This window comes from Lentzea sp. NPDC059081, assembly GCF_042738015.1.
Classification (GTDB): Bacteria; Actinomycetota; Actinomycetes; order Mycobacteriales; family Pseudonocardiaceae; genus Lentzea.
In genome coordinates, this window is record NZ_JBHYGW010000001.1 from 237,518 (window position 1) to 284,385 (window position 46,868).

A 46,868-nucleotide genomic window follows, 5' to 3' on the forward strand; every position below is an offset into this window, starting at 1 on the left:
TGCCGTTCGCCCTCACCCGTGCGGAACAGGCCGAACGCCCGGTCCGCGAACGCCGCCCGCGAGCTCCAGGTCTTCTGGCCCCGCAGCACCCAGCCGCCGTCGCACCGGGTCGCGGTGCTGCGCAACGACGCGAGGTCCGACCCGGCCTCCGGTTCCGACCAGGCCTGCGCCCACACCACGTCGCCGCGCGCCATCGACGGCAGGATGCGGTCGCACTGCTCGGGAGTGCCGTGCGCGAACAGGGTCGGTGCGAGCAGGAAGATGCCGTTCTGCGAGACGCGGGCAGGCGCCCCCGCCGCGTGGTACTCCTCCTCGAACACCAGCCACTGCAACAGCGAGGCGTCCCGGCCGCCGAACGCTTCGGGCCACGACACCACCGACAGCCGCTCCGAGGCGAGCGACCGTTCCCACTCCCGGTGCTCCTCGAACCCGTCAGCGGTGTCCAAAGAGGACAACGGACGGACGTGTGCCGCCAGCCACGACCTGACCTCGGCCTGGAACGAGAGAGTCGCCTCGTCGAGTGAGAGGTCCATCAGCTGGAGGCCTTCTTCATCGCACGGGCGTCCATGCCCGCCAACGCGTCCGTGCTGACCTCGGCGTTGTGCGCGTGCGCGAAGTGGTGCAGCCCGAAGACGGAGTCCATCCCCGCCCGCATCCCCATGAGGTCCTCGGACTGGTTGACCGCCTTCTTCGCCAGTGCCAGCCCGAACCGCGGCATGGCGGAGATCCGCGTGGCCAGCTCGAAGGTCGACGACTCCAGCGAGTCACGCGGCACGACCCGCGACACCATGCCCCACTCGTAGGCGCGCTGGGCCGAGAACCGGTCGCCCGTGAAGAGCACCTCCTTCGCCGCACGAGGACCGAGCATCCACGGGTGCGCGAAGTACTCGACACCCGGAATCCCCATGCGCACCACGGGATCGGCGAAGAACGCGTCCTCGGCGGCCACGATCAGGTCGCACACCCACGCCAGCATCAACCCGCCCGCGACACAGGCACCCTGCACCATCGCGATCGTCGGCTTCGGGATCTCCCGCCACCGCCGGCACATGCCGAGGTAGACCTCCATCTCGCGGGCAAACCGCAGGTCACCGCCCTCGCGGCCGACGTGGTCCCACCACAGCACGGCCTTGCGCTCGAACGACGTGCCGACGTCCCGGCCGGGCGAACCGATGTCGTGGCCCGCGGAGAAGTGGTCACCCGCGCCGGCCAGCACGATCACCTTGACCTCGTCGTCGTCGACCGCGCGGGTGAAGGCCTCGTCCAACGCGTAGGTCATCGCCGAGTTCTGCGCGTTGCGGTACTCGGGGCGGTTCATGGTCACGACGGCGACCGCGTCCCGCCGCTCATACGAGACAGTCACGCGTTCTCCTTGCGCAGTTGGGTTTTGAGGACCTTGCCCATGGCGTTGCGGGGGAGCGCGGGGTGGAACTCGACCGCGCGCGGCACCTTGTAGTTCGCGAGGCGCTCCCGGCAGAACGCGATCACCTCGTCGGAGGTCAGCGAGGAACCCGGCGACGTCACGACGTGCGCCACGCCGACCTCGCCGAGCCGTGCGTCGGCCATCCCGACCACGGCCGACTCGGCCACCCCCGCCAGCCGGGCCAGCGCCTGCTCGACCTCGGCCGGGTAGACGTTGAACCCGCCGCAGATGTACATGTCCTTGAGCCGGTCGGTGATCGACAGGTAGCCGTCCTCGGAGATCCGCCCGACGTCACCGGTGTGCAGCCAGCCGTCCGCGTCCACGGCCGCCGCGGTGGCCTCGGGGTCGTCGAGGTAGCCGAGCATGACGTTCGGGCCGCGCAGCAGCACCTCGTCCCGCTCGCCCAGCCGCAGCTCGAAGTCCGCCATCGGCACCCCGCACGTGTGCGCGATGGTCGACGGCGGGTCCGACGGCCTGCACATCGTGGCCACCACGGCCTCGGTCAGCCCGTAGGCGGTGAGCACCGTGGAGACGAGCTCCGCCTGCATCCGCTCGATCAACGCCACCGGCACCACCGCCGCGCCGGTCACCGCGATCCGCAGGCTCGACAGGTCGAAGGACGAGCGGTCCGGGTGGTCCAGCATCGCCTGGTAGATCGTCGGCGGGCCGGGCAGCACGGTGATCCGCTCCCGTTCGACCAACCGCATGGTCTCCACGACGTCGAACACCGGCTGCGGCACGATCGTCGCGCCCGACAGCAGGCACGCCAGGATTCCCGCCTTGTAGCCGAAGGTGTGGAAGAAGGGGTTGACGATCAGGTAGCGGTCGGCGGAGGTCAGTTCCGCGCACGACGCCCAGGCCCCGGCCACCCCGAGCGACTGCCGGTGCGCGCTCATCGCGCCCTTGCTGCGGCCGGTAGTGCCGGACGTGTACATCACGTCGCAGAGCTGATCTGGTGTGACGACCGGCAGTTCGGCGTCCGCGGCGACCCACTCGACCGGTAGTCGCACACTGGTCGGCAGATCCGGCGACAACGCTTCCAGCTCCGCGAGCCGGTCCCGGCCGAGGAACGACCCCTCCACGAGCAGCACACGCGCGTTGCTGCGCTGCACGATGTCGAGAGTTTCCGTGGCGGTGTACCGGGTGTTGATCGGCACCAGCACCCCGCCCGCGTCCAGCACCCCGAGCGCCGCGACCACCCAGTGCGCGGAGTTGGGCGCGCACAACGCCACCCGCTCGCCCGGCCGCACACCCATCCCCGCGAGAGCGCGTGCGGCCGTGCGGACGGACGCGCGCAGGTCGCCGTAAGTGAGCCGGATGTCCCCGTCCACCACCGCTTCCGCGTCGATGTACGAAGCAGCAGCGTGGTCGAGCACGGCTGAAACCGTTTGCCTGCTTGGATCTCCGGCCACAACAGCCTCCACGGACCCCTCCAAAGCAAGTGCTTGGTAGGTTACAGTATGGCCCATGGAGTCCTTCCGGCGCGAGGTGCGGGAATGGTTGTCCGCCAACCTCGTCGGTGAGTTCGCTGAGCTGCGCGGCCTGGGGGGACCCGGCCGCGAGCACGAGGCGTTCGAGGGACGGTTGCGGTGGCACCGGCACCTGGCGGCGAGCGGGTGGACGTGCCTCGGCTGGCCCGGCGAGCGCAGCGTCGAGGAGCAGGTGGTCTTCCACGAGGAGTACGCCGAGGCGCGGGCACCGGCGAAGGTCGACATCGTGGGGGAGGGGCTGCTGGGGCCGACGCTCATCGCGTTCGGCACGCCCGCCCAGAAAGAGCGCTTCCTGCCGAGGATCCGCAGCCTCGACGAGCTGTGGTGCCAGGGCTACTCGGAGCCGAACGCGGGCTCGGACCTCGCCTCCGTCCAGACGAAGGCCGCGCTCGACGGCGACAGGTGGGTGATCAACGGCCAGAAGATCTGGACGTCGAACGCGCACTACTCCGACTGGATCTTCGTGCTCTGCCGCACGGAACCGGGTTCCCAGCGCCACCACGGCCTGTCGTACCTGCTGGTGCCGATGGACCAGCCGGGCATCGAGGTCCGGCCGATCCGCCAGCTCACCGGCACGTCAGAGTTCAACGAGGTCTTCTTCGACGGCGCCGTCACGGCGAGCGAGAACGTCGTCGGCAAGCCCGGTGAGGGCTGGAAGATCGCCATGGCCACCCTCGGCTTCGAACGCGGCACCGCGATGCTGGGCCACCAGGTGAGCTTCCGCAGGCAGCTCGACGCGATCATGGCCGCCGCGCCGCCGGACGACAGGCTCACCAGGGCGTGGCTCGAACTGCACGTCATGCGCTCGCACACGCTGCGCACCCTGAACGACGAACCGGGCCCGGAGGCGTCCGTGCTGAAGCTGTTCTGGGCGGGCTGGCACCGCAGGCTCGGCGAGCTCGCGATGGACTCGCTCGGCCCGGAGTCGATGATCGACGACAACGAGTGGCAGCGGATGTTCCTGTTCAGCCGCGCGGAGACGATCTACGGCGGCTCCGACGAGGTGCAGCGCGAGATCATCGCCCACCGGGTCCTGGGGCTGCCACGATGACCGGCCACGACCTGCTCGCGGGCAAGGTCGTCGTCGTGACGGCCGCGGCGGGCACCGGCATCGGGTCCGCGACCGCCAAGCGGTGCCTCGAAGAGGGTGCGACGGTGGTCATCAGCGACTGGCACGAGCGCCGCCTCAAGGAGACCCACGAAGCCCTCGGCACCGACCACGCGATCCCGTGCGACGTCACGAACGAGCAGCAGGTGCAACGGCTCGTGGACGAGACGGTCGAACGCCACGGCCGCATCGACGTGATGGTCAACAACGCCGGCCTCGGTGGCGAGAAGCCGATCACCGACATGAGCGACGACGAGTGGTCGCGCGTGCTGGACGTGACGTTGAACGGCACGTTCCGCTGCACGAGGGCCGTGCTGCGCCGAATGGTCGCCCAGCGAAGCGGTGTCGTCATCAACAACTCGAGTGTGATCGGCTGGCGGGCGCAGCGGGGTCAAGCCCATTACGCCGCAGCGAAAGCGGGCGTCATGGCGCTGACCAGGTGCGCCGCGATGGACGTCGCCGAGCACGGCATCCGGGTGAACGCGGTCGCCCCGAGCTTGGCCGCGCACCCGTTCTTGGCCAAGGTCACCAGTGAGGAGTTGCTGACGGAGCTGGCGTCCCGGGAGGCTTTCGGGCGCGCCGCCGAGCCCTGGGAGGTCGCGAATGTGATCGTGTTCCTCGCCAGTGACTACTCGTCCTACCTGACGGGCGAGGTCGTCTCGGTGAGCAGTCAGCACCCATGAGGAAGGTACGACCGGTGAGCAGCAGAAGGCGGGAACTGCTCGCGTTGGCGGCGAGGATGTTCGCCGAACGCGGGTACGGGCAGACGACGGTGCGCGACATCGCGGACGCGGCGGGCATCCTGTCCGGCAGCCTCTACCACCACTTCGACTCGAAGGAGTCGATGGTGGACGAGATCCTGCGGACGTTCCTGGACGAGCTGTTCGCGCGCTACCGGGAGATCGTGGACGCGGGACTCGAACCCCAGCAGACGCTGAAGGCGCTGGTCGTGGCGTCGTTCGAGGCGATCGACACCCGCCACGCCGAGGTGGCGATCTACCAGAACGAGTCGCGGCAGCTGATGGGGCTGGAGCGGTTCTCCTACATCGAGGACCGCAACGTGGAGTTCCGCAAGCTCTGGTCGGTGCTGCTGGAGGACGGCATGAGCGCGGGCGTGTTCCGCGCCGACCTCGACGTGGACCTGGCCTACCGGTTCATCCGCGACACGGTGTGGGTGGCCGTGCGGTGGTACCGGCCGGACGGCGGCCTGCCGGCGGAGACGGTCGCCGACCAGTACCTCGCGATCCTGCTCGACGGCATCGCCACGGGTCGCCGCAAGAAGTCGACGGGGACGAAGACGTAAAGGGAGGGCCCTCGTGGCCGAGGCGTACATCATCGAGGCTGTGCGAACTCCGGCGGGCAGGCGTGGCGGCGAGCTGAGCCGCGTGCACCCCGCGGATCTCGGCGCGCACGTGATCACGGCGCTGCTCAACCGGGTCGAGGTCGACCCGACGGACGTGGACGACGTGATCTTCGGCTGCGTGGACACCGTCGGCCCGCAGGCCGGCGACATCGCCAGGACCTCGTGGCTGGCCGCGGGCTTCCCTGAGCAGGTGCCGGGCGTGACGGTCGACCGCCAGTGCGGGTCGAGCCAGCAGGCGCTGCACTTCGCGGCGCAGGCGGTGATGAGCGGCACGGCGGACGTGATCGTCGCCGGGGGCGTGCAGAACATGTCGCAGGTGCCGATCGGCTCGGCCATGACGGCAGGACCGGCCGGCGGCCCGTTCGAGGGCTGCGAGGGCTGGCGGCACCGCTACGGCGACGAGGAGGTCTCGCAGTTCCGCGCGGCCGACCTGATCGCCGTGCGCTGGGACCTGTCGCGCCGCGAGATGGAGGAGTTCGCGCTGCAGAGCCACCTCCGCGCGATCACCGCGATCAAGGAGGGCCGCTTCGACCGCGAGATCGCGCCCGTCAACGGCGTCGCGGCCGACGAGTGCCCGCGCCCGGACACCAGCGCCGAGAAGATGGCGAAGCTGCCGCCGTTGCGACCGGGTGGACGCACGACCGCCGCGCTGTCGTCGCAGATCTCCGACGGCGCCTCGGCGGTGCTGGTGGTGTCGGAGCAGGCCGTGCGCGAGCACAAGCTGACGCCGCGGGCCCGCGTGCACCACATGTCGGCCCGCGGGTCCGACCCGATCTACATGCTCACCGCGCCGATCCGCGCCACCCGGTACGCGCTGGACCGCGCCGGGATGTCCCTTTCGGACATCGACCTGTTCGAGATCAACGAGGCGTTCGCGTCCGTGGCACTGGCGTGGGCGAAGGAGCTCAAGATCGACCTGGGCAGGGTCAACGTCAACGGGGGAGCGCTCGCTCTCGGCCACCCGATCGGCGCGACCGGCACGAAGCTGTTCACGACGCTGCTGCACGAGCTGGAGCGGACGGGTGGCCGGTACGGGTTGCAGACGATGTGCGAGGGCGGCGGTCAGGCGAACGTGACGATCATCGAACGTCTCTGAGCCGGTCGAGGGCCTTCTCGGCGTCGGCGACGATCGTGGTGATCAGCTCCGCGCACGTCGGCAGGTCGTCGAGGAGCCCGGCGACCTGACCCGACGCGAGCACGCCCGCGTCCGTCCTGCCCTCGACGAGACCGGCCTTGAGCAGCATCGGCGTGTTGGCGGCCATGATCACCTGCGACCAGGTGAGGTCCTTGCCGTGTCTCATGGCCAGGCCCTCGCGGATCATGGCGGGCCAGGACAGCCCGGTGTGCCTGCGGAACCGGGACGCGTTGGCGACCGCCCTGGCGAGGCTGCTGATCCGGCCTGCCTTCTCGAGGTGGTCGACCAGGTCGGAGCGCAGCACTCGGTGCGGCAGGCCGTCGACGCGGGCGGTCACGACGGTGCCGTTGAGGTCTCGTTGCAGGTAGGCCTGCTTGACCGCGTCCGGGACCGTGCTCTCCTGGGTGAGCAGGAACCTCGTGCCCATCGCGATGCCGGCCGCGCCGTACGCGAGCGCGGCGGCGAGCCCGCGTCCGTCGAAGAAGCCACCGGCGGCGATCACCGGGATGTCCACGGCGTCCAGCACGCTCGGGAGCAGCAACGTCGTCGCCACGCCACCGGTGTGGCCGCCGCCTTCGCCACCCTGGACGATCACGGCGTGGGCGCCCCACTTCGCGACCTTCTCGGCGTGCCGGGCCGCGCCGATCGACGGGATCACGACGACCCCTGCGTCGGTCAGCTTCGCGATCATGTCCGGTTTCGGGGCCAGCGCGAAGGACGCGACCTTCACCTGTTCGCGGATGAGCAGGTCGATCCGTTCCGGCGCGTCGTGGGCGTCGGCGCGGAGGTTCACGCCGAACGGCGCCGTGGTGCGCGAGCGGGTCTCCTTGATGGCGGCCTCGAGCTCGGGGTAGGTCATCGTGGCCGACGCGAGGATGCCGAGCCCGCCCGCCTCGGCCGTCGCGGACACCAGCCGCGGCCCGGCGACCCAGCCCATGCCGGTCTGCACGACCGGGTGCTCGACGCCCACGAGGTCGGTCAGCGCGGTCCTCACTGCGGAACTTCCCTGTCCCGCTTGCCGTCCGGGTCGAGTCTCGTCCTGATCAGCTCCAGCTCCTCGTCGGTCGGGAGCCGGGTCTCGGTGACGTTCTCGGCGACGAGCGGGAACGACGTCTGCTTCTGGACCTCGTCGACCGAGACCCCGGGGTGCACGGACACGATGCGCATCGAGTGGTCCGGGGTGGCGAAGTCGAGGACGGCGAGGTTCGTGACGACGCGGTGGACGTCGTGGAACGGCCCGACGGCCTTGTCGTAGCCGACGCCGGAGACGACGTCGACCGCCTCGACGAGCACGCGCGGGCTGTGCCGCGGCACCCAGTAGCTGGTGCGGTGGTTGATCGTGTTGCCCGGCGCACCGCGGAAGCCCAGGAGCTGCCGGGTCGGCCTGGCGTGGTCGCCGATCGCGGAGATGTTCTGGTTGCCGAACCTGTCCACCTGGTTCGCGCCCATCACGACGTGCCGGCGGCCGTGCGCGACGACGTCGAACACCTTCCGGTACGGCAGCCAGCCCTCCACAGTGGACTCCGGGGTGAGCAGGAACGCCTCGCCGTCGCTCAGCAGCAGGTCGGGCTCGGTGGTGAGCCGGGCGAGCTTCGCGCCGAGTGACGGGATGAGGCCCATCGGGCTGGCGAGCGTCTCCCCGGCGCCGGCGAACAGGTCGGCGCAGGCGGCGACGCACACCTCGGCCCTCGTGATGTCGCTCATCCGAGCAGCCTCTCGTAGAAGTCCGGCCACTTCTCCAGGTCGGCGGCCGCCGTCGCGTACTCCCGTTGGAGGGCCTCGTCGCGGCCGTAGTCGGGCACGCAGCTGGTGAACCCGGCGCCACCCGGTGCCTCCACCACGCCGTCGACCATCATGCGGTTGAGCAGCAGGGTCTGCGGTGGTCCCTCGAACGTCTCGACGATCCGCTCGCAGGACACGTACCGCCGGTCCGCCGCCAGGCAGAACAGGTCGTCGAAATACGGGTCGGGCCCGAGGTACTGGGCGTTGCCGTGCCTGTCCGCGCGGTTGAGGTGAACCAGCGCGATGTCGAGCTTGAGCGCGGGCATCGCGACGAGCTCCTCGCCGTCGTCATAGGGGGAGCGGACGGTCTTGATCTCGGGCGCGTACGTCAGCACGTCCGACCCGAGTCCCGCCCTGATCGGCAGGAACGGCAACCGGTGCGCCGCCGTGCGCAGGCCGGTCTGGAACATGCCCTCGTCCAGCTCCAGCACCTCGATCGCGCCGGTCTCGCGGGCCCGTTTGAACCACGGGTCGTACGGGATCGAGTCGAGCGACACGAACCCGTAGACGAGCTTGCGGACCTTGCCCGCCGCGCACAGCAGCCCGACGTCCGGGCCGCCGTACGTCACGATGGTGAGGTCTTTGACCGATGTCTTGAGAAGCGCCTTGACCAGGGCCATCGGCTTGCGCCGCGAGCCCCAGCCGCCGATGCCGACGGTCATGCCGTCCTTGATCTGGCCGACGACCTCGTCAGCCGTCATTCGCTTGTCGCGCATGGTGTCCGTCCAGGAAGGCCTGCCGGGCGTGGTCCGACACACCGGTGAGGTTCAGCTCGAAGGTGAAGCCCTGCTCGAAGCGGTAGCTCTGGTGCACGCGCTGCGGATCGATGCCGTTGATCGCCTCCTTGGCCGCGCGGATCACCCTGGGGTCCTTCTTGGCGATCTCCCTGGCGATCTCTCGTGCCGCGTCGTCGAGTCGTTCGCGTGGCACCACCTCGACAACGCTGCCGTGGTGGTGCAGCGTCTGCGCCCTGACGTGGCGGGCTGTGTAGTAGAGCGTCCTCATGAGGTGCTGTGGCACGAGTCTGGCCAGGTGCGTCGCGGCCCCGAGCGCCCCGCGGTCGACCTCGGGCAACCCGAACGTGGCGTCGTCGGACGCGACGATGACGTCCGCGTTGCCGACCAGCCCGACCCCGCCGCCGAGGCAGAACCCGTTGACCGCCACGACCACCGGCACCTCGCAGTCGTACACGGCCGCGAAAGCCTTGGCGCACCCCCGGTTCGCGGCGATCAGCGCCTCGTACCCCTGCGACCGCTGGATCTCCTTGAGGTCGACCCCCGCGCAGAACCCGCGGTTCTCGGCCCGCAGGACCACCACCCGTGCCTCGGGGACCTCGCCCGCCTCCGTGACCGCCCTGGCCAGGTCGAACCAGCCCTGCGACGGGATGGCGTTGACCGGGGGGTAGTCGATCGTGACCTCGACGATGCCGTTTTCGGTGTGGCTGCTGGAGATTCCCATCGCGCCGCCTTCCGAACCAAGCGATTGCTTGGTAATTTAGCAGTGCCGGAGCGACCGGGGTAGGTGCTGGTGGAACTGGACCTCGACGGAGCAGTGGTCCTGGTGACGGGCGGCGTGCGCGGTGTCGGACTCGGCATCACCCGCGCGTTCCTCGCCGCAGGGGCCGTAGTGGTGACGTGCGCGCGGCGTCCTGTTTCCGTCCCGGACGCGACGTTCGTGCAGTGCGACGTCCGTGACGCGGAACAGGTGTCCTCGCTGGTCACCGGGATCGTGGAGCGCTTCGGGCGGTTGGACGTCGTGGTGAACAACGCCGGTGGCGCGCCTTTCGCGCTGGCCTCCGGCGCTTCGCCGCGTTTCCACTCGAAGATCGTGGAGCTGAACCTGCTGGCTCCGCTGCTGGTGTCGCAGGCGGCGAACGCCGTCATGCAGACTCAGTCGTCGGGTGGCGCGATCGTGAACGTCAGCAGCGTCTCCGGCCGCCGGCCGTCACCCGGCACCGCTGCCTACGGCGCCGCGAAAGCCGGCCTCGACAACCTGACGTCGTCGCTGGCCGTGGAGTGGGCGCCTCTGGTGCGGGTGAACGGGCTGGCGGTGGGCATGGTGCGCACCGAGCAGTCACACCTGCACTACGGCTCCGAGGCCGGAATCGAGGCTGTGGCCCGCACCGTGCCGTTGGGTCGCCTCGCGTCGCCGGACGAGGTCGGTGCGTGTGCTGTGTTCTTGGCTTCGCCGCTGGCTTCTTACGTCAGCGGCGCGACGTTGGTCGTTCATGGCGGGGGAGAGGTGCCCGCGTTCTTGGCCGCTTCCGATGGGGGTTCTTCATGAGCCGGATCGTGATCGTGACGGGTGCCGGGCGGGGGATCGGGCGTGCCCATGCGCTGGCGTTCGGTGCTTCCGGGGCCCGTGTGGTGGTGAACGACGTGTCGGCGGATGCTGCTCGGGAGGTGGCTTCGTTGATCGGGTCTCGGGCGGTCGTCAACACGGACGATGTCGGGACTTGGGCGGGGGCTGAACGGGTGGTCTCGGCGGCGGTGTCCGCGTTCGGCGGGCTCGACGTGCTCGTCAACAACGCCGGCATCGTGCGGGACCGGATGGTCGTGAGTTGTAGCGAGGATGAGTGGGATGACGTGGTGCGCGTCCACCTCAAGGGACATTTCGCGTTGCTGCACCATGCTGCTGTCCATTGGCGTGGGGTGGTCAAGGCCGGTGGGGTTGTTTCCGGGCGGGTGATCAACACTTCGTCCGGGGCCGGGTTGTTCGGGAGTGTGGGGCAGGCTTCCTACTCGGCTGCGAAGGCCGGGATTGCTTCGTTGACCCTCGTTGCGGCTGCGGAGCTGTCTCGGTACGGGGTCACGGTCAATGCGATCGCGCCGTCTGCTCGGACTCGGATGACTGAGGTTGCGTTCGCTTCTGTGATGGCGGCGCCTGTGGACGGGTTTGATGCCATGGCGCCGGAGAACGTTTCGCCGTTGGTTGTTTGGTTGGGTAGTGAAGAGGCTGGGGACGTCAGCGGGCGGATGTTCGAGGTTGATGGTGGGCGGGTTTGTGTGGTGCACGGGTGGCAGCGCGGGCCTGTCGTCGACAAGGGGGCGCGGTGGTTGCCGGAGGAGTTGGGGCCGGTTGTTCGGAAGCTTGTTGCTGAGGATCATCCGGTGCCTGTTTATGGGGCTTAGGGGTTCCAGCGTGGTTGCCTTTGATGGTTCCGTGCCTGTTCCAGCGTGGGCGTGCACCTCGGACGAAGATCTGGGTTCATCGCCGCTGCGCGACGATTGCGATTGAGGCTTGACTTCGGGGCCCTTGCGAGGCGCTGGTTCGGCCGGAAAAGGCCGGATGCTTCGCAACCGGCCGATCCACTAGGGGTAGCACCTCGCACCCAAAGTCAAGCCCCAATCGCAAAACCACGAGTGGGTGCACCGCTACCCATCTGGGCAAGGCCTGCACGGCTCGCCTTCGGCATCGCTTGATCTTCGTGGCGCGTAGCTTGATCGTGTGACTCGTCTGGCCAAACACTCTGCTGTCTCGGCCGTGTTGTCGTGTTTGGACGACTGCGAGCTCGGGGGACTTGTGGAGTCCGCCGAGCCGATGGGGGCCGGGATCGGCGGGCCGACGGCGTTGTTGCACGTCGATGGAGTTCCGGTGTTCGTGAAACGGCTGCCGGTGACCGAGCTGGAGCTTCGGCCGGAGAACGTCGGGTCCACGGCGAACCTGTTCGGGTTGCCCATGCACGCGCACTATGGCGTCGGGCTGGTTGGTGCGGCGGGGTTTGGCGCCTGGCGTGAGCTGGCTGTGCACTCGATGACCACGGACTGGGTGACGGCTGGGGAGCACGCCGGCTTTCCGCTGATGTACCACTGGCGCGTTCTGCCGCATCCTGGGCAGACGCTTCCTGTTGAGCTTGACGAGGCGATTGGCTACTGGGGGCCGGAGGTGCGGCCTCGGATCGAGGCCTTGCGGAACTCGTCGGCGAGCATCGCGCTGTTCCTCGAGTACTTCCCGCAGAACCTGCACGACTGGTTGAACGGCGTGGCCGACCTCGGCAATGCGTGCGAGATGGTCGAGAGGGAACTGCGGGCCGGGGTGGAGTTCATGAACTCGCGTGGGCTCCTGCACTTCGACGGTCACTTCCAGAACGTCCTGACCGACGGAGAACGTCTCTACTTCGCTGACTACGGCCTTGCGATCTCCTCTCGGTTCGAGATGTCGGAGGAGGAGATCGCGTTCTTCGTCGAGAACCAGGACTACGACCGCTACTACACCTCGACGCACCTCGTGATGTGGTTCGCCCACGCACTGCGGCATGAAGGGGTGCCGTCACGGGTCGCCGAGGTGCTGGACCGCCACAACGGTGTCGCGGCGGTGATGAAAGACTTCTACCGCCGGTTCCAGCACGAGAGCAGGCGAACGCCCTACCCGGCGGACGACCTCAGATCCGTTCGATGATCGTGCCCGTTCCCAAGGCGCCGCCCGCGCACATCGTGATCAGCGCGGTCGTGGCGTCCCGGCGCTCCAGCTCGTGCAGCGCGGTCGTGATCAACCGCGTGCCCGTGCTGCCCACCGGGTGGCCGATCGCGATCGCCCCACCGTTGACGTTGACCCGGTCCCAGTTCGGGCGGTGCACCGCCGCCCACGACAGGACCACGGAGGCAAAAGCCTCGTTGACCTCGAAGAGATCGATGTCGCTCATCTTCATGCCGCTGCGCGCCAGCAGGCGTGCGGTGGCGTCCACCGGGCCGTCCAGGTGGTAGTACGGGTCCGAGCCGACCAGGCATTGGGTGACGATGCGGGCCCTGGGGCGGAGGCCGTGGGCTCGCGCGAAGTCCTCGTCGACCACCATGACCGCCGAGGCGCCGTCCGAGATCTGGGACGAGGTGCCGGCGGTGTGGACGCCGTCCGGGACCACGGGCTTGAGGGCGGCCAGGGCTTCCAGTGAGGTTTCGCGCAGGCCCTGGTCGGTGTCCACGAGGTCCTCGCCGACCTTGACGGGGACGACCTCGGCGGTGAAGCGGCCTGCTGCCCAGGCCGCTCGGGCTCGGTTCTGGGACTGGACGCCGAAGCGGTCCACCTCCTCGCGGCCGATGCCTCGGCGGGCGGCTACTCGTTCGGCCGCGACGAACTGGTTCGGGAGGTCGATCGTCCACGAGTCCGGGCGGGGGAGGCCGGTGTCGCCCACGTTGCTGCGGAGGGGGACTCGGCTCATGGCCTCCACACCGCACGCGACGCCGCAGGAGATCGCGCCTGCGGCGATCAGGCCCGCGATGAGGTGCGTGGACTGCTGGGCTGAGCCGCACTGGGCGTCGACCGTGGTGCAGCCGGTGGTCTGGGGCAGGCCCGCGTGGAGCCAGGAGGTCCTGGTGATGTTGTTCGACTGCTCGCCGGCCTGGGTGACCGTGCCGCCGATGGCTTGTTCGACGGTGGACGGATCCACGCCCGTCCGGTCCAGCAGGCCCCGTTGGGCCGCGCCCAGGAGCTCGGCGGCGTGCAGGCCGGACAACCAGCCGTTGCGCTTGCCGATGGGCGTGCGCACCGCTCCCACGATCACCGGACTGCCCACGCGAGCCTCCTCGGCATCAAAACTAGAACACGTTCCTGTACTTCACCAGATTGGCTGCATGGGGGCTTCAGCACAAGGCGCAAGCGTGTTTGAATCGGATAGAACGCGTTCCACCTAGGAGGTTCCTGTGGACAAGCCGCGCATCCCGGAAGGCTTCGACTTCACCGACCCCGACATGTACGCGAGTCGGCTGCCGCACGAGGAGTTCGCCGAGCTGCGCAAGACGGCGCCGATCTGGTGGAACTCCAAACCGCTGGGACAGGGCGGCTTCCCCGACGAGGGCTACTGGGTCGTGACCAGGCATCATGACGTCAAGGAGGTCTCGCGCAACAGCGAGCTCTTCTCGAGTCGCGAGAACACGGCGATCATCCGCTTCAAGGACGACATGCCGCGCGACAACATCGAGATGCAGCGCCTGCTGCTGCTCAACATGGACCCGCCGACCCACACGAAGCAGCGCGGCATCGTCTCCCGCGGCTTCACCCCGCGTGCGGTCAACGCCCTGCGCGAGGCCCTCACGGCCCGTGCTGAGCTGATCGTGGCCGAGGCGCTCGCCAAGGGCAGCGGCGACTTCGTGTCCGACGTCGCGTGCGAGCTGCCCCTGCAGGCCATCGCCGAGCTGATCGGCATTCCGCAGGAGGACCGCCGCAAGATCTTCGACTGGTCCAACCAGATGATCGCCTACGACGACCCCGAGTTCGAGATCGAACCGCTCGCGGCCGCCACCGAGCTCCTCGGCTACTCGTGGACCATGGCGGAGGACCGCCGCAAGTGCCCGCGGCACGACATCGTCACCAAGCTCGTCCAGGCCGATGTGGACGGTGCGGGTCTCGCGTCGGAGGAGTTCGGCTTCTTCGTGCTGCTGCTGGCAGTTGCCGGCAACGAGACCACCCGCAACGCCATCACGCACGGCATGAAGGCCTTCTTCGACCACCCCGACCAGTGGGAGCGCTTCAAGGCCGAACGACCGGCGACGACGGCGGACGAGATCGTCCGCTGGGCCACCCCGGTCGTCTCGTTCCAGCGCACCGCCATGGCGGACACCGTGCTCAGCGGCGTCGAGATCAAGCAGGGCCAGCGGGTCGGCATGTTCTACTCGTCGGCCAACTTCGACGAGGAGGTCTTCACCGATCCGGAGACCTTCGACATCACCCGCGACCCCAACCCGCACCTGGGCTTCGGCGGCAGCGGCGCCCACTTCTGCATCGGCGCGAACCTGGCCAGGCTGGAGATCGACCTGATCTTCAACGCGATCGCCGACGCCATGCCGGACATCAGGCAGGTGGCCGAGCCGAGGCGCCTGCGCTCGGGCTGGCTCAACGGCATCAAGGAGTTCCGCGTTCAGTACGCCTGACGCACATGCGCCCGGACGTAGTGCATGGCGGCGTCCAACGACGTCTTCAACGGCATTACGTCCCGGCGCGTCTGCGTGAGCAGGATCCCGCCCTGCAACGCCGCCAGCAGCACCACGGCCAACGCGTCGGGATCGGCGTCCGCCACCAGCTCGCCACGCCCGTGCATCGCCCGCAACCCGGTGCGCAACGGCCCTTCCCAGCGCACGAACGCCTCGGCCAACTCGTGCCGAAGATCGTCGTCCGTCTCAGCCAGCTCCGCCGCCAGCGACCCGAGCTCACACCCCCCGACGAACTGCCGCTCGACCTGCGTGGCGATCGCGTTGTCACACCACCGCTGAAGCTTGGCGACACCGTCCAGACCACGGCTGTCCCCGTCGGGCGCCGACTCAGCCCGATGAACAATAACGGCCCTGACCAGCCCGTTCTTGTTCTGGAAGTAGTGGTAGACCTGCGAGACGCTGACACCAGCCGCCGCACACACGTCCTCGATGCTCGTGCCCGCCACGCTGTCGGCCGCGAACAACTCCGCGGCCACAGCAACGATCCGCGCCCGCGTCTCCCGCCCCCGCCGCGTAGGCGCCGTCTCCCGTGCGATCGCCATCCAGTCCTCCCGTCCAGAGGTGAAGCCTACGCAGACTGGAATTGACATTCCATTTTTGCCTGAGGATCGTCGTTGCCGGGCGTGCACACCCGTTCCAATCTCTGCTCGCAACGAGGAGTTCCAGGTGGCAAGCACTGAATCCGGGGCGCTGCACGCGTTGCTGGCGTCGATGACCCAGCGCGCGATCGACAGCCCCGACCGAGACCTGACGACCACGCGCAGCGTCATGGACGAGCTCTCCGCACTGACCGCGGAGCCCACCGACGTCCTCTACGAGGAGGTCACCGCAGGCGGCCGCCCAGCGCTCTGGGCCAGGCCCCTGAACGCCGACCCCGCCAGGGTCATCCTGTACCTCCACGGCGGCGCCTTCATGGGGAACTCGATGCACTCCCACCGCAAACTGGCCGCCCACCTGGCCAAAGCCGCCAGGTCGACCGCACTGGTCCTCGACTTCCGCCTGGCGCCGGAACACCAGTTCCCAGCCCAGCTGGACGACGCCGCAGCCGCCTACCGCTGGCTCCTGGCCCAGGGCTTCACCCCGCAGTCCATCGCCACCGCCGGCGACTCGGGAGGCGGCGGCCTGGCCACGACCACAGCACTCCGCCTCCGCGACGAGAACCTGCCACTACCAGCAGCGATCGTGGCCCTCTCCCCGTGGTACGACACGACGGCCGGCGGCGACACCCTCGACACCAACGCAGAACACGACCCGTTCCTCAGCCGCCCACTGATGAAGCAGCTGTCCGCCATCTACCTGGGCGGGGCGTCACCCGACGCTCCTCTGGCGAACGCACTGACGGCAGACCTGACAGGCCTGCCCCCGATCTACATCACCGCAGGCAGCCGGGAGGGCCTGCTGGACGACGCACAACGCTTCACCAACCGCGCAACAGCAGCAGGCGTAGACGTCACCCTGGAGGTGGCAGACGACATGCTGCACGTGTACCCGCTGATGGCAGGCCGAGCCCCGGAGGCGGATGAGACGATCGGGCGCGTGGGCACCTGGCTAACGAAGCACTTGGCGCCCCAGGCGGGGTAACCCACACGCCAATGGCGAAGCCGAGGCCCCAAGCGATGCCGAAGGCGAGCAGTGACAACCCCCGCACTCCCACAACCGCGATGCCGAAGGCGAGCCGTGCAGACCTTGCCTCGATGGGTAGCGGTGCACCCACTCGTGGTTTGGCGATTGGGGCTTGACTTTGGGTGTGAGGTGCTACCCCTTTCGGGATCGGCCGGTTGCGAAGCATCCGGCCTTTTCCGGCCGAACCAGCGCCTCGCAAGGGCCCCGAAGTCAAGCCCCAATCGCGGATCGTCGCGGAGCGGCGATGTACACCCTCGCTTCGTCCGAGGTGCACGCCCACGCTGGAACAGGCACGGAACCACCAAAGGTGACCACGCTGGAAATCAGGGCATCGTCAACGTGGCCATCGCCCGCTCAGTCTCCCAAAACGCCCGAACAGACCGAACCAACCCGTCCTCACCCACGCAGTAAACAAACACACCCTCGGTATCAACCCGAGCCCCACCAGGCAAAAACGCCGAGATCACCCCGACGTTCGCACACTCGGCCCCAGCAGCGAACGAGTCGTGGATCACGAACTCGAACCTCTCGACGCTCGCAATAGCCATGTCCCAAAACGCCGAAATCGCCTCCAGCCCACGATGCCCCTTCCCCTCGGCATCGAACATGGACACCCCAACCGGATCCTCAACCACGGCGTCAGCGGCGAACAACGCCAACCACTCGGATTTGGCCCCCCGAGTGACAGCCGACATGGACCGCCAAGAAGCCACCCGAGCAGGAGTCTCGACCTCAGAGGCCTTCCAGGTAACAGCCGTCACGAGAACTCTCCCAACACCTCGTCGGCGAACCGCCGGAGCCCGTCCTTCTTGGCCTGCAACCCACCGTCGAACCCGACCCCGTAGAACAACCAGGGCACCACGATCACATCGGTGACCCCGATCTCCTCCAGCTGCCGGTACCCGTCGACCCCGAACCGGTCGATGCACACGGCCTGAATCTCGAAGGGGCGCTCAAAAGCGCCGAGATCCCTCAACTGGGCGATGACGGACTGAAGATCCGCGAACTTGATCATCGCCGAGGTCCACCCGTCCCCGGCCCGAGCCGCCCTCTTCAACGCGGCGGTGGTGTGGCCGCCGACGTAGAACGGCACCGGCGAAGTGGGTGCCGGCGACATCTGCAGCCGGTCGAAGTCGAAGTAGTCCCCGTGGTACTCGACCATCCCGCCGCCGAGCACCAGCTTCAACACGTCGATCATCTCGTCCACGCGCGGCCCGCGGTTCTTGAACGGCACCCCGCACCACTCGAACTCCTCCGGCGACCACCCGAGCCCGACGCCGAGCCCGAACCGGTTGCCGGTCAGGTGCGCCACCGACCCGACCTGGCGGGCCAGCAGCAACGGGTTGCGCGACCCCAGCTTCAGGACCTGCGTGTAGAAGTGGATCCGCGAGGTCACCGCTCCCATCGCCGCGGCCGCCACGAACGGGTCCACCCACGGCGTCTCGGGGTTCCACATGCGGGAGCCGTCGGGCGTGTACGGGTAGTCCGCGGACACCTTCTCCGAGAAGAAAAGGGAGTCCGGCAGCGCGATCGACGAGTAGCCGCACTCCTCGGCGCACTGGGCGAGCGACGTCAGCTGGTCGAGCGGGCTCATCGCGATGCCGACGGTGAACTTCATGGCTTCTCCGATCCGACGACCCACATGGCGAAGAACTGCGACCCACCGCCGTACGCGTGCCCGAGCGCGACCCGCGCGCCGTCGACCTGGTGGTCGCCCGCGGTGCCCATGACCTGGTTGGCGGCCTCGGCGAACCGCAGCAGCCCGGACGCGCCGATCGGGTTCGACGAGAGCACGCCACCCGAGGGGTTGACCGGCAGCCGGCCGCCGATCTCGGTCTCGCCCGCCTCGGTGAGCTTCCAGCCCTGCCCGATCTCCGCGAAGCCCAGGTTCTCCAGCCACATCGGCTCGAACCACGAGAACGGCACGTAGATCTCGGCGGCGTCCACTTCGGACAGCGGGTCGGTGATCCCCGCCTGCTTCCACAACGCCCGCGCGCAGTCCTGCCCGGCCTGCGGGTTGACCTGGTCGCGGCCGGCGAACGTGGTGGGCTCGGTGCGCATCGCGGTCGCGCGGATCCAGGCGGCACGCGACGACGTCGGCTCGGCCGAGATCACCACCGCGCAAGCGCCGTCCGACGAGGGACAGGTTTCGTCGTACCGGATCGGGTCCCACAGCATCTTCGACGCCTGCACCGACTCGACGGTGACGTCCGGCTGCTTCAAGTGCGCGTAGGGGTTCAGCGCGCCGTTGCGGCGGTCCTTGGCGGCGACCATCGCGCCGATGTGCTCGGGAGCTCCGGCGCGGCGGATGTAGGCGCGGACGTGCGGCGCGAAGTAGCCACCGGCGCCGGCGTGCACCGGCATCGTGAACGGCGTCGGCACGGACAGCGCCCACATCGCGTTCGACTCCGACTGCTTCTCGAACGCCACGGCGAGCACGCGATCGTGCACTCCGGACTGGACGAGAGACGCCGCCACGTTGCCCGTGCTGCCGCCGACCGAACCGGCGGTGTGCACGCGCAGCAACGGTTTCCCGACGGCGCCCAAAGCGTCCGCGAGGAACAGCTCGGGCATCATCACGCCCTCGAACAGGTCCGGCGCCTTGCCGAGCACCACGGCGTCGATGTCCGGCCAGTCCACGCCCGCGTCGGCCATCGCGCGGTCGATCGCCTCGCGGCACAGACCCGCCATCGACACGTCGAGGCGCTTCGCGGCGTGGTGCGTCTGGCCGGTGCCGACCACAGCTGCCGGTCGCATCTACTCCCGCCCTTCCATCACGCAGACGAGGTTCTGTTGGAGCAGCGGCCCGCTCGTGGCATGACCCAGCACGCGGGAGGCCGTTCCGTCGTGGACCCGGCGGGCCGCCTCACCGATCCGGGCGAGGCCGGCCGAGAACATCGGGTTGCCCGCCAGCACACCGCCGGACGGGTTCACCGACACGTCGTCACCGAGGCCGAGCGCCTGGCGCAGCAGGATCTCCTGGTGCGTGAACGGCGCGTGCAGCTCCGCCACCTCGACGCCTTCGGCCCCGGCCGCCTTGCCCGCCGCCACCGTCGACGGCGACGTCGTGAGATCGCGCGTCCCGAACGACGGCGAGTCGACCCGGTGCTCGAACCCGGTGATCCACGCGGGGCGGGAACACAGCTCCCGCGCACGGTCGCCAGCCGCCAGCACGATGGTCGCAGCACCATCCGTGATGGGCGCGCAGTCGTGCCGGCGCAACGGATGCGCGACGTAGCCGGAAGCGAGCAACGAGTCGACGTCGTAGGAACCCGACAGCTGCGCCAGCGGGTTCGACATCGCGTTGGCACGGCTCTGCGCGGCCACGGACGCCATCGCCCGCTCGTCCCACAGCCCCGCCTCGATGCCCAGCCGGGCCTGGATTCCCGCCAGGCCGATGGTGTCCGGCCACAACGGCGTCACGACGTACGGGTCGAGCTGCATCGCCATCACCCGGCGCAGCTGCCCGGCCGACGACTTGCCGAAGCCGTACACCAGAGCGGTGTCGACCTCGCCGCACTGCAGCTTCACCCACGCCTCGTAGAGCGCCCACGCGGCGTCCATCTCGACGTGCGACTCGGCGATCGGCGGGAACGCGCCGATCGCGTCCACCGCGGAGACGAACGAGAACGCGCGCCCCGCCAGGTAGTCCGAGGAACCCGAGCACCAGAACCCGATGTCGGACTTGGTGAGCCCGAGCCCGCCGAGCACCTCGTGGAAGATCGGCACCAGCATCTCGACACCGTTGGTGGTGCCGTCGGTCTCGCGCACGCAGGGCGTCTGCGCGAAACCGACTACCGCAACCTCACGCATCCGAGCCTCACAGGTGCCGGGAGTAGGAGTCGAACGCCGCGTCCGGCTCGCCGGAGGGCTTGAAGTGGTCGATGTTCTGCATCGTCGGGCCCCACTCCTCGCGCGGCTTCCACACCGCCTCGACGCGCATGCCCATCCGCACGTCCTCGGGCGCGATGCCGAGCAGCAGGTGCAGGAACGGGATGTCCGCGCCGTCGAGCAGCACGTAGGCCGAGACGTACGGGGGCGGGATGCGCTGGCCGAGGAACGGCACGTTGACCACGCAGAACGTCGTGATCGTGCCGCGGTCGGACAGCTCGACCTGATCCGTCGTCGGCACACCGTCGGTGGGGCAGGCCGGGCGTGGCGGGAAGTAGACCTTCTCGCACGCCGGGCAGCGCTGGGCGATCAGCCTGCCCTCCATCAGCCCGCGCAGGAACGGGTCCTCCGTCGGTGACGCGGAGTGCGTGTAGTGCAGGGTGACCGGCGTGATGACCATCGACACGTCCTCCGCGTCGACCGGTGGGTCGGCTGGGGAGTCGGAGAGCTCGAAGCACTCGATGTCGGTGATCGCTCCGACGCGCTCGCCACGCCAGCGTGCCCGCACCCGTGCGCCCGTCGAGATCGCCTCGGGCGAACCGGCGTCCACGGCGTGCAGCAACGACGTGTCCGCGCCGTCGAGCTGGATCAGCGCCCACGCGAACGGCCGGTCGAGCGGCTGACCTTCGAGCGGTTCGGGGATCCACGACCAGCCGCGCACGACACCGGTCGACGCCACGTCGACGAACTCGGACAGCTGCTCCGCCGTCACGGGGTCGTACTCGAGCGGCGGCACGTGCACGCGGCCGTCCGAGCCGCGGATCCCGGTCACCTTCCGGCGGCGCAGATCCGACAGGAAGCGGCCCAGCGTCGGGCCCGTCGAGCGCGTGTAGTCGAAGCCGACGTCCAGTGGAGCACTCAGCGGCTTGGTCACAGATCAAAGTGAAACAGGTTCTCGAAATGGTGGCAAGATGAGTGCATGAAGCTCGGTCTGCAGCTCGGCTACTGGGGCGCTGGTCCGCCCTCGAACGCCGCCGAACTCGTGGCGGCGGCGGAAGAATCCGGCTTCGACGCGGTCTTCGCGGCCGAGGCCTGGGGCTCGGACGCCTTCACTCCGTTGGCGTGGTGGGGATCCGAGACCGAACGGGTGCGGCTCGGCACGTCCGTCGTGCAGATGTCCGCCCGCACACCGGCCGCGTGCGCGATGCACGCACTGACCCTGGACCACTTGTCCGGCGGCCGGTTCGTGCTGGGTCTCGGTGTGTCCGGGCCGCAGGTCGTGGAGGGCTGGTACGGGCGCCCGTTCGCGAAACCCCTGGCCAGGACCAGGGAGTACGTGTCGGTCCTGCGGCAGGTGCTGGCCCGCGAGGCGCCGGTGACCAACGACGGTCCGCACTACCCGTTGCCGTACCGGGGACCTGGCGCGCTCGGGCTGGGCAAGCCGCTCAAGCCCATCACCCATCCGTTGCGCGCCGACCTGCCCATCTGGCTCGGCGCGGAGGGGCCGAGGAACGTCGCGCTGACGTCGGAGATCGCCGACGGCTGGCTCGCCATCTACTACGCGCCGCGCCTCGCCGGCATGTACGACGAGTGGCTGGCGGAGGGGTTCGCCAAAAGCGGCCGGAGCAGGGAGAACTTCGAGGTCGCTGCCACCTGTCAGGTCGTCGTGACGGACGATCCGGTGTCCGTCCGGGCGATGCTGAAGCCGTTCGTCGCGCTGTACATCGGCGGGATGGGCGCGCCGGGGATGAACTTCCACGCCGAGGTGTTCACCCGCATGGGGTACGGCGAAGCGGTGAAGGACATCGGCGCGCTGTTCCAGGCGGGCCGGAAGGACGAGGCGGCGCGGGTGGTCCCGGACGAGCTGGTGGCCGAGATCAGCATCGTCGGCACCGCCGAGCACGTCCGCGAGGAGATCGGCCGGTGGGAGAAGGCGGGCGTCACGATGCTGCTCGTCGGGTGCCGCGACGTTGCCTCGATCAAGGCCGTGTCGGAGGCTTGTCAGTAGGTGAAACGCGTTCTACTTTGAGGGTGTGGTCACTGGACTTTGGAACATCGCCGCGGACCAGCCCGACACCATCGCGCTCGTCGGCCCAGGCGGTCACGAGATCACCTACCGGGAGCTGGCCGAGGCCGCGAACCGGTACGGGCGCGGGTTCCAGGCGCTGGGTCTGGAACCCGGCGACAGCATCGTGCTGATGCTGCCGAACAGCGCCGAGCTGGTGCAGGTGTACTTCGCCGCGTACCAGACCGGTCTGTACGTGGTGATGGCCAACTGGCACCTGACCGGCGCCGAGGTCGCTTACCTCGTGCAGGACAGCGGTGCCAAGGCGTTCGTGGCCCACGAACGGTTCGCGCCGGCCGCCGTGGAGGCGTCGGCGAGCCTGCCGGAGAACGCGCGGTTCGCGGTCGGTGAGATAGCCGGGTTCGAGCCGCTGGTGAAGCTCGGCGAGGGCGAGGAGGGCAGGCCCGACGTCCGCACGACCGGGTCGCCGATGCTCTACACCTCCGGCACCACCGGGCGGCCGAAGGGCGTGCGCAGGCCGCTGACCGGCGCCGACCCCGACGCCGTGCCCGGTTCGGCGCCGTGGTTCTTCGGCATCTTCGGGATCAAGCCGCACGACGGGCACGTGCACCTGTGCGGGTCGCCGCTCTACCACACGGCCGTGCTCAACTTCGTGACCATCTCCATCCAGCTCGGGCACACCGCCGTGCTGATGGACCACTGGTCGCCGGAGGAGATGCTGCGGCTCATCGAGCGGTACGAAGTCACCCACAGCCACATGGTGCCGACCCAGTTCCACCGCCTGCTCGCGCTGCCCGACGACGTGAAGTCCAAGTACGACATGGGATCGCTGCGCGCGATGATCCACGGCGCTGCGCCGTGCCCGCTGGAGGTCAAGCGCAGGATGCTCGACTGGTGGGGGCCGGTCGTCATCGAGTACTACGCGGCGACCGAGGGCGGTGGCACCGCGATCTCCGCGCAGGAGTGGCTGCGCAAGCCGGGATCCGTCGGTCTGCCGTGGCCGACGTCCGAGATCAAGATCCTGGGCGAGGACGGCACCGAGCTGCCGACCGGCGAGCAGGGGCTCGTCTACATGCGGATGGGCGACTCGACCTTCGAGTACCACAAGGACGCCGAGAAGACCCGCGCCGCACGGGTGGGGAAGCTCTTCACGTTGCAGGACATCGGGTACCTGGACGAGGACGGCTACCTGTTCCTGTGCGACCGCAAGAACGACATGATCATCTCCGGCGGGGTGAACATCTACCCGGCGGAGATCGAGGGCGAGCTCATCTGCCACCCCAAGGTCGCGGACGTGGCGGTGTTCGGCGTGCCGCACGCGGACTGGGGCGAGGAGATCAAGGCCGTCGTGCAGCCCGCGGACGGCGTCGAGGGCGACGAGGCGCTGACCGCGGACATCCTCGAGTTCGCCAGGACCCGGCTCGCGAAGTTCAAGCTGCCGCGCACCATCGAGTACATGGCGGAGCTGCCGCGCGACCCGAACGGCAAGCTGTACAAGCGAAAGCTTCGAAACCGTGCGTGACGCCATCAGGATGACGGCCGCCGAGGTCGAGGCGTTCCTGGGTGAGCAGAAGACGTTGATCGTGGCGACCATCGGACGCTCCGGCCTGCCGCACCTCGCGCCGATGTGGTTCGCGTTCGTGGGCGGCGAGCTGGTGTTCTGCACCGACCGCAAGTCGCAGAAGATCGTCAACCTGCGCCGCGACCCGCGCTGCAGCGTGCTGGCCGAGGCGGGGGAGACCTACGACCAGCTGCGCGGCGTGCACATGGAGGGCGTCACCGAGTTCACCGACCTCGGCCCGGTCGTGGACGCCGTGGTGGCGCGCAACCTCGGCGAGGTGGGCGACGACGAGACCGCCCGCGAGGCGATGCGCAAGGCCATGTCGAGGCGCGTCGCCGTGCTCTTCCGTCCGACGCGGACGGCCAGCTGGGACCACCGCAAGACGATGTCGGGAGCGACCCCATGACCCTGAACCGCCGTCAGGTGCTCGCCGGAGCCGGCCTCGCGCTGGCTTCGGGACTGGTCAGACCCGGCTCGGCCGCGGCGGCCGACGAGTTCGACGTCGTGGTCGTCGGGTCCGGCGCGGCCGGCATGACCGCCGCGCTCACCGCGGCGAAACGCGGCCTGAGCTGCGTGGTCCTGGAGAAGGCGCCGACGTTCGGCGGGTCGGCGGCCCGGTCCGGTGCCGGGATCTGGATCCCCAACAACGAGGTCATCCTGGCCGCGGGCGTTCCCGACACCCCCGCCAAGGCCGCGCAGTACCTGGCCGCCGTCGTCGGCGACGTTCCCGTTGCCCGGCAACAGGCCTACCTGGCGCACGGGCCGCAGATGATCTCGTTCGTCCTGCGCAACAGCCCGCTGCGCTTCCGGCACATGGACGGCTACAGCGACTACTACCCGGAGCTGCCCGGCGGTATCGCGCGCGGCCGGTCGATCGAACCGGACGTGCTCGACGGACGGGTGCTGGGCGACGAGCTGGCGCACCTCAACGCGCCCTACCTGGCCGTGCCCGCCGGCATGGTGATCTTCGGCGCCGACTACAAGTGGCTCAACCTCGCCTTGGTCAACGCCAAGGGTGCCGCCACCGCGGCGGCCGCACTGGCCAGGGGCACCGCGGCCGCACTGGCCGGCCAGAAGCCGTTGACGATGGGCCAGGCCCTGGCGGGTGGCCTGCGAGCGGGCCTGATGCAGGCCGGCGTGCCGGTGTGGCTGAACACCGGGCTCGAGGACCTCGTCGTGGAGAACGGTGCCGTGAAGGGCGTGCTGACCTCGCGCGGCGTCGTGCGCGCCCGGCGTGGCGTGATCATGGGTTCCGGCGGCTTCGAGCACAACGCGGCCATGCGCGCCCAGTACCAGCGCCAGCCGATCGGTACTCAGTGGACGGTCGGCGCGAAGGAGAACACCGGCGACGGGCACCGCGCGGGCCAGCGGGCGGGAGCGGCGTTCGACCTGATGGACGACGCCTGGTGGGGACCGGTGATCCCGACGCCCGGCTCGCCGTACTTCTGCCTCGCCGAACGCACCCTCCCCGGTGGACTGATCGTCAACGCGGCCGGCAAGCGGTTCGTCAACGAGGCCGCGCCCTACAGCGACGTCGTGCACGTCATGTACGACAAGAACCCCGCGGACCCGTGCATCCCGTCGTGGCTGATCGTCGACCAGAACTACCGCAACCGGTACCTGTTCGCCGACATCGCGCCGACGCTGCCCCTGCCGGACGGCTGGTACCAGTCCGGCGCGGTGGTGAAGAACTGGACGCTCGACGGCCTGGCCTCCGCGATCGGAGTCCCCGGCGCCGCGCTGAAGGCGACCGTCAGCCGGTTCAACGGCCAGGCCCTGACCGGCCGGGACACCGACCAGCGGCGCGGTGACTCCGCCTACGACCACTACTACACCGACCCGGCGATCATCCCGAACTCCTGCCTCGCCCCGCTGTGGCTGGCGCCGTTCTACGCGTTCAAGATCGTGCCGGGCGACCTCGGCACCAAGGGCGGGCTGGTGACCGACGCACGGGCCCGCGTGCTGCGGCCGGACGGGTCGGTCATCCCCGGCCTGTACGCGGCGGGCAACGTGAGCTCGGCCGTGATGGGGCGGAGCTACGCCGGTGCGGGGTCGACGATCGGGCCGGCGATGACGTTCGGGTACATCGCGGGCAACGACGTCTAGGACTTCGTGCGGGGCCGGCGCGACCGGGGCTTCTCCGGCAGTTCCCACACCGTGACCTGGCCGGTGATCCCGCTGCTGTCCACAGCGGTGACCTCGACCAGGAAGTACCGGCCACCGGGGGTCTGCCCGCACACCCGGCTGCCGGCGACGAGGTTCTCGGCGTCCTGTGTGGACTGTTCGGCCAGGAGGGTCACGCACTCCTTCCGGCCCGGCACGCCGTCGGGGGTCCACTCGGCCAGCCAGTAGCCGGGGTCGCCGTGCAGGCGGCCCGGGGTGAGCGGCCAGAGGTTCGTGCCGGCCATGTCGCGCGGCTGCGCGAGGTCCAGGTGGTAGCTGCCGAACGCCAGCGCGCCGCTGTACCGGACGTCGCCACCGGTGACCGGTGGCGCGGCCGCGGCGGACACCGAGGGCGTGGTGGTGAGCGTCGGGACGGCTGGGACGGTGCCGTCCGGGCGTGCGGCCGAACCGGTGGGCACCGGGCGGGGCGGGGCCACTGTCGTCCTCACGGGAGCGGTCGCGACGACCGGGGGAGCCGGTGACGTGGTCGTGGTGCTCTCCTCCGTGACCGCGCTGGTGACGGATGCGGGCAGGTCCACCGCCTGCTCGTCCGACATGACCAGGTCGGCGACGGCCGCGGAGCCCGCCAGGACGGCGGCCACCGCGGTTCCGCTCACGGTCCAGAGAACCCCGCGCCGCCAACGCCTTCCGGGCCCGCCGACGTTGATCTCGATCGATCCTGCCTGGAACGCCGTGCCGCTGACGTCTCCGCCGAGGTCGTTCTCGGCCGACTGATCGGAGTGCTTCAAGACTGGCCCCTGTTCCCCGCCTCGGGAATCTGATAGCTGCCTGATCGGCCAGTCAACCTCGGATGTTACGGGGACAAACGAATTCGTCGATGAAGTAGTGTTCGTGGTGAACGCACTTCTACCTGGGGGAAGAGTTCATGCGCAGAACAATGCTGTCCTTGTTGATTTCGCTGGTCATGGTGGGCGCGTCACTGACGCACGCACAGGCGTTCGTCACCACGACGACCGTGTCGTTCGTCGCCCACCAGGACGACGACCTGCTGTTCATGAATCCCGACATCGCCTCGGACGTGCAGGCGGGATACAACGTCTGGGTCGTCTACCTGACCGCGGGCGAGGTGCACGACCTCCCCGCGATGCCGTATGCGAACCAGCGCATCGAGGGTGAGCGGGCCGCTTACGCCAAGACCGCGAACGTGCCGAACGCCTGGACGTACGAGGAGATGTGGTTCAACGGCCACCCGGTCGCGACGAACCGGCTCAACGGGACGAACGTGCGCCTCGTCTTCACGTTCGTCCACGCGGCGTCCGGCGGTTGCGACGGCGGCGACCCGCAGGGCGACCTGTACAAGATGCTGGCGGACGGACAGCACCTCGCGCGCCCGATCGACGGACGACCGGCGTACACCAGGGCGTCCTTCGTCGGCATGCTGCGTTCCGTTCTCGAACACGCCAAGCCGGACTACATCCGATCCGGGAGCAGCATCGGCCACCGCGACAGCCCGCGCCGCGACCACGTCGACCACGTCGCCGGCGCGATCCTCACCGCCGAGGCGGACCTGGTGAACGGCACGCGCGACACGTGGATCCGCCGCGACGAGTACACGGCGTACAACAGCGAGAACCAGCCCGAGAACGTGTTCGGGTACTGGAGCGACCGCAAGGTCGAGATCTGGGACCAGTACTGGCCGCACGACCCGAAGGTCGGCCGCAACGACCACGCGTACATGTTCATCCGGCAGATCCGGCCGGAGGGCAGGATCTTCCACCCCGGCACGGCCTGGGTGCCGCCGGGCGACTTCGCCGTGGCGGGCTGTTAGCGCCTGCAGGCTCTAGCGGCCCTTGAACTCCGGCTTGCGCTTCTCGGCGAAGGCGCGAGGGCCTTCCTTCGCGTCTTCGCTGCCGAAGACCTCCATGCCCAGTCGGGCGTCCACTTCGAACGCGTCGTTCTCGTGCATGGCCTCGGTCTCCCGCATGGTCCGCAGGATGTTCCGCACCGCGATCGGCCCGTTGGCCGTGATCAGCGCGGCGAGTTCGAGGGCCTTGTCGAGCGCCTGGCCGTCCGGCACGACGTGACCGATGAGGCCGATCTCCTTGGCTTCCGCTGCCAGGACGTGCCGTCCGGTCAGCAGGAGGTCCGCCGCCACGGTGTAGGGGATCTGGCGGGGCAGCCGGACCGCTGAGCCGCCCATCGGGAACAGGCCCCACCGCGCCTCCGAGACGCCGAACCGCGCGCTCTCGCCGGCGACGCGGATGTCCGTCGCCTGGAGGATCTCCGTGCCGCCGGCGACCGCGGGGCCCTCCACCGCGGCGATGAGCGGTTTCGTCAACCGGCGACCCTTCAGCAGCGGCTCGATGACGGAGAAGTCGAACTTCCCGGCGTTCTCGCTGGGGTGGTTGCGCGTCATGGCCTTCAGGTCCGCGCCCGCGCAGAACGAGCCGCCCGCGCCGGTCAGGACGCACACGCGGACGTCCGGATCGGAGTCCACGCGGTCCCAGGCCTCCTGCATGATCGCGAGCATCGGGCCCGACAACGCGTTGCGCACCTCCGGGCGGTTCATCGTGACCACCAGGACGTTCCCGACCAGGTCCACCAACGCGTGGGGTTCCGTCGTGGTCGTCATTCGCGCGCCTCCTGGATCGAGTCTGACCGCACGGGGGATTGTCGAGAACAGTAACACGTTCTACTTTGCCTGGTATGGCCCTCAACGTCGCAGACCTCGTTGAACACGCCGCCGACACCGTGCCCGACCGGACCGCCCTCGTGTGCGGGACCAAGCGGGTCACCTATGCCGAACTCGAGTCGCGAGCCAACAAACTGGCTCACCACCTGGCAAAGAACGGCGTCACACAGGGTGCGCACGTCGGGCTCTACGCGCGCAACTCCATCGAGCTGGTCGAGGCCATGCTCGCGGTGTACAAGCTGCGTGCCGTGGCCATCAACGTGAACTACCGCTACACCAAGAACGAGTTGCAGTACCTGTTCGGGGAAGCGGACCTGACCGCGCTCGTGCACGAACGGCGGTACGCGCCCTTGGTGGCGGAGGTCGGCGCGCCCGGCCACACCGTCGTGATCGACGACGAGACCGAGGAACCGTTCGACGGCGCGGACTACGAGACGGCGCTCGCGGAGGAGTCCGGCGACCGCGACTTCGAGCCCCGCAGCCCCGACGACCTCTACATCCTCTTCACGGGCGGCACCACCGGCATGCCCAAGGGCGTGATGTGGCGGCACGAGGACGTGTGGCGCACGCTCGGCGGCGGCATCGACTTCGTGACGGGGGAGCGGCTCACCGACGAGTGGCACCAGGCCAAGTCCGGCAAGGACTACGGGATGGTGCGGCTCTGCCTGCCACCGCTGATCCACGGCGCGGCGCAGTGGGCCGTGCTGGGCGCGTTGTTCAGCGGCAGCACCGTCGTGCTGGTGCCGAAGTTCGACCCGGCCGAGGTCTGGCGGGTGATCGAACGGGAGAAGGTCGCCGTCACCGCGATCACCGGCGACGCGATGGGCCGGCCGTTGATCGAGGAGTTCGAGCGCGGCGAGTACGACGCTTCGTCGTTGTTCATCCTCAACAGCAGCGCCGCCCTGTTCTCGTTCCCGGTGAAGCGGAAGTTCCAGGAGCTGCTGCCGCACACGACGTTGCTGGAGTCGATCGGGTCGAGCGAGACCGGGTCCACCGGCATCGGCGCGGTGCCCAAGGAGATCGTGCAGACCGACGGCACCAAGGTGAAGCTCAACGAGGACACCATCGTCATCGACGACGACGGCCACAAGCTCGACCCCGTGCCCGGCGTCATCGGCAAGCTGGCGCGCGGCGGGCACATCCCGCTCGGCTACTACAAGGACCCCGAGAAGACCGCGCGGATGTTCGTCGAGGTCGACGGCAGGCGGTTCACCGTCCCCGGCGACTACGCGAGGTTCGAGGAGGACGGCGACATCACGTTGCTGGGCCGCGGCAGCGCCTGCGTGAACACCGGCGGCGAGAAGGTGTTCCCGGAGGAGGTCGAGTCGGCGCTCAAGTCGCACCCGGACGTGTTCGACGCCCTCGTCATCGGGGTGCCGGACGACCTGCTGGGCCAACGGGTCGGCGCGCTCGTGCAGCCCCGCGACGGCGCCACGCCGACACTGTCCGAACTGGACGCCCACGTCCGCGAGACCCTCGCCGGGTACAAGGTGCCGCGGTCGTTGTGGCTCGTCGACGAGATCGGCCGCACCCCCAGCGGCAAACCCGACTACCAGTGGGCGCAGCGCCACGTGGAGGACCATGCGCACCAGCCTGTGTGACGAGCTCGGCATCGAGCATCCCGTCTTCGGCTTCACGCCGTCCGAGCACGTGGCGGCGGCGATCAGCAGAGCCGGCGGCCTCGGGGTGCTCGGATGCGTGCGGTTCAACGACGCCGAGGACCTCGACCGCGCGTTGACGTGGATGGACGAGAACTGCGACGGCAAGCCCTACGGCGTCGACATCGTCATGCCCGCCACCATCCCCAAGGAGGGCACGCAGGTCGACCTGTCCACGCTGATCCCGCAGTCGCACAAGGACTTCGTGCAGCAGACGCTGCTGAAGCTCGGCGTGCCGCCACTGCCGGAGGGCGAGGGCGGCGAGGGCGTGCTCGGCTGGCTGCACAGCGTCGCCCGCTCGCACGTCGACGTCGCTCTGGAACACCCGATCCGGCTCATCGCCAACGCGCTGGGCTCACCGCCGACCGACGTCATCGAACGGGTCCACGCCGCCGGCGTGCCCGTCGCCGCGCTCGCGGGCAAGGGCGAGCACGCCCGGCGGCACGTGGCCAACGGCGTCGACATCGTGGTGGCCCAGGGCTATGAGGCCGGCGGCCACACCGGTGAGGTCGCGACGATGGTGCTCGTGCCGGAGATCGTCGACGCTGTCGACGTTCCGGTGCTCGCGGCGGGAGGGATCGGGTCGGGACGGCAGGCCGCGGCCGCGATGGCACTGGGCGCCTCCGGCGTGTGGATGGGCTCGTACTGGCTCACCACCGCCGAGTACACGCAGAGCCCGTTGACGCAGAAGGCGTTGCTGGCGGCCGGTTCCAGCGACACCGTCCGCACCCGCATCTACACCGGCAAGCCCGCGCGGCTGCTGAAGACGCGGTGGACCGAGGCGTGGGCGGAACCCGGTGCGCCGGAGCCGTTGCCGATGCCGTTGCAGAACCTGCTCGTCAGCGAGGCGCACCTGCGGATCGCGCGGTCCGACGACCCGTCCGTCGTCTCGATGCCCGTCGGTCAGGTGGTCGGGCGGATGAACGAGGTGCGGCCGGTGGCCGACGTGATGGCGGACCTCCTGCGCGAATACGACGAGACGGTGGAAAGGTTGACGAAACTGGCACGTTGACACGTATCGTGTTGCCGACTTGGGGACGATCTCTTGGGGGCAACACGATGCGAAGACCTGTCTTCGGCGTGCTCTTTTGCGGGCTGCTGTTCGCCACGGCGGTGGCCGGACCGCAGTCCGCGGCCGCCGACCCGTGCCGCTGGATTCCGCACGACCTGCCGCTGCCGGCCGACGCGACGTACTCGGCGACCAGGGGCAGCAGCGAGAGCACCAGGTTCGTCGTCGGCGAGACCCGGATTACCGGGGGCGGCGCCGAGAAGGGCCTGATCTGGGACAACGGGTCGCTGACGCAGATGGCGTCGCCCGGTTCGTCGAACATCGCGATCCACCCGAAGGACGTGAACAACAGCGCCGTCGTCGTCGGCGGACGCGACCACTGGGGCCAGGACAGCCTGCGGGCGTTCCGCTACCGCAACGGCTCCTACGAGCTCCTCGACACGCCCGCCACGCACCACTCCTGGGCGCGGGCCGTCAACAACCTCGGCGACGTCGTCGGCGAGATGTGGCAGAAGGGGTCGGACACCCGCCAGGTCGTCGTCTGGCTCAACGACGGCACCCGCAGGGAGTTCCTGCCCGGCCAGGCCGTCGGCATCAGCGACGACCGCAAGCTCGTGCAGGTCACCGCCTCGTCCGCGGTCGTGATCGACGTGGCGAGCGGGCAGCGGACCGAGCTTCCCGGCGGCCGCACTCCCGCCGTCTTCGACAACGACCGGCTGCTGCACTTCTCGTGGGGCGGCCTGATGGAGTGGACCACCGCCGGGCAGCACGTCGCCACCTGGGAAGGCGGGACGGAGCCGTACGGCAGGACGTCCAGCGGTCACGTCGTCTTCGGCGCGGTCATGGGCACCGCGACGCTGTGGCAGTGGGGCATTCGCTACTCCGTGGACTCGGCGAAGCAGCCGGACGTGCGCTACTACGGCGACATCAGCGACGAGGGCGCGTTGATCGGCACCTACGTGGACCCGGACGGCAGCTCGCATCCCGCGCGGTGGTTCTGGTGCGGATGATGAGGCGCACGAAGGCTTTGGGCGCGCTGTGCGGCGCGCTGGTGATCATCTCGACCGTCGCGGCACCGCACGCCGTGGCCGACCCGTGCCGGTGGATCGCGCACGACCTGCCGTTGCCGGACGGGGCGAGCCGCGCCGAGGCGACCGGCAGCAGCGAGAACAACCGGTTCGTCGTCGGGCAGACGGAAATCGGCGACCGGGCCGCCGAGCACGGACTGCTGTGGGACAACGGCTCCCTGGTCCGGATGGCGTCGCCCGGCTCGTCGACGGTCCCGGTCCGGCCGGCGGACGTGAACAACAGCGGCGTCGTGGTGGGCACCCAGGACCTCTGGGCCGAGGGGCGGTCCGTGGCCTTCCGCTACCGCGACGGCGTCTACGAGATGCTCTACACGCCGAACGACCACAGCACCGCGGCGAAGGCCGTCAACGACCGCGGTGACGTGATCGGCGAACTGTGGCCCAAGGGCCTGCGAGTGAGCGCCAGATCATCATGTGGCCGGTCGACGGTCCCGTGGCGTACTTCGTCGGTCACGCGGCCGTCGGGATCAGCAACGACTTCCGGTCCGTGCAGCTGACCCGGAGTGCGGCGGCCGTGGTCGACCTGGCGAGACCGCGGGTGACCGCCCTGCCCGGCGGGCGCGAGCCGATGGTCTTCGACAACGACCGGGTCCTTTACCCCGGCGGGACCGGGCTGGTGGAGTACGACCTCGACGGCCGGCACGTCGCCACCTGGGAAGGGGGCACGAAACCACTCGGCAGGACGTCCAGCGGTCACGTGGTGTTCGGCTCCGTCGACGGCATCCCGTCGTTGTGGCAGTGGGGCGTCCACTACCCGGTCGACTCCGCCAACCTGCCGGACCCGTCCTACTACGGCGACGTCAGCGACGAGGGCGCGTTGATCGGCACCTACGTCGGCGACGACCTCAGGACCCGGCCGGCCCGCTGGTTCTGGTGCGGCTGATCACCACGCGGCACTGAGCTTCAGGAGCTGGGCGGTCGCCCCGCCCAGCTCGAACTCGGCGCGCTTCGCGGCCGTGAAGTAGCGGTGCACCTCGTGGCTCATGTCGATGCCGGTGCCGCCGTGGACGTGCACCGCCGTGTGTGCCACGCGGTGCCCGGCGTCGGCGGCCCAGAACTTCGCCGTCGCGATCTCCTCGGTCGCGTCGAGGCCTTCCGCGAGCCGCCAGGCCGCCTGCCACAACGTCAGCCGGATGGCCGCCACGTCGACGTAGGCGTCGGCCAGCCGTTGGGCCACGGCCTGGAAGCTGCCGATCGGCCGGTCGAACTGGACGCGGGTCCGCGCGTACTCGGCCGTCAGCTCCAGCGCCCGTTCGCACACGCCGAGCTGGAACGCGCACAGCCCGACCGTGTACCGCGCGGTGAGCCACTCCGGGGTGAGACCGGGAACCTCCTCGCCGCCGGTGAACGCGAACGTGCCCGCGTCCGAGCCGTCGACGAGCTCCTGCCCGGTGACCGAGGCCTGGTCGGCCCGCACGTAGAACACCTGCGAACCCTGTGCCACCAGGAAAGCGGCGGCCTCCGACGCGGCCGGCACGGTGGTCAGCACGCCGTCGGTCTCGACGAGCGCCACGGACAGCACAGTTCCAGGCTCCGACGAGCGCTGCTCAGGCGTTCCGAACGACGCCAGTGCCGTCGTCGCCACGACGGTCGGCAGGTAAGGCACGTCGGACACGGCCCGGCCCAGTTCCACGAGGACGGCGCACTGCTCCAGCACGCCGAGCTCGTCCGGCGACTCGGGCACGACGCCCGACTTCACCAGGTCGAGCCACGGCGTGTCGGACGAGTCGAGGATCTTGCGGGTCAGGGCGGCGAGCTCGCGCTGCGCCTCGGTGAGCGTGAAGTCCACGGCGTCTCCCGGCTATCGAGGCACGGCGGGCAGTCCCAGGCCTGCCCTGGCGATGATGTCGCGCTGGATCTCGTTGGTGCCGCCGCCGAACGTGAGGATCAGCGACGAGCGGTGCATGCGTTCCACCCGGCCGTGCAGCAGCGCACCCGGCGAGCCCGCGCGCACGATCCCGTTGGCGCCCAGCACCTCCATCAGCAGCCGGTAGCCCTCGGTGGCGAACTCGGTGCCGAACACCTTGGTGGCGGAGGCCTCGGCGGAGGAGGGGGCCTCGTCCGCGCCGGACGCGATCCGCCAGTTCATCAGCTTGAGGAACTCGGTCTTGGCGTGCACGCGGGCCAGGTGCACGCGCACCCATTCGTTCCGCAGCGCACCGGTCTCGGACGCCCAGAGACGAACTTCGCGCAGCGCGGTCTGCAGCGGTGCGGCCGAGCAGAGCGCGACGCGTTCGTGGTTGAGCTGGTTGGTGATGAGCTTCCAGCCCTTGTGCTCCTCGCCGATGAGGTTCGTGGCCGGCACGCGCACGTCGTCGTAGAAGGTCGCGCTCGTGGTCGGGCCGGACATGGTCGGGACCGGGGTCCAGGAGAAGCCGGGATCGGTCGTCGGCACCATGATGATGCTGAGGCCCCTGTGCCGCTTCGACTCCTGGTCGGTGCGGCAGGCGAGCCAGACGTAGTCCGCGTACTGGACGAGGCTGGTCCACATCTTCTGGCCGTTGACCACGTACTCGTCGCCGTCGCGCACGGCCCGCGTGCGCAGCCCGGCGAGGTCGGTGCCCGCTTCGGGCTCGGAGTAGCCGATGGCGAAGTGGATCTCACCGGACGCGATCCTGGGCAGGTAGAACGCCTTCTGCTCGGGCGTTCCGTAGGCCATGATCGTCGGCCCGATCGAGTTCAGGGTCAGGAACGGCACGGGCGCGCCCGCCGAGGACGCCTCGTCCAGGAAGATCAGCTGTTCGAGCATCGGCCGGTCGCGGCCGCCGTACTCCTCCGGCCAGCCGATGGTGAGCCAGCCGTCGAGCCCCATCTGCCGGACGGTGTCCTTGTACGTCTCGGCGTCGCCGTAGTCGCCGCCTCCGGAGAGTGCGGCGCGGCGTTCGGGCGTCATGAGCGCGGCGAAGTACGCCCGCAGCTCCTGGCGCAACCGCTCCTGTTCGGGCGTGAAACCGATGCGCATGGCAGCTACTCTAGAACAAGTTCTACTTCGTGTCAGGAGGCCGGGATGAAGGTCGACGTCGACCCCGCGCTGTGCGAGGCGCACGGTGAGTGCATGTCAGTCCTGCCTGCGGTGTTTGACCTTGACGACGACGAGGTTCTGCAGATCCGGGACGGTGAGCTGGCTCCGTCGGAGGAGGCGGCCGCCGAACGGGCCGTCGCGTCGTGCCCGATGGGCGCCCTGCGGCTCTCACGCTGATGGGCCTTGTCATGAACAGGAACAGATTCTAGTGTGCGACGGGTACCTCAGCCGTGAGCTCAGCGAGGAGTGATACCGGTGAAGGCTGCCGTGCTGAACCAGGTGGGCGACGACAAGCTCGAGCTCCGCGACGACGTGACGACCACCGCTCCGGGGCCCCAGGAAGTCCGCATCAAGATCAAGGCGTGCGGCGTGTGCCACAGCGACCTGTCCGCGATGGACGGAACGCTGCCGGCGCTCGCGCCCGGCGTCGTCGGGCACGAGGGCGCCGGTGAGGTCGTCGAGATCGGCAGTGCCGTGACACAGCTCGCGGTCGGCGACCACGTGGCGATCACGTTCGTGCCGCCGTGCGGGAAGTGCGCCCAATGCGTTACGGGACAAGCACATCTGTGCCTCGTCCACACGCTCTCGGCGTTCACGTCACCGAGGTTCGTCGTCGGCGGCAACCCCGCCTTCGGGTACGCGGGTCTCGGCGCGTTCGCCGAGGAGATGGTCGTCCCCGCCGACGCCGCGGTGAAGATCGACGACGACGTGCCGTGGGACGTCGCCGCGCTGCTGTCGTGCGGCATCCTGACCGGCGTCGGTGCCGTGCTCAACACCGCGAAGGTCGAACCGGGCTCCAGCGTCGCGGTGATCGGCTGCGGTGGTGTCGGCATCGCGGTGATCCAGGGCGCGCGGCTGGCCGCGGCGGCGCGGATCGTCGCGGTCGACCCCGTGACCGAGAAGCACGAGGTGGCGCAACGGTTCGGCGCGACGCACGCGACGGCACCGGACGGCGTCGCCGACCTGAACAACCAGCTGAACTTCGGGATGGGCTTCGACTACGTGTTCGACGTCGTCGGCCTGCCCGCCACGATCCGCCAGGCGTGGGACCTCACCCGGCGCGGCGGCCACACGGTCGTCGTCGGTGCCGGCCGGGCCGACGCGATGGTCTCGTTCAGCGCCCAGGAGCTGTTCCTGCACGACAAGACCCTGCACGGGTCGTTCTACGGGACGGCGAACTTCCGCCGCGACGTGCCGCGGATGATCGCGCTGTGGCGGCAGGGCCGGCTCGACCTCGAAGGCATGATCAGCAAGCGGATCAGGCTGGAGGACGTGAACGAGGGCCTGCAGGCGCTGCGCGGAGGCGGATCCCTGATCCGCCAGGTCATCATCTTCGACTGACACGTTCCTGCCGGCACATCTCTGCCGGCACATCTCGGCTGGGAGTCTCTTGTGGACCTTTCGGGGAAGGTCGCCGTCGTCACCGGCGCGGGTGCGGGGCTCGGCCGCGCGGAAGCGCTGGAGCTGGCGCGCGCCGGGGCGAGCCTCGTCCTCAACGACCTGCCGGGCACTGCGGACGCCGTCGCCGCCGAGATCGAGGAGCTGGGCGCGAAGTGCGTCGTGGTCGAGGGTGACGTGGGGGAGCGGACCACCGCGGACGCCCTCGTCACCACGGCCGTCGAGCAGTTCGGCGGGCTGCACGTCGTCGTGAACAACGCCGGCGTGCTGCGCGACCGGATGCTGTTCAACATGACCGACGACGAGTGGGACCTGGTCGTGAAGGTGCACCTGCGCGGCCACTTCCTGCTGTCGCGCAACGCGGTCGCGCTGTGGAAGCAGCAGTCGAAGGCGGCGGGCGAACCGGTGTACGCCCGGATCGTCAACACGTCGTCGGAGGCCTTCCTGCTCGGCTCGGAGGGGCAGGCCAACTACGCGGCGGCCAAGGCGGGCATCACCGCGCTGACGGTCGCGACCGCGAGGGGCACCAGCCGCTACGGCGTGCGCGCCAACGCGATCTGCCCGCGCGCCCGTACCCAGATGACCGCGCACGTCTTCGGCGACGCACCGGAGGGCGACGACTCACTGGCACCCGAGCACGTCGCGAAGTTCGTGGCACACCTGGCGGGACCGTCCGGCGAGAAGATCAACGGACAGGTCTTCGTCGTGCACGGCGGCATGGTCGCGCTGATGGCGCCGCCGACCGTCGAGCAGAAGTTCGGCGCCTTCACCGATCTCGACGGCTACTTCGCCGACCGCGATCCACAGAGGACGTTCGCCTGTACGGAAACGATGAGCCTGTAATCGGGGCCCTGTAGGAGGAGCTGTGACGCTCACCGTCCAACCGCACCGCGAGACGCTGGGCCTGAAGGACGGCCGGCTCCTCATCGGGGGCGAGTTCCGCGAGTCCGACGAGACCTGGACGCACCACCACCCCGCCACGGGCGAGGAGATCGGCAGCTTCGCGGTCGCGTCCGAGAAGGACGTCGACGCGGCCGTGCGCGCCGCCCGCAAGGCGTTCGACGAGGGCACGTGGCCGCGGTCCAGGGCGGGGGAGCGGATCAAGGTCCTCCGCCGGTACGGCGATCTCCTGCGCGAGCACGCCGACGAGCTGAAGGGCCTGCAGGCGCTGGACAACGGCGTCCCGCTCTCGTTCGGCCAGATCTACGCCACCTCGGTCAGCATCGCCGCGGACATCTTCGACCACCACGCCGGCTGGATCGACAAGGTCGGCGGCCAGACGCTGCCGCCGTACCAGGGCGGCGACCACCTGGCGATGACGTTCCGCGAACCGGTCGGCGTCGTCGCGGCGATCCTGCCCTGGAACGCGCCGTTCGTGCTCTTCGCCCAGAAGCTCGCGCCCGCACTGGCCGCGGGGTGCACGGTCGTCGTCAAGCCGTCGGAGTACGCGAGCTTCTGCGTGATCCGCATGGTCGAGCTGCTGATCGAGGCCGGCGTCCCGGAAGGCGTCGTCAACCTCGTCACCGGCCCCGGCACCCCGACCGGCGAGGCGCTGATCACCCACCCGCTGGTCGACAAGATCAGCTTCACCGGCAGCCGCGGCGTCGGCCGCCGGATCGTCGAGGCCTCCGCCGGGACGATGAAGCGCGTCTCCCTGGAGCTGGGCGGGAAGTCGCCCGCGATCGTGTTCGCGGACGCCCCGAACGTCGCTCTGGCCGCGATGACGTGCATGGGCATGGTCACGATGGGCCTGTCCGGACAGGCTTGCGTCGCCCACACGCGGGCGTTGGTCGCGCGTGAGGTGCAGGACGAGTTCGTCGCCACCGCCCAGATGCTCGCGGGCGCGGTGACGTTCGGCGACCCGTTCGACCCCGGCGTGCTCGCCAGCCCGTTGATCAACCAGAAGCAGCTCGACCGCGTGCTCGGCTACATCGAACGCGGCCAGGAGGACGGCGCCCGGCTCGTCACCGGCGGCACCCGGCTCGAAGGCGACCTGGCGTCCGGCAACTTCGTCGCGCCGACGATCTTCGCCGACGCCAGCAACGACATGGCGATCGCCCGCGACGAGATCTTCGGCCCGGTGCTCACCGTCGTGCCGTTCGACAGCGAGGAGGAAGCCGTCCGGCTCGGCAACGACACCGAGTACGGGCTGGGTGCCGGCGTCTACACCAACGACGTGCGCCGCGCGTTCCGCGTCTCGAAGTCGTTGCGCGTCGGCATGGTCGGCATCAACGGCTTCCAGCTCGAACCGCACATCCCGTTCGGCGGCTACAAGCAGTCGGGCCTGGGCCGCGAGGGCGGGCAGAGCGCCTACGAGGCCTACACCGAGCTCAAGACCGTGATGATGCCGCTCACCGACGAGATGATGTAGATGCGGCTCGACGGGAAGGTCGCCCTGATCACCGGAGCGGCGCGGGGTCAGGGCGCGGCCGCGGCACGCCGGTTCGCCGCCGAGGGCGCGCGGGTGATGATCACCGATGTCCTCGACGAGCCCGGCAAGGAGCTCGCGGCCGAGCTGGGCGCGGAGTACTTCCACCTCGACGTGTCGTCCGAGGACGGCTGGGCCGACGCCGTCGCGCACACCGTGGAGACGGTGGGCGACATCACGGTCCTGGTCAACAACGCGGGCATCCTGCACTTCTCCGCACTGGCCGAGACGACGCTCGCCGACTACCAGAGGGTGATCGGCATCAACCAGGTCGGCTGCTTCCTCGGCATGCGCGCGGTGGTCCCGTCGATGAAGCAGGCGGGTGGCGGCTCGATCGTGAACGTGTCCTCGGTCGAGGGTCTGGGCGGAATGCCCTACCTCGTCGCTTACACGGCCTCGAAGTTCGCGATCCGCGGCATGACCAAGGTCGCCGCGATGGAGCTCGGGCAGCACGGGATCCGGGTGAACTCGGTGCACCCCGGCGCGATCGACACCCCGATGGTCAGCGAGGCGCTCGGACGGCCGATCGACGTGTCGCCGATCGGCAAGAAGCTCGCCCTGCGGCGGATCGGGCAGCCCGAGGACGTCGCGAACGTCGTGCTGTTCCTGGCCAGCGACGACAGCGCGTACTGCACGGGTGCGGAGTTCGCGGTGGACGGAGGTGCGACCGCGACGCACGCCCTGAGCGGTTGATCCTGGTTGGTCGTCCTGATCCTGGGCGGGTGGTTCGGGCCCGAATACGACTCAACCTCCGCCCCTCCCCGGGCGTCTCCATGATCGAGAGGTTCAGAACACCTGGGGAGCTGGATGAAATCTCTGTTGATCACGGCTGCGCTGGTGGCCGGTCTCGCACCGGCCGCCCTCGCGGCGGAAGAGGCGCAGACGCCCGCGCTGTCCTGGCAGGACTGCCAGGACGGGTTCCAGTGCGCGACCGCGAAGGTGCCGCTCGACTACGACCGGCCGAACGGCACGAAGATCGACCTGGCGGTGATCAGGCTGCCCGCGACCGACCCGGCGAAGCGGATCGGCTCGCTGTTCGTCAACTTCGGCGGGCCCGGCTCGTCGGGGGTCGACCGGCTGCGGGCACGCGGCAAGTGGGAGTGGCTGTTCTCGTCCGAGCTGAGGTCCCGGTTCGACGTCGTGTCGTGGGACCAGCGCGGCATCGGCCGGTCGGCGACCGTGCGCTGCTTCGACAGCGTGGACGAGCAGCAGGCGTTCCTGAACTCCATCCCGGTGTACCCGGACACCGCGGCGCAGGAGCCGGCGTTCTACGACAGCTACCGCGACTTCGTGAACCGGTGCGAGGCGAAGTCCGGTGACCTGCTGGACCACGTCTCGTCCGCGAACACGGCGCGGGACCTGGACCTGCTGCGCAAGGCGGTCGGCGACAAGTTGCTGACCTACCACGGCATCTCCTACGGCACGCACCTCGGCGCGATCTACGCGAACCTGTTCCCGGACAAGGTCCGCGCGCTCGCGTTCGACGGTTCGCTCGACTTCGTCGGCAACGCGACCGGGCACGGCGACCAGGGCACGACCGTGCCGCTGGACACCCGCCAGGACGTGCCGCGCGGGGTGGCCGAGACGTTCGACCAGTTCCTGTCGCAGTGCGCCGCCCCCGGTGCGAAGTGCGCCTTCGCGGGTGGCGACCTGAGGCAGAAGTGGGCGGACCTGGTGGCCCGCGTGACGGCCGCGCCCGTCACGACGCCGGACGGCCGGTTCGACCGGGTCACGCTGATCAGCACCGTCTGGGACGCGCTCGCGCAGCCGGAGACGTGGCAGGACACCGCCCGGATCCTGCAGGGGGTCTGGGAGGCGCCGGCCTCGCTGACGACCGCGGCGGAGGACTACACCTCCAACCGGTTCGAGGCGTTCAACGCGGTCCAGTGCTCGGACAGCGACTTCCCGCGCGACCCGGCCGCCTACACGGCGTACGGGGCGAGCGAGGACCAGCGCGTGCCGTACTGGGGCCGTGCCATCGTGTTCGACATGATGGCCTGCGCGTTCTGGCAGGGCCGTGACGAGGACCGCTACCCGGGTCCGTGGAACCGCAGGACGTCGGCTCCGATCCTGTTCGTCAACAGCAGGTTCGACCCGGCGACCCCGCTGCACGGCGCGCAGGACGGCGCCGCGGAGCTGGCCCGCACCGGGTTCCTGACGGTCGAGGGCTACGGGCACACGTCGATGTACGTGCGCAGTGCGTGCGCGGAGAAGGTGAAGCGGGAGTACCTCTTCACCGGTGTGCTGCCCACGCAGAAGACGTGCGGTATCGACAAGATGCCGTTCGCCTGAGCTGTGTTGCCGAGGGGCCCCACTCGTCTCGGGTGGGGCCCCTCTCTTGTCTTCGGGGAGGTGAGTGCGGTAAAAAATCTGAACCGATAAGAAAAGTGAACCAGGAGGATGCCGTGCTGGCCGATCTGGCGCGTGAGGTCGCCCCGAAGACGGAGGCCGGGCACGCGCTCGCGCCCGAGCTGCTGGAGGCGATCCGCGACGCGGGCCTGTTCCGCCTCGGCGTGCCGGCCTCGCTGGGCGGCCAGGAGAGCCCTCCCGCCGCCATCCTGGAAACCGCCGAGCAGCTCGCCCGCGGCGACGCGTCCGCCGGGTGGTGCGTCTCGATCGCGTGCACCAGCAGCCTGCTCGCCGCGTACCTGCCGGAGGACGGCGCTCACGAGGTCTTCGGCGACCCGCGCGCGGTGGCGTCCGGGGTGTGGGCACCGCGCGGACGGGGCGTCGAGACGGACGGCGGCGTCGTGGTGTCGGGCCAGTGGCCGTTCTGCTCGGGCATCCAGCACGCCGACTGGCTGTTCGCCGGTTTCGTGATCTCCGGCAAGCTCAAGGTGGCCGCCTTCCCCCGCGCGTCGCTGGAGGTGCTCGACACCTGGCACACCACCGGTCTGCGCGGCACCGGCAGCCACGACGCGGTGGCCCGCGAGGTGTTCGTGCCCTCCGCGCGCGTTTTGTCCGTTGTGGACGGACCGCTGCACCCCGGCGCCCTGTACCGCTTCCCGGTGTTCGGCTTCTTCGCCCTGTCGGTGGCCGTCGCGGCATTGGGCAACGGGTTCGGCGCACTGGACGACTTCGTGGCTCTGGCCGCCTCGAAGAGCTCGCTGGGCTCCCGTCGCACGCTAGCCGAACGGTCTTCGGTCCAGGCCGCCGTCGCGTCGTCGACTGCTTCGCTGCGCTCGGCCCGCGCGTTCCTCTACGAGGCCGTGGAGGAGGGCTGGCAAGCAGCGCAGGCCTCAGAGCCCGTCCCGGTGCAGGTCCGCGCCTCTCTGCGACTGGCCGCAACACACGCCACCCGCACCGCCCGCGAGGTCGTGTCCACTCTGTACGACCTGGCCGGCAGCGGCGGAATCTACGACGGCGCCGCACTGCAACGCCGTTTCCGCGACGCCCACACGGCCTCCGCGCACTTCCAGGTCAACACCGCCTCCTACGAACTGCCCGGCAAGGTCCTGCTCGGCGTCGAGGCGCAGACGGAGCAGCTGTGAGCATCGGCGTCGTGACGCCGTTCTGGCTGGACCGCCCACCGCTGGAAGCACTCGACATCGCCGTGGCCGCCGACGAGGCCGGCTTCAGGACGCTGTGGATCGGCGAGATGGCGACGTTCGACGCGTTCGCCCTGGCCACCGCCGCCGGCCTGCGGACCTCGACGATCTCGTTGAAGATCGGCCCACTGGCCGCCGGCGTCCGAAGCCCGGTCGCCCTGGCCCTGGGCCTGTCCACGGTGGCCACGACCACCGGCCGCCGACCCGACCTGGCACTGGGCGCCTCGAGCCCGCGAATCGTGTCCGACTGGCACGGCCGCCCCTGGGCACCGGTCCAGCACATGCGCGAGACCATCCGCGACACTCGTGCTTTGCTGCGCGGCGAACGCGTGTCCGGCTTCCGCCTGCAACAACCACTTCCGGACACGTCGATCTCGGTGGCGGCGTTCGGCCCCGCGATGACCGCGGTCGCCGCGGAGGCGGCCGACGAACTGGTGCTCAACCTCGTCAGCACCGACCACGTGGCCCAGTTGCAGGTCAGCCCACCCCTGGCCGTCTGGATCCCAGCGGCTCTCGACCCCGGCCCGGACACCCTCCGCCAGCTCCGGTCCCAGCTCTCCGTCTACCTGTCGCCACCCGGCTACGGCGAGATGTTCACGGCCTTGGGCCACGGCGCCCTGGTGGCCGAAGCCCGCTCCGGCAAACCGCGCTCCGAACTCACCATCCCTCTCGACCTCGTCGAAGCCGTGGCCGCGATCGGCTCGGCCCGCGACATCACCAGCCGAGTCGACGCCTACCTGGCCGCAGGCGCCGCCCACGTGGGCCTGGTCCCCGCCACGGCCGAGGACCCGGCAGGCCGTACTTTGCTGACCACACTGTCGGCGAAGGGATACCGATGATCGACCCCGCCGCCCACGACCGCCGCTTCCACGGCGAGTCGGTAGGCCGCGCACTCGACCTGGTGGGGGAGAAGTGGACCCTGCTGATCCTCCGCGAGGCGTTCTTCGGCGTACGCCGCTACGCCCAGTTCGCCCGCAACCTCTCCATCCCACGCCCCACCCTGTCCGCCCGCCTCAAGACGCTCATCGACGCCGGCCTCCTGCACCGCGTCCCGTACGCGGAGGACCGCGACGAGTACCGCCTCACTCCGGCCGGGTTAGAGCTGTTCCCCGCCATCGTGATCCTCATGAAGTGGGGCGACGCCCACGTCCCCGACCCGGATGGCCCGCCGATCGTGCTCGAACACACCACGTGCGGGAAGCCGGCCGACGCTTTCCTGGCGTGCCGGTGCTGCGGCGAGGAGATCACCGCGCACAACGTGACAGCACACCCGAACTGACCCCCCACCGCCAACGGCAAGCCGAGGCCCCAGCCAATGCCGGAGGCGAGGCGAAACAACCACCGCACGCACTCCCGACCGCGATGCCGAAGGCGAGCCGTGCAGACCTTGCGCCGATGGGTAGCGGTGCGCCCACTCGTGGTTTTGCGATTGGGGCTTGACTTTGGGTGCGAGGTGCTACCCCTTGATGGGATCGGCCGGGTGCGAAGCATCCGGCCTTTTCCGGCCGACTGAGCGCCTCGCAAGGGCCCCGAAGTCAAGCCCCAATCGCAATCGTCGCGGAGCGGCGATGTACCCCGATGCTTCGTCCGAGGTGCACGACCACGCTGGAACAGGCACCCGACCGCAACGGCGACCACGCTGGAACTCGCTCGCCCAACGCTGGAACAGGAACCGTCTCGACCGAACGCGACCACGCTGGAACCCACCCCTGACAGCCCCTGCCAGCGCCCTGTGCGCACCCTGCCAGCCACCAGGCGCACACTCCCCCCAGACACAGGGAGGGAACGAACGATGTCGCTGGCCATCAAGGCAGAAGGCCTGGTCAAGCACTACGGGGAGACCAAGGCTCTGGACGGCGTCGACCTGGAGGTGCCGGAGGGGAAGGTCGTGGGGGTGCTCGGGCCGAACGGCGCGGGCAAGACCACGGCGGTGCGGGTGCTGGCCACGTTGCTGCGCCCGGACGCGGGGCACGCCACGGTCCACGGGCACGACGTGCTGAAGAACCCGCGGGCGGTCCGCTCACTCATCGGGCTGACCGGGCAGTACGCGTCGGTCGACGAGGACCTGTCCGGCACCGAGAACCTCGTGCTGCTGGCCCGGTTGCTCGACTACTCGCGCGCCGGTGCCAAGGCGCGGGCGGCCGAGCTGCTGGAGCAGTTCGAACTCACCGACGCCGCGGGGCGGGCCGCCAAGACGTACTCGGGGGGCATGCGCCGGCGGCTCGACCTCGCGGCCAGCCTGGTCGGCAACCCGTCCGTGCTGTACCTGGACGAGCCGACCACCGGGCTGGACCCGCACGCGCGCAACGAGGTGTGGGCCGTGGTCCGCAAGCTCGTCGCGAACGGTGTCACGGTGCTGCTCACCACGCAGTACCTGGAGGAGGCCGACCAGCTCGCGGACACGATCACGGTGTTCGACCACGGGCGGGTGGTGGCCGAGGGGCGGCCCGACGAGCTGAAGCGGCGGGTCGGCAGCCAGACGTTGCAGGTGCGGCCGACCTCGGCGCGCGACCTCGACGTGGTGCAGCGGATCCTCGCGGACCTCACGGGCACGAGCCCGTCGCGCGACGACGACACGGGGTTGCTGACCGCGCCCGTCAACGACCCGGTGCTGCTGTCCACCCTGGTCCGCAAGCTCGACGAGGCCGGGATCACCGCGGACGAGCTGGCGCTGCGCCTGCCGTCCCTCGACGAGGTCTTCCTCGCGCTGACCGGCAAGCAGACCGAGGGGAGCCTGGCATGAGCACCATCGCGTTGGACAGGGGGACGCGGCACGGGCTCACGCTCGCGTGGCGCGGGATCCTGAAGATCCGCAAGAACCCCGAGCAACTGGCGGACGTGACGATCGCGCCGATCGTGTTCCTGGTGATGTTCACCTACCTCTTCGGCGGTGCGCTCGCCGGGAACACGGACGCCTACCTGCAGATGCTCGTGCCGGGCATCATGGTCATGAACATCCTGCAGGCCAGCATGACCGCGGGCGTGCAGCTGAACACCGACGTCTCCAAGGGCGTGTTCGACCGGTTCCGCTCGATGCCGATCGCCCGGTCGGCGCCGTTGATCGGGGCGGTGCTCGCGGACATCGTGCGCTACGTCGTGTGCATCGTGGTGCTGCTGATCGTCGCGATGGTCATGGGCTTCCGGGTGCAGACCGGACCGGCGGAGCTGCTGCTCGCGTCGGGCCTCGCGATCCTGTTCGGACTGTGCTTCTGCTGGGCGTCGGTGTTCGTGGGCATGCTGCTCAAGACGCCGCAGGCGGTGCAGGGCCTGATGTTCGTGCTGATCATGCCGTTGACGTTCGGCAGCAACGTGTTCGTCGGCACCTCGACGATGCCGGGCTGGCTCAAGGCGTGGGCGGACATCAGCCCGGTGAGCCTGCTGGCGGACGCGCTGCGCGGCCTGCTCAACGGCGGCGCGATCGCCGGGCCGCTCACCGCGTCGCTGATCTGGATGGTCGCGGCGGTCGCGGTGTTCTTCCCGCTCGCGATGTGGGCCTACCGCAGGCGCGTCTGAGCTGTCGGCTCGGAAGCGGGGGGGGGGATCCGCCAACGCCCCCCCCCCCGCCCCCCCCCTCCCCCCCCCCGGGCTTTGTGAGCGCGGGGAGATTCCGCTCGCCAAAACAGGCGAACAACCCCC

Annotated in this window: 48 protein-coding genes (1 of these 48 cut by a window edge); 30 read left to right on the top strand and 18 right to left on the bottom strand. The window is 69.6% G+C overall.

The genetic code is table 11. From position 1 onward, the window contains the following. The 3 genes in view from ACFWV3_RS01150 to ACFWV3_RS01160 are tightly spaced (each overlapping or abutting the next) and all read right to left on the bottom strand, a layout consistent with a single transcriptional unit that may run on beyond the window. Positions 1-533, bottom strand: the 5' portion of a protein-coding gene (locus tag ACFWV3_RS01150; protein ID WP_382406852.1) for an acyl-CoA dehydrogenase family protein. 559 nt of this gene lie to the left of the window's left edge; only the first 533 of its 1,092 coding nucleotides appear in the window; it begins with the start codon at positions 531-533; the stop codon falls past the left edge of the window. Further along, entirely contained in the window at positions 533-1,363 is an 831-nt protein-coding gene (locus tag ACFWV3_RS01155; RefSeq protein WP_382406855.1) for an enoyl-CoA hydratase, read from the bottom strand. Before ACFWV3_RS01155 ends, ACFWV3_RS01150 begins: the two co-directional genes overlap by 1 nt. Beyond that, positions 1,360-2,835, bottom strand: a complete 1,476-nt coding sequence (locus ACFWV3_RS01160; protein WP_382408122.1) for a FadD3 family acyl-CoA ligase — start codon at positions 2,833-2,835, stop codon at positions 1,360-1,362. Before ACFWV3_RS01160 ends, ACFWV3_RS01155 begins: the two co-directional genes overlap by 4 nt. Before the next feature lie 55 nt (positions 2,836-2,890). Here ACFWV3_RS01160 and ACFWV3_RS01165 point away from each other — a divergent pair, with 55 nt between their 5' ends. Genes ACFWV3_RS01165 through ACFWV3_RS01180 form a run of 4 tightly spaced genes read left to right on the top strand, consistent with a single transcriptional unit; the run spans position 2,891 to position 6,480 of the window. Further along, entirely contained in the window at positions 2,891-3,964 is a 1,074-nt protein-coding gene (locus ACFWV3_RS01165) for an acyl-CoA dehydrogenase family protein (protein ID WP_382406857.1), read from the top strand. Further along, a complete protein-coding gene (locus tag ACFWV3_RS01170; RefSeq protein WP_382406859.1) occupies positions 3,961-4,704 on the top strand; it encodes an SDR family oxidoreductase in 744 nt (247 codons plus the stop codon). Before ACFWV3_RS01165 ends, ACFWV3_RS01170 begins: the two co-directional genes overlap by 4 nt. Further along, a complete protein-coding gene (locus ACFWV3_RS01175; protein WP_382406861.1) occupies positions 4,701-5,324 on the top strand; it encodes a TetR/AcrR family transcriptional regulator in 624 nt (207 codons plus the stop codon). Before ACFWV3_RS01170 ends, ACFWV3_RS01175 begins: the two co-directional genes overlap by 4 nt. Before the next feature lie 13 nt (positions 5,325-5,337). Further along, positions 5,338-6,480 (top strand): acetyl-CoA C-acetyltransferase, encoded by a 1,143-nt coding sequence (locus tag ACFWV3_RS01180; protein ID WP_382406863.1) that lies wholly within the window; start codon positions 5,338-5,340, stop codon positions 6,478-6,480. Here the strand turns inward: ACFWV3_RS01180 and ACFWV3_RS01185 are convergent. Genes ACFWV3_RS01185 through ACFWV3_RS01200 form a run of 4 tightly spaced genes read right to left on the bottom strand, consistent with a single transcriptional unit; the run spans position 6,464 to position 9,759 of the window. Continuing rightward, entirely contained in the window at positions 6,464-7,513 is a 1,050-nt protein-coding gene (locus tag ACFWV3_RS01185) for an NAD(P)H-dependent flavin oxidoreductase (RefSeq protein ID WP_382406866.1), read from the bottom strand. The two genes, ACFWV3_RS01180 and ACFWV3_RS01185, sit on opposite strands and share 17 nt — an antisense overlap. Continuing rightward, positions 7,510-8,223 (bottom strand): CoA-transferase subunit beta, encoded by a 714-nt coding sequence (locus tag ACFWV3_RS01190; RefSeq protein ID WP_382406868.1) that lies wholly within the window; start codon positions 8,221-8,223, stop codon positions 7,510-7,512. Before ACFWV3_RS01190 ends, ACFWV3_RS01185 begins: the two co-directional genes overlap by 4 nt. After that, positions 8,220-9,017: a CoA transferase subunit A gene (locus ACFWV3_RS01195; RefSeq protein WP_382406870.1), complete on the bottom strand. Its 798-nt coding sequence runs from the start codon at positions 9,015-9,017 to the stop codon at positions 8,220-8,222. Before ACFWV3_RS01195 ends, ACFWV3_RS01190 begins: the two co-directional genes overlap by 4 nt. Next, entirely contained in the window at positions 8,992-9,759 is a 768-nt protein-coding gene (locus ACFWV3_RS01200) for an enoyl-CoA hydratase family protein (protein WP_382406872.1), read from the bottom strand. Before ACFWV3_RS01200 ends, ACFWV3_RS01195 begins: the two co-directional genes overlap by 26 nt. Positions 9,760-9,822: 63 nt before the next feature. Here ACFWV3_RS01200 and ACFWV3_RS01205 point away from each other — a divergent pair, with 63 nt between their 5' ends. The 3 genes from ACFWV3_RS01205 to ACFWV3_RS01215 all read left to right on the top strand — a co-directional run bounded on the left by ACFWV3_RS01205 (position 9,823) and on the right by ACFWV3_RS01215 (position 12,699). Continuing rightward, on the top strand, positions 9,823-10,584 hold the full coding sequence (locus ACFWV3_RS01205) for an SDR family oxidoreductase (protein ID WP_382406874.1): 762 nt from the start codon (positions 9,823-9,825) through the stop codon (positions 10,582-10,584). Then, positions 10,581-11,432, top strand: coding sequence for an SDR family oxidoreductase (locus ACFWV3_RS01210; protein WP_382406876.1), 852 nt, complete (start codon positions 10,581-10,583; stop codon positions 11,430-11,432). The genes ACFWV3_RS01205 and ACFWV3_RS01210 overlap by 4 nt, the downstream gene beginning before the upstream one ends. Positions 11,433-11,784: 352 nt before the next feature. After that, positions 11,785-12,699 (top strand): hypothetical protein, encoded by a 915-nt coding sequence (locus tag ACFWV3_RS01215; protein ID WP_382406878.1) that lies wholly within the window; start codon positions 11,785-11,787, stop codon positions 12,697-12,699. Here the strand turns inward: ACFWV3_RS01215 and ACFWV3_RS01220 are convergent. Further along, entirely contained in the window at positions 12,683-13,810 is a 1,128-nt protein-coding gene (locus tag ACFWV3_RS01220; protein WP_382406880.1) for a steroid 3-ketoacyl-CoA thiolase, read from the bottom strand. The genes ACFWV3_RS01215 and ACFWV3_RS01220 overlap by 17 nt on opposite strands. A gap of 127 nt (positions 13,811-13,937) precedes the next feature. On the opposite strand from ACFWV3_RS01220, the gene ACFWV3_RS01225 reads away from it, so the two are divergent. Continuing rightward, positions 13,938-15,164, top strand: coding sequence for a cytochrome P450 (locus ACFWV3_RS01225; protein WP_382406882.1), 1,227 nt, complete (start codon positions 13,938-13,940; stop codon positions 15,162-15,164). Here the strand turns inward: ACFWV3_RS01225 and ACFWV3_RS01230 are convergent. Beyond that, positions 15,152-15,766: a TetR/AcrR family transcriptional regulator gene (locus tag ACFWV3_RS01230; RefSeq protein WP_382406884.1), complete on the bottom strand. Its 615-nt coding sequence runs from the start codon at positions 15,764-15,766 to the stop codon at positions 15,152-15,154. The two genes, ACFWV3_RS01225 and ACFWV3_RS01230, sit on opposite strands and share 13 nt — an antisense overlap. A 124-nt stretch (positions 15,767-15,890) precedes the next feature. Here ACFWV3_RS01230 and ACFWV3_RS01235 point away from each other — a divergent pair, with 124 nt between their 5' ends. Next, positions 15,891-16,805: an alpha/beta hydrolase gene (locus ACFWV3_RS01235; protein WP_382406886.1), complete on the top strand. Its 915-nt coding sequence runs from the start codon at positions 15,891-15,893 to the stop codon at positions 16,803-16,805. A gap of 365 nt (positions 16,806-17,170) precedes the next feature. Here ACFWV3_RS01235 and ACFWV3_RS01240 read toward each other — a convergent pair whose 3' ends face one another. From ACFWV3_RS01240 to ACFWV3_RS01260, 5 genes are read right to left on the bottom strand one after another with little or no spacing between them, the layout of a single operon-like run. After that, the gene (locus ACFWV3_RS01240) at positions 17,171-17,608 is read right to left on the bottom strand and encodes a nuclear transport factor 2 family protein (protein WP_382406888.1); all 438 of its coding nucleotides are present in this window, start codon (positions 17,606-17,608) and stop codon (positions 17,171-17,173) included. After that, on the bottom strand, positions 17,605-18,465 hold the full coding sequence (locus ACFWV3_RS01245) for a TIGR03619 family F420-dependent LLM class oxidoreductase (protein WP_382406890.1): 861 nt from the start codon (positions 18,463-18,465) through the stop codon (positions 17,605-17,607). The genes ACFWV3_RS01240 and ACFWV3_RS01245 overlap by 4 nt, the downstream gene beginning before the upstream one ends. Continuing rightward, a complete protein-coding gene (locus ACFWV3_RS01250; protein ID WP_382406892.1) occupies positions 18,462-19,604 on the bottom strand; it encodes a thiolase domain-containing protein in 1,143 nt (380 codons plus the stop codon). Before ACFWV3_RS01250 ends, ACFWV3_RS01245 begins: the two co-directional genes overlap by 4 nt. Next, entirely contained in the window at positions 19,605-20,660 is a 1,056-nt protein-coding gene (locus tag ACFWV3_RS01255) for a thiolase domain-containing protein (RefSeq protein WP_382406894.1), read from the bottom strand. Between the two features lie 7 nt (positions 20,661-20,667). Further along, positions 20,668-21,612, bottom strand: coding sequence for a Zn-ribbon domain-containing OB-fold protein (locus ACFWV3_RS01260; RefSeq protein WP_382406896.1), 945 nt, complete (start codon positions 21,610-21,612; stop codon positions 20,668-20,670). Between the two features lie 45 nt (positions 21,613-21,657). On the opposite strand from ACFWV3_RS01260, the gene ACFWV3_RS01265 reads away from it, so the two are divergent. Genes ACFWV3_RS01265 through kstD form a run of 4 tightly spaced genes read left to right on the top strand, consistent with a single transcriptional unit; the run spans position 21,658 to position 26,371 of the window. Beyond that, positions 21,658-22,686 carry an LLM class F420-dependent oxidoreductase gene (locus tag ACFWV3_RS01265; protein ID WP_382406898.1) on the top strand — a complete coding sequence of 343 codons (1,029 nt, stop codon included), beginning with the start codon at positions 21,658-21,660 and terminating at the stop codon, positions 22,684-22,686. Between the two features lie 25 nt (positions 22,687-22,711). Then, entirely contained in the window at positions 22,712-24,226 is a 1,515-nt protein-coding gene (locus ACFWV3_RS01270) for an acyl-CoA synthetase (RefSeq protein WP_382406900.1), read from the top strand. Further along, on the top strand, positions 24,219-24,671 hold the full coding sequence (locus ACFWV3_RS01275; protein ID WP_382406902.1) for a pyridoxamine 5'-phosphate oxidase family protein: 453 nt from the start codon (positions 24,219-24,221) through the stop codon (positions 24,669-24,671). Before ACFWV3_RS01270 ends, ACFWV3_RS01275 begins: the two co-directional genes overlap by 8 nt. Continuing rightward, entirely contained in the window at positions 24,668-26,371 is a 1,704-nt protein-coding gene (kstD, locus tag ACFWV3_RS01280; protein ID WP_382406904.1) for a 3-oxosteroid 1-dehydrogenase, read from the top strand. The genes ACFWV3_RS01275 and kstD overlap by 4 nt, the downstream gene beginning before the upstream one ends. On the opposite strand, the gene ACFWV3_RS01285 is transcribed toward kstD, so the two are convergent. Continuing rightward, complete coding sequence (locus tag ACFWV3_RS01285) at positions 26,368-27,177, bottom strand: hypothetical protein (RefSeq protein WP_382406906.1); 810 nt, start codon at positions 27,175-27,177, stop codon at positions 26,368-26,370. The two genes, kstD and ACFWV3_RS01285, sit on opposite strands and share 4 nt — an antisense overlap. 158 nt (positions 27,178-27,335) lie before the next feature. On the opposite strand from ACFWV3_RS01285, the gene ACFWV3_RS01290 reads away from it, so the two are divergent. Beyond that, positions 27,336-28,217: a PIG-L family deacetylase gene (locus ACFWV3_RS01290; protein ID WP_382406908.1), complete on the top strand. Its 882-nt coding sequence runs from the start codon at positions 27,336-27,338 to the stop codon at positions 28,215-28,217. Positions 28,218-28,229: 12 nt separating this feature from the next. On the opposite strand, the gene ACFWV3_RS01295 is transcribed toward ACFWV3_RS01290, so the two are convergent. Continuing rightward, complete coding sequence (locus tag ACFWV3_RS01295) at positions 28,230-29,021, bottom strand: crotonase/enoyl-CoA hydratase family protein (protein ID WP_382406910.1); 792 nt, start codon at positions 29,019-29,021, stop codon at positions 28,230-28,232. 74 nt (positions 29,022-29,095) lie between these two features. Here ACFWV3_RS01295 and ACFWV3_RS01300 point away from each other — a divergent pair, with 74 nt between their 5' ends. The 5 genes from ACFWV3_RS01300 to ACFWV3_RS01320 are packed head-to-tail and all read left to right on the top strand — an operon-like array spanning position 29,096 to position 33,719. Beyond that, the gene (locus ACFWV3_RS01300; protein WP_382406912.1) at positions 29,096-30,682 is read left to right on the top strand and encodes an acyl-CoA synthetase; all 1,587 of its coding nucleotides are present in this window, start codon (positions 29,096-29,098) and stop codon (positions 30,680-30,682) included. Continuing rightward, on the top strand, positions 30,663-31,751 hold the full coding sequence (locus ACFWV3_RS01305) for an NAD(P)H-dependent flavin oxidoreductase (RefSeq protein WP_382406914.1): 1,089 nt from the start codon (positions 30,663-30,665) through the stop codon (positions 31,749-31,751). The genes ACFWV3_RS01300 and ACFWV3_RS01305 overlap by 20 nt, the downstream gene beginning before the upstream one ends. Before the next feature lie 47 nt (positions 31,752-31,798). Next, positions 31,799-32,758, top strand: coding sequence for a hypothetical protein (locus ACFWV3_RS01310; RefSeq protein ID WP_382406916.1), 960 nt, complete (start codon positions 31,799-31,801; stop codon positions 32,756-32,758). After that, the gene (locus ACFWV3_RS01315; protein ID WP_382406918.1) at positions 32,749-33,333 is read left to right on the top strand and encodes a hypothetical protein; all 585 of its coding nucleotides are present in this window, start codon (positions 32,749-32,751) and stop codon (positions 33,331-33,333) included. Before ACFWV3_RS01310 ends, ACFWV3_RS01315 begins: the two co-directional genes overlap by 10 nt. Next, a complete protein-coding gene (locus tag ACFWV3_RS01320) occupies positions 33,324-33,719 on the top strand; it encodes a hypothetical protein (protein ID WP_382406920.1) in 396 nt (131 codons plus the stop codon). Before ACFWV3_RS01315 ends, ACFWV3_RS01320 begins: the two co-directional genes overlap by 10 nt. Here ACFWV3_RS01320 and ACFWV3_RS01325 read toward each other — a convergent pair whose 3' ends face one another. Next, positions 33,720-34,625 carry an acyl-CoA dehydrogenase family protein gene (locus tag ACFWV3_RS01325; RefSeq protein ID WP_382406922.1) on the bottom strand — a complete coding sequence of 302 codons (906 nt, stop codon included), beginning with the start codon at positions 34,623-34,625 and terminating at the stop codon, positions 33,720-33,722. Between the two features lie 12 nt (positions 34,626-34,637). Continuing rightward, positions 34,638-35,798: an acyl-CoA dehydrogenase family protein gene (locus ACFWV3_RS01330; RefSeq protein ID WP_382406924.1), complete on the bottom strand. Its 1,161-nt coding sequence runs from the start codon at positions 35,796-35,798 to the stop codon at positions 34,638-34,640. Between the two features lie 45 nt (positions 35,799-35,843). On the opposite strand from ACFWV3_RS01330, the gene ACFWV3_RS01335 reads away from it, so the two are divergent. From ACFWV3_RS01335 to ACFWV3_RS01385, 11 genes are all read left to right on the top strand, one after another. Further along, complete coding sequence (locus ACFWV3_RS01335; protein WP_382406926.1) at positions 35,844-36,035, top strand: ferredoxin; 192 nt, start codon at positions 35,844-35,846, stop codon at positions 36,033-36,035. Positions 36,036-36,113: 78 nt separating this feature from the next. Continuing rightward, entirely contained in the window at positions 36,114-37,199 is a 1,086-nt protein-coding gene (locus ACFWV3_RS01340) for a Zn-dependent alcohol dehydrogenase (protein WP_382406928.1), read from the top strand. Positions 37,200-37,250: 51 nt separating this feature from the next. Beyond that, on the top strand, positions 37,251-38,099 hold the full coding sequence (locus ACFWV3_RS01345; protein WP_382406930.1) for a 3-oxoacyl-ACP reductase: 849 nt from the start codon (positions 37,251-37,253) through the stop codon (positions 38,097-38,099). Between the two features lie 22 nt (positions 38,100-38,121). Beyond that, positions 38,122-39,627 (top strand): aldehyde dehydrogenase family protein, encoded by a 1,506-nt coding sequence (locus tag ACFWV3_RS01350; RefSeq protein ID WP_382406932.1) that lies wholly within the window; start codon positions 38,122-38,124, stop codon positions 39,625-39,627. Continuing rightward, positions 39,628-40,377 (top strand): glucose 1-dehydrogenase, encoded by a 750-nt coding sequence (locus tag ACFWV3_RS01355; RefSeq protein ID WP_382406934.1) that lies wholly within the window; start codon positions 39,628-39,630, stop codon positions 40,375-40,377. A 114-nt stretch (positions 40,378-40,491) separates the two neighbouring features. Beyond that, a complete protein-coding gene (locus ACFWV3_RS01360) occupies positions 40,492-41,976 on the top strand; it encodes an alpha/beta hydrolase (RefSeq protein WP_382406936.1) in 1,485 nt (494 codons plus the stop codon). A 113-nt stretch (positions 41,977-42,089) separates the two neighbouring features. After that, positions 42,090-43,175, top strand: coding sequence for an acyl-CoA dehydrogenase family protein (locus tag ACFWV3_RS01365; RefSeq protein WP_382406938.1), 1,086 nt, complete (start codon positions 42,090-42,092; stop codon positions 43,173-43,175). Then, on the top strand, positions 43,172-44,071 hold the full coding sequence (locus tag ACFWV3_RS01370; RefSeq protein WP_382406940.1) for an LLM class F420-dependent oxidoreductase: 900 nt from the start codon (positions 43,172-43,174) through the stop codon (positions 44,069-44,071). Before ACFWV3_RS01365 ends, ACFWV3_RS01370 begins: the two co-directional genes overlap by 4 nt. Next, positions 44,068-44,511, top strand: coding sequence for a winged helix-turn-helix transcriptional regulator (locus ACFWV3_RS01375; protein ID WP_382406942.1), 444 nt, complete (start codon positions 44,068-44,070; stop codon positions 44,509-44,511). The genes ACFWV3_RS01370 and ACFWV3_RS01375 overlap by 4 nt, the downstream gene beginning before the upstream one ends. A gap of 513 nt (positions 44,512-45,024) precedes the next feature. Beyond that, entirely contained in the window at positions 45,025-45,975 is a 951-nt protein-coding gene (locus tag ACFWV3_RS01380; RefSeq protein WP_382406944.1) for an ATP-binding cassette domain-containing protein, read from the top strand. Beyond that, positions 45,972-46,745, top strand: a complete 774-nt coding sequence (locus ACFWV3_RS01385) for an ABC transporter permease (protein WP_382406946.1) — start codon at positions 45,972-45,974, stop codon at positions 46,743-46,745. The genes ACFWV3_RS01380 and ACFWV3_RS01385 overlap by 4 nt, the downstream gene beginning before the upstream one ends. The last annotated feature ends 123 nt before the right edge of the window (positions 46,746-46,868 follow it).

What these genes read in the sequence shown, in the direction of transcription:
- ACFWV3_RS01165 (WP_382406857.1), top strand. Translation starts at nt 2,891, where the DNA reads ATGGAGTCCTTCCGGCGCGAGGTGCGGGAATGGTTGTCCGCCAACCTC.
- ACFWV3_RS01170 (WP_382406859.1), top strand. Translation starts at nt 3,961, where the DNA reads ATGACCGGCCACGACCTGCTCGCGGGCAAGGTCGTCGTCGTGACGGCC.
- ACFWV3_RS01175 (WP_382406861.1), top strand. Translation starts at nt 4,701, where the DNA reads ATGAGGAAGGTACGACCGGTGAGCAGCAGAAGGCGGGAACTGCTCGCG.
- ACFWV3_RS01190 (WP_382406868.1), bottom strand. Translation starts at nt 8,223, where the DNA reads ATGAGCGACATCACGAGGGCCGAGGTGTGCGTCGCCGCCTGCGCCGAC.
- ACFWV3_RS01195 (WP_382406870.1), bottom strand. Translation starts at nt 9,017, where the DNA reads ATGCGCGACAAGCGAATGACGGCTGACGAGGTCGTCGGCCAGATCAAG.
- ACFWV3_RS01200 (WP_382406872.1), bottom strand. Translation starts at nt 9,759, where the DNA reads ATGGGAATCTCCAGCAGCCACACCGAAAACGGCATCGTCGAGGTCACG.
- ACFWV3_RS01210 (WP_382406876.1), top strand. Translation starts at nt 10,581, where the DNA reads ATGAGCCGGATCGTGATCGTGACGGGTGCCGGGCGGGGGATCGGGCGT.
- ACFWV3_RS01230 (WP_382406884.1), bottom strand. Translation starts at nt 15,766, where the DNA reads ATGGCGATCGCACGGGAGACGGCGCCTACGCGGCGGGGGCGGGAGACG.
- ACFWV3_RS01245 (WP_382406890.1), bottom strand. Translation starts at nt 18,465, where the DNA reads ATGAAGTTCACCGTCGGCATCGCGATGAGCCCGCTCGACCAGCTGACG.
- ACFWV3_RS01250 (WP_382406892.1), bottom strand. Translation starts at nt 19,604, where the DNA reads ATGCGACCGGCAGCTGTGGTCGGCACCGGCCAGACGCACCACGCCGCG.
- ACFWV3_RS01255 (WP_382406894.1), bottom strand. Translation starts at nt 20,660, where the DNA reads ATGCGTGAGGTTGCGGTAGTCGGTTTCGCGCAGACGCCCTGCGTGCGC.
- ACFWV3_RS01265 (WP_382406898.1), top strand. Translation starts at nt 21,658, where the DNA reads ATGAAGCTCGGTCTGCAGCTCGGCTACTGGGGCGCTGGTCCGCCCTCG.
- kstD (WP_382406904.1), top strand. Translation starts at nt 24,668, where the DNA reads ATGACCCTGAACCGCCGTCAGGTGCTCGCCGGAGCCGGCCTCGCGCTG.
- ACFWV3_RS01295 (WP_382406910.1), bottom strand. Translation starts at nt 29,021, where the DNA reads ATGACGACCACGACGGAACCCCACGCGTTGGTGGACCTGGTCGGGAAC.
- ACFWV3_RS01300 (WP_382406912.1), top strand. Translation starts at nt 29,096, where the DNA reads ATGGCCCTCAACGTCGCAGACCTCGTTGAACACGCCGCCGACACCGTG.
- ACFWV3_RS01305 (WP_382406914.1), top strand. Translation starts at nt 30,663, where the DNA reads ATGCGCACCAGCCTGTGTGACGAGCTCGGCATCGAGCATCCCGTCTTC.
- ACFWV3_RS01310 (WP_382406916.1), top strand. Translation starts at nt 31,799, where the DNA reads ATGCGAAGACCTGTCTTCGGCGTGCTCTTTTGCGGGCTGCTGTTCGCC.
- ACFWV3_RS01330 (WP_382406924.1), bottom strand. Translation starts at nt 35,798, where the DNA reads ATGCGCATCGGTTTCACGCCCGAACAGGAGCGGTTGCGCCAGGAGCTG.
- ACFWV3_RS01335 (WP_382406926.1), top strand. Translation starts at nt 35,844, where the DNA reads ATGAAGGTCGACGTCGACCCCGCGCTGTGCGAGGCGCACGGTGAGTGC.
- ACFWV3_RS01355 (WP_382406934.1), top strand. Translation starts at nt 39,628, where the DNA reads ATGCGGCTCGACGGGAAGGTCGCCCTGATCACCGGAGCGGCGCGGGGT.
- ACFWV3_RS01360 (WP_382406936.1), top strand. Translation starts at nt 40,492, where the DNA reads ATGAAATCTCTGTTGATCACGGCTGCGCTGGTGGCCGGTCTCGCACCG.
- ACFWV3_RS01375 (WP_382406942.1), top strand. Translation starts at nt 44,068, where the DNA reads ATGATCGACCCCGCCGCCCACGACCGCCGCTTCCACGGCGAGTCGGTA.
- ACFWV3_RS01380 (WP_382406944.1), top strand. Translation starts at nt 45,025, where the DNA reads ATGTCGCTGGCCATCAAGGCAGAAGGCCTGGTCAAGCACTACGGGGAG.
- ACFWV3_RS01385 (WP_382406946.1), top strand. Translation starts at nt 45,972, where the DNA reads ATGAGCACCATCGCGTTGGACAGGGGGACGCGGCACGGGCTCACGCTC.